Origin of the sequence: Acinetobacter sp. WCHAc060033 (assembly GCF_004209125.1) — a bacterium.
Classification (GTDB): domain Bacteria; phylum Pseudomonadota; class Gammaproteobacteria; order Pseudomonadales; family Moraxellaceae; genus Acinetobacter; species Acinetobacter wuhouensis.
In genome coordinates this window covers 1-57,671 of the sequence record NZ_SGSW01000017.1, presented here as the reverse complement: position 1 = coordinate 57,671, position 57,671 = coordinate 1, and the positions used below count along the sequence as shown (strand labels likewise).

Sequence of the window (57,671 nt, the reverse complement as noted above, 5' to 3'; positions counted from 1 at the left end):
TGAAACTCAACAATGGATCAGTGTGATTAGTCTGGCTTTCGCTGCATTTATTTTTAATACCACTGAATTTGTTCCTGTTGCTTTACTTAGTGATATTGGAAAAAGCTTTGCCATGCCTGCAACAGATGCAGGCATCATGATCACCCTATATGCATGGGTGGTTGCTCCTATGTCATTGCCAATTATGCTGTTAACCAAAAATATTGAACGGCGCTTTTTACTGATCGCACTGTTTTCTGTTTTTGTCGTGAGTCATGTTTTATCTTACTTCTCATGGAGTTTTAATGTGCTGTTGCTGAGTCGTATCGGCATCGCATTCGCCCATGCACTATTTTGGTCAATTACCGCATCATTGGCGGTGCGGGTTGCACCTAAAGGCAAAGAATTACAAGCTTTGGGCTTACTCGCTACAGGCACGGCATTAGCAATGGTCTTAGGGATTCCATTTGGGCGAATGATTGGTGAAACCTATGGTTGGCGTAATACTTTTGCGCTGATTGCCATCGGTGCAACACTTGTGTGCTTTATTTTGGCAAAAACCTTACCCAAATTACCAAGTGTCAATTCGGGGTCACTCAGCAGTCTGAAACAGTTTTGGCAACGCCCTAGCTTGTTGATGGTATTTGCCTTAACCGTGATTGTAGTGACGGCACAATTTACCGCCTATAGCTATATTGAACCATTTGCCTTAAATATTGCACATTTAAGCTCATCACAAACCACAACGTTATTGCTAGTTTATGGTGTCACTGGTTTTCTTGGCTCTTACTTATTTGGAAAATTTGCCCGTAAATATCCAAAATTTCCAATCCCATTAAGCAGTGCTGTGATTGCCGCTGCGATGTTATTGCTCATTCCGCTGTCTACAAACTTCATCAGTTTCAGCGTGATTTACGGGCTTTGGGGCATGGCAATTATTTGTTTCAGCCTTGCGCAACAAGCCAAAACTTTGGATTTTGCTTCAGATGCAACAGATGTATCTATGGCAATCCATTCAGGTTTATACAATGTCGGTATCGGTGCAGGCGCTTTGATCGGTGGTCTTGCCACAACAAACTTTGGTTTGAATCAAATCGGTATTGTCGGTGGAATCATTGCAGTGATAGGGACATTATTGGCATTGGTTTTGGTACAACGTAAAGACTTTTTAACGGGTATTAAATAAACAAATAATTTGCACATTGCTTATAAATATGCGATTCTGTGCGCATATTAAGAAATCAACGATTTCTTAAACCCAATTTGTTGAACAAGGGGAGTAGCCTCCCATCAGACTATCGTCATTACGCATTTTTTCTGATTGAGATAAAAATGCCGGTATCTGAGCATTATCCGCATAAGATAATGTAGGCAAGACCTTGATCATGTTGATACAGATGTTTAATCATCTGGCAACTGATCAAGGTTTTTTTATGCCTGATTGATTGCCAGACTTGGAGAATTTTATGGAATCCATTGGCAATCCATGGCTATATCTGGCGTTCTTTGCCATCGTCAGTGTCATGTTACTGATTGACTTTCTTGGTTTTAAACAAAAAGAAGGGCAAGAAGTCAAAGTCAAAACCGCAGCCTACTGGAGTATTGCATGGGTTACGGTTGCAACACTTTTTGGTGGCGGCTTGTGGTTTTATCTACAACAAACCGCAAGCGTGACCATCGCCAATGCCAAAACTATGGAGTATTTTGCAGGTTATCTGCTGGAAAAATCCCTCGCAATTGACAACGTTTTCGTGTGGATGATGATCTTCGCGGCATTCAGTATTTCACCTGCACTGCAACGTAAATTATTACTTTACGGCGTACTCGGTGCGATCGTGTTAAGAACCATTTTTATTTTTATCGGGGCATGGTTCGTTCAAGAGTTCTCTTGGATTCTCTATCTCTTCGGTGCATTCCTCGTCTATACAGGTTTTAAATTCCTCAAAGGTCAGGAAGAAGAAGACAGCAATATCGAAGATATGGCGATTTTAAAATGGTTACGTAAACACATGCGAATCACGCCACAGCTCGAAGGTGGCAAGTTCTTTGTTCGTCAAAATGGTGTACTGTGGGCAACCCCATTATTCCTTGTATTGATCTTGGTTGAAGCGTCTGATGTGATCTTTGCGGTTGACTCAATTCCTGCGATTTTTGCTGTCACCACTGACCCGTTCATTGTACTCACAGCAAACTTAATGGCGATCTTGGGCTTACGTGCGATGTTCTTCTTATTGTCAGGTGCTGCATCGAAAATGCATTATCTACCCTATGGCTTGGGTCTGATTCTTGTGTTCATCGGCTTTAAGATGCTCATGCTCAATGTGTTCCACATGCCAATTTGGATCTCGTTAAGTTTCATTGTGATTGTCTTGACGATTACAGCAATTCTGTCAATTCGTCATAGTAAAAAATATAACGAAACGACGTTGTAAGACGATTGAAAATACTGAGCCTTCCGAATGGAAGGCTTTTTTATTCCACATAAAAACAGTAGATTAGTGATACAGCGAAATAAGAGAATAAAATGCACGATGCATGTTTAACCATTAACTTTCAAAGCAAAAATGTATCCATTGATGGACGAGCGATTACTTTAGAAAATTTGATCAATGGGTTATTTCATACTGAATTTAATCAAGAAAAACAGCTTTGGACTATTAAAAATACTTTCAAAATATATGGTCATACGGGCAATAATATCTCTGTTGAACAACTGCCAACAGGGCTAAAATTTTTTATTATGCTTTGGGCTGAAGAAGGGCATTTAGTCGATTCTAAAATCGTAAAAAAGCTTAAATCTAAACTCAAAGTTAAAATTGAGCATAATTCTAAAGTATCTATACTCGATACAGCATGGGCAAAAGCATCGCTAGACTATGATATTCGATATAATGGTATTACGTTTATCTTAGAAAACTAATCTATGATTTCTAGTCTATTCCAACGCTCAAAAAACCGTTTAGATTGCACACGCTCTAAGAATACTTCGTGACTCACCAAACGGTCATTCCAACGCAGTTTGAGTTCAAACAAATCATTTAAACCAAATGGCGCAATGATCTCCAGATCATCATTTTTCAATAATCGTACTGCAATTGCAGTCGCAGTTTCTGGCCAAGTTGCAAGTGCTTCTGCTAATGATGAATATTGTGCAACAGAGCGACCATCATCAGTTGTATACCAAGTATGAACAAAGGCTTGATTGACCACATCCCATGTATTTTCAGGAAACTTTTGAACAAGTAAATGTGTTAATCGTTGCTGTTCATCTTCAATAGCGTTTGTATCATAAAAAATCACATCAATCTCAGTCTGCTCAATGAGATAGTGCTGATCATGCAAAACTGACCACACCATATTGCGAATAACGCCAGCGCTTAAATAAGCAGAAGGATTTATTTCTCTGAGAAATTTTAAACGAAGTAAAAATACAGGATGTGCATAGATGATCTGCTTCAAATCTTGTGAATATTTCATGCCTTGCCGCCTATCTCGAATGTCTATTTTGAAATAAAACGTTCCAGATGTTTTGAATATCATCCATAACATCAATTTTCAATCAAACATACTTTTTATCTTTTTTTATCCGCTCACAGACTGTACATTCACCCCTCATACTCATATTATACGGCGTATAAAATAATTTTCTTTTTTATCATTTATAAAGCAAATAGATAAAAATTCCGAATGATGTAAGGCAAATCATGCGTTCAAAAAAAATCAGTCTGGTTGTCGTTCCGCTCTTAATCACTGCTTGTAGTAGTAATGACAAACCGCTTGTTCAAGATGTTTACAATAGTCAATATGATTGTTCATATGATTGGAATACAGAACTGTGTGAAGAAGAGCAAACTACGACATCTTCAAGTAGTTCACATGGCGGTGGATATTATTATGGTGGTTCAGGCACACGCTATGTCGGACCACAGTATTATGATGGCAATCGAAAAGTGAACTATTTAGGTCGTAAAGTTGAGCCTTCGACCAATCTCAGTGTAGGGCAACCCTTTGTTTCCCAAGTCAGTAAAAGTAGTAGTAAATCCTCACCTGTCCGTGGTGGCTTTGGTCGTAGTGGCTTCTCTTTTGGTGGATAATTTACACGTTTTACCCCCTCTATATTTAATGTTTAAGCTTTCACTATTCTCCTAATATCCTATGAAAAGAAAACGCTTCCAAGCACGTCCCGACTGGCAACAACAGCATGAACAAATCGGTTTTGATTATTACAATCTCCCATCATTAGATGGCTCGATTTATTGGTCAGAAGGCGTGGCTTATGAGTTTACTTTAAAGCAAATCGAGCAACTTGAAGATGCCTCCAATGAACTGCATCAAATGTGTATGCAAGTGGCTGGAGAGATGATTCAACAGGGTAATTATCCAGATTACTTTCAGATTCCGCAGGCAGCAATTCCACTGATTGAACATTCATGGCATCATCAAGCACCGATGCTCTATGGACGTTTTGACTTTGCCTACGATGGTCATCAGATCAAAATGTTGGAATACAATGCTGATACTCCAACAGGTTTACTTGAAGCATCTGTCGCACAATGGCATTGGATTGAACAAGTTGAAAATATTCCGCATCGTGATCAGTTCAACAGCATTCATGAAGATTTGATCAAGCGCTGGAAAACCATTTTTCCACGTGGATCACATATTCATTTTGCAGCCTGCCAAGAAGCAGGACGTGAGGATTGGGGCAATCTCGAATATTTGATGGATACAGCGTTCCAAGCAGGGCATAAAGTTTCTGAACTCTCCATGGAAAATATCGGTTGGGATGGGCAAAATTTCCTTGATCTAAATGATCAAAATATCCAAAACTTATTCAAACTTTACCCATGGGAATGGGTTTGGGAAGAAAACTTTTCACAATACTTAAAGCCTGAGACCAATTGGGTTGAGCCGTGCTGGAAAATGCTCTTGTCGAATAAAGCAATCTTAGTTGAACTGTGGAAGAAGTTCCCCAATCATCCTTTATTACTCGAATCGCATGCTTTTAAAAACGATATGCAATTGCAAGGGAAATGGGCAAAAAAACCGATTTTAGCCCGTGAAGGCGCCAATATTCGTGTGGTTCAGGACAATGTCGATCAAGGTGCAGCTTCAGGCAGTTTCTATTTCGATGATTATGATAAATATGGTTACATCGCGCAGAAATGGGTAGAGACACCATTGTTTGATGGCAAATTACCTACGCTTGGTTTATGGATGGTTGGACACACTTGTGCAGGCATGTCGATCCGTGAAGATGAGTTCGATATTATTGGCAATGATGCACATTTTGCGGCGCATTATTTTGTGGAATAGCACTCAAATTTAAGTACGCATTCTTTATCGTGAAAGGGATCATTGGAATATGTTTTATCCTGTTTGGACTCTTACAATGCTTCATTCTAATCGGTCTTAAAGGCTTACCAAATTCAAGCGGAGTAGCTATTCCATTACAAAATTTTATTGTCCCTTCGATTTTTATCTGTATTGGATTGTTTTTCATTTTTGTTAAGATTATAGATGATTAAAATCCATGATTTAATTAGCTTTAGCATCAAATGTGAAGCCACATTTCCAAATTTAAATACTCAGTATTGTTTCAAAACTGATGAAATAAAAAGCAACACTGTTAATCTTGTAATTAATTTAAATAATCCACTAGACTATTCATAAGTAAATTTAATAAATCTAAGAGAATATTCATTCTCCAAAGCAATGAAAAATAACTTAACCCATCACATTCAATTCCAAAAGTGATCGTGGTTTTTAATGAATAAAAAGGATAATTCTGATGTCAGAACAAGCTATTGTTGAGATTTTCAAGAAGAATGTTTTGGGCAAGCGCGCTGATTCCAGTCAATATAATACCAACCATGACGGTAAAGTCGGTCATTGGTTAGAAAAGCAAATGGGGATTAAACCCAATGCAAAAGCAGAAGCCGATCTAATGGGTTTTGAAATGAAAAACCAGACTTCAATCAAAACCACCTTTGGGGATTGGAGTCCAACTTATTTTATTTTCAATGACCCGCATATTATTCAATGGAATACTGGTGAAAATGCGCTTACCCGACGCAATAAGTACTTTTTACCTACTTTTGGAAAACCCAATGAGAATAAAGATAACCGTTTATCTTGGTCGGGCAGTGCTATTCCTAAAATTAACCAAAGAAATCAATATGGTTGCATCCTAAAAGTAACAGCACACAATGATATTGAAATTCAATATAGCTACTCCTTTGACAATCGAACCCACAAATCAACACTCGTCCCTGAAGAATTTAAAAAAGATGATCTGGTGATTGCCCGTTGGAGTGCAGACAAAATGCGTCAAAGGGTCAATCAAAAATTTAATCAGAATGGTTGGTTTAGATGTAAAACCGATGATTCAGGAAAATATGTCGCGATTGAGTTCGGTGAACCATTATCTTTTGAAAAATGGATCCGACTCGTCAAACAAGGCGTGATCTTTTTTGATTCTGGCATGTATGAATCAAATCGTCGCCCTTACAGTCACTGGCGAGCAAGTAATTCACTTTGGGATGCATTGGTCGTTCGATCTTACTAATTTTTCTAACCAATAAAGCGCTTTAACCTTAAATTAAAGCGCTTTATTTTTAATATGTTATAAAAATATTAGATCGTATGTTCAGCCACACGTTTCATGTATTTATTTAAACGGGTAAAGAAGAGTACTTGTAGAAAAATCGTAAATGCAGATACACACCATTCATACCATAGATCAAACGCCGTGTTTTCAAGTTGAAAATATTGGTAAATTCCCAATAAAACCAAACCAAAAGCTATCCCTGCTACCGTTGTTTGTAGAAGAATAGGGAAAGAAAGTGCTGTGATTCTATTCATAAAATGCACACCATTGTCACCGCCATTGGCAACATAACAACGCTGAATCCCAATGAACATAATCACTAATGTCAGAAAGCATTCTAAGCCAATCACGCGAACATCATAATAAGGTGAATACATTCCATAGTAATACACGGCGCTGACCACCAATGCTGCGATTAAATAATAGTTTTTATAATGGCGCTTTTCCAAAGTATCTTCTGATAATTCATGCGCAAGGGCTTTAGTATTCCAAAAATACATAAATATTATTGTCTCTTATTTCATCATTTGCCGACACTGTACCGATTCTTGATGTAAAGATAAAGTCATCTACACAAATAATCATTGACTGATATTTTGAATCGAACATCCATTCAAAAATTTAAATTTAAGCAATTCAAAAATATCAATATTCGGTCTTCAATGTAAATAGAGCTAAAACCACGTACAGCGTCATCTTGATCTTTAGGGTACAATCAACTGAAAAAAGTCAAAACGCAGGTTAAAAATGTCTTCTGTAATTGCAACGACAGCGATTCGTGGTCGTTTCCTTGATATTCAGAATACAGTTGCCCAAGCACGTGAAATACACGACCAAGTGCGATATGTAGAAGATGGTCTACTCATTACTCAAAACGGCAAAATTAGTTGGTTTGGAGAATGGGAAGCAGGTCAACAGCACATCCCCGAAAATACGCAAATTGAACATTACCCAGAACAATTGATTGTGCCTGGATTTATCGACACCCATATTCACTTTCCACAAACTGAAATGGTGGGTGCATACGGCGAACAGCTTTTAGAATGGTTAAATACTTATACCTTCCCCACTGAAATTCAATTTGCCGATAAAAACTATGCTGACCAAATCGCGCATTTTTTTGTTCAAGAACTATTAAAAAATGGTACAACCACAGCACTGGTTTTCTGTACCGTCCATCCACAATCTGTCGATGCATTATTTGAAGCAGCAGAACGCCACCAAATGCGTTTAATCGCAGGTAAAGTGATGATGGATCGTCATGCACCTGAAGCACTGACAGACACAGCAGAAAGCGCTTATACAGACTCTAAAGCTTTGATTGAGAAATGGCATGGTAAAGGACGTAATCTCTACGCGATCACTCCACGCTTCGCACCAACGTCTACACCTGAGCAATTGGCAAAAGCAGGGCAGCTCAAAGCTGAATATCCCGATGTCTATGTGCATACCCATTTAAGTGAAAATAAAAATGAAATCGCATGGGTCAAAGAATTATTTCCTGAACAAAAAGGCTATTTGGATGTTTATCATCACTATGGCTTAACAGGGGAGCGATCTGTTTTTGCCCATTGTGTGCATTTGGAAGAACATGAGTGGGATTGTATGCATGATACTGATTCTGCGATTGCATTTTGTCCTACCTCAAATTTATTCCTTGGTAGTGGCTTATTTCCATTAAAAAAAGCATGGGAAAAACAAGTCAAAGTCGGTTTAGGCACAGACATTGGCGCAGGGACATCATTCTGTCAGTTACAAACCATCAATGAAGCCTATAAAGTTCAGCAGCTTCAAGCTGATAAACTGTCAGCGATGGAATCGCTTTATCATGCAACACTCGGTGGTGCAAAAGCACTGCATTTGGAGGATCAGCTTGGTAATTTTAATATCGGGAAAGAAGCCGATTTTGTCGTGCTGAATCTGAAAGCCACAGCATTACAAACCTTACGCCAACAACGTGCCAAGAATATTGAAGATGCATTATTTGCCTTATTTACCATGGGCGATGATCGCAATATTCAAGCCACGTATATTTATGGTCAAAAAGCTTATGAGCAAGTCTAAAGATGATCAACCGCCTAAAAGATCAAAGCAGAAATTGATTCTGATCGGCGTGGTTTTTGTGGCGTGTGCTTTACTCCTTAAGCGCGACGCACACTAAAACTTGACTTTGAAAATGTGACAATTACATATCCAATTGTCAAAAAAGATGCATCTTGAGCTGATATGTTTTAAAATTGATGCATCTTTTAGGTGTTGCTGGTCAACGCCTTTTTTATTTTAGAATTTGCTGTTTAGGTTTTAGGTATTTCCCATGACTGTTGAAATGAAAGTAATGATTTCTGCTGAAGAAATTCATGCAAAAGTTCAAGAACTTGGTAAAAAAATTGATGCGCATTATGCCAATAGCGACAAAGAACTGGTTTTAATCGGTTTATTGCGTGGTTCAGTTATTTTTATGGCTGATTTATGTCGTGCAATCACTAAAACTCACGAACTCGACTTTATGACAGTTTCAAGCTATGGTGGTGGTACAACATCGAGCCGCGATGTCAAAATTCTCAAAGATTTAGATGGGGAAATTCGTGGTAAAGATGTCTTAATCGTTGAAGACATCATCGACTCGGGCAACACATTGAGCAAAGTATTAGACATCCTTAGTACACGCGAGCCTAACTCTATTGAGCTGTGTACTTTAGTCAGCAAGCCTTCACGCCGTGAGATTGATTTAGAGGTTAAATTCTTAGGCTTTGAAGTTGAAGATAAATTTATCGTTGGTTATGGCTTAGACTATGATCAAAAATACCGCCATATTCCTTTTATTGGTGAAGTCGGTCTTTAAGCTGAATTCAAAAAATTTTATAGACCTAAATTTTCTAAGCGACTTCGGTCGCTTTTTTAATATCTGGAATTTTAAAATGAACAAAAATGCAACAACTTTTAGCATATCTAGGCTATTTCAAAACTCTAAAATATTTGAATATAGAAAGAGTTAACTTGAATAACGCAATTACGCTTAGCAATAGAAAGAAAGGAGAAATCTTATGATGTCATTAATCGGTGCCATTATCATTGGTTTTTTTGCAGGTCTGATTGCTCGCGCAATCCATCCTGGTGATGACAAAGCTGGCTTTCTAGTGACAACTGCATTGGGGATCATTGGCTCTTTAGTTGCAACTTATGGGGGACAATTTCTGGGTCTATATAAAAATGGAGCATCGGCAGGATTTATCGCTTCTGTGGTCGGTGCGATCATCGTGTTATTTATCTATAACTTTGTTTCAAAACGCACTTAATTCAAAACTTTTAAAGATCAGCAAAAAGCACCATAAACTGGTGCTTTTTTGTGTTTTAAACAGTGTTAAAAACACTTAAATTACAATCCAAACTTTTGCCAAAGCTTTTCTATTTCATCTGCTGGATAAGCCCCCATCGCTTTATAACCATTTGAAAAAATAATAGCTGGCGTACCCTGCAAACCTAATTTTTGACCTAATTCCAGATTACGATCAATCGGTGTTGCACAGTTTGCAGGCGCAGTAGGTTTTATTCCACTTTGAATTAAATTTTTCCAAGCGTATGCTTTATTGCTTGAACACCACACTTGCTTCGATGGAAGAATAGATTGCGCTTTGATTGGGTAAATGAATGTGTAAATCGTCACATCATTGAGTTTGGCTAAATTCCCTTCAAGAACCTTGCAATATGGGCAATTTGGGTCAGAAAAGATCGCAAGCTGACGCTTTCCATTCCCCCTCACTGTTTTAATCGCATCATTCAGAGGTAAAGTTTTAAAATCTACATAATTTTTCTGATCGACTAGATCTTTCGTTAAGTTATGTTGATCTTTTAAGCGAATCATTGAACCAATGAAAATATGTTGGACATCTTCATTCACATAGATAATTTTATCGTCTAATGTCCCACTATATAAACCTTGCATCTCCGTTGTTTTCAGATTATCAATTTTTATATTGGGATATTGTTGAGCTAATTTCGCTTTCACAGTATCTACACTGGCAAAACTGACTGAACACAACGTAAGACTTAAACTCAATGCTATAAATTGCTTTAACATATTTCTAAAAAAATCAAAAATCAGAATAGACGACATTAAAACATAGTTTAGTAGGACACTTGTTTGAAAACTGTGAGGATGTTTTCTTAAAACATTAAGTTCCACGTGAAACAAAGTTAAACATCGAAATCTGATTTATTTCGACTGAAATATGAATCAATTCTTCATGGATGGAAAGCTTGACGAATCATATCGGCATTCAGATTCTTATCACTTGTTTCAAGCGCCAAAATCACTGAAAACTTTGCTTTTCCCACTTTCCATACATGAATATCTGTAATTTTTACCTCATTTTTGAGTTCATCAATGGCTTCACGAATTTCATTTACCACAGGCTCATCCATTTCAGCATCAAGTAAGGTTTTACCTGTTTGACGAATCAAGCTCCATGACCAATTTGCAACGAGAAAAGCACCCACTATGCCGAGGATTGGATCTAAAAAATTCCAGCCAAAATATTTCCCTGCAAATAATGCCAATATTGCCAAAACAGACGTCACAGCATCTGCAACAACATGGAGAAAAGCAGCTCGATGGTTTAAATCGTGCACATCATGCGAGTGTCCATGACCTGAATGTGTATGGTGTGAATGTATATGTGAATGACCATGCCCATGCTCGTGATCACCATCATGTAATAACCAAGCACAAATTAAATTGACCAACAAACCAACAATAGCAATAGGGATCGCTTCATTAAAATGAATCGGAACAGGAGAAAAAATGCGTTCAATTGATTGAAATGCCATAAGAATCGCCACAAGCATCAAAATAATCGCACTGCTATATCCCGCTAAAACTTCGATTTTCCATGTTCCAAAACTAAACCGAGCATCTTGTGCATAATGCCGAGCTGCACGATAGGCAACATAAGCCAATCCCAGTGCAATCATATGCGAGCTCATATGCCAACCATCTGCAAGCAGTGCCATAGAGTTAAATACCCAACCACCCACGATCTCAAAAATCATCATGACTGCGGTGAGTATTGTTGCAAATAAGATTTTCTTTTGTGCCAATGGATTACCTTCATCAAATTGATGACTGTGTTGGCGTTGTATGGTTTTAAATTGCATGATGGACCAATCTTATATACTCCCCCTTAGTATATTCTTTCAATTTAAAATATACTATAAGGGAGTATATATTTAGAGGATGATCGTGATGAGTCATTTACACCAAGATAAAAAAGTCCTCAACCGTGTAAAGCGTTTAAAAGGTCAAATTCAAGCTGTTGAAGAAGCCTTAAATCAACCAGACAGTTCTTGTATTTCAGTGCTACAGCAAGTTGCAGCAATCAAAGGGGCAGTTAATGGTTTGATGAATGAATTGATTGAACAACATTTAACTGAACATGTGATTCAAGATCGACACGCTGTAGATAAAGTAGAGTTACAGGAATTTTTAAAGTTATTGAAGCGCTATTGTTAAAACAGTGGGATAATATTTTTCGTTATCTTTTAATTTTTGATTTACACTAAAGTGATTAAGTTTTAATCTCCCTAATATATCGTTTTTTTTCGATACTGACGTTGATTAAACACGTTCCGCATTTTTGTCTGAAAAATTTAGGTCTATAAACACACCTAAATTTCCATTTTTTAAGCTCTAAATCTATGAATCAGCAATCATGGCGTCCATTTTTCATGGTCAGCCTTGCTTTATGTATCGGTACGATTGGTACGGCGCTTGCTAGCCCTTTATATCCAATTTATCAACAACTTTGGCACTTACTCCCAAGCCATATTACTTATATTTTTGTCGCCTATATGTTTGGGTGTATGACCACATTGTTATTTCTAGGTCGTACCAGTAATAGTTTTGGGTTTATTCGAACTTTGCAGATTGGCTTGTTGTTTGCAGTCATCGGTTTAACACTTTCTGTATTTGCTTCAAATACTTACTATCTTGGATTTGGGCGCTTTATTATTGGTATTGCATCAGGTCTGATCAGTACCTCTGCCATGTTGGGTTTGATTTACACCATTCCAGATTCGCACAAACAAAATGCAGCGCAATTAAGCTCAATCATTACCGTATTAGGATTCGGTCTTGGACCTTTCATTGGTGGGGCAATTGCGCAATTTTCTGATCAACCACTCGTGACGCCTTATATCCCTGTCATTATTGCTGCCTCGATCAGCTTGATTAGCCTATTTAGTATTAAAACCATTCAATCTGAGAAACAACCTTTTTCTATTGCGCCACATTTAGAACTTCCTGATGCTCAATTCAAAAAGCAGTTTTATATTGCCAGTTTTACTGCATTCTGTGCTTTTGGTTCGTTCAGTTTATTTGCATCACTTGCACCATCTTTTATCAAAGATATTATCCCTTGGCATGGACCTTTGGTCAGTGGTGCGACCATTGCCAGTATTCTTTTTGTTTCTGCAATTGTACAATTTGCTGCAAAATCAATAGATATGCATAAAGCTTTGAATGCTGGTTTAATTTTATTAATCAGCAGTTATCTCATTCTGTCCATTTGTATGATTTTAGACTTAGGCTTTATTTTCTTTATCAGTGTGATCTGTGTGGGCATGGGACATGGCATGGGTTTATTGGCTGCTTTTGCTTTGGTGCATCGCATGACCAATCCAGATAACCGTGCTGCGGTGGTTTCGACTTATCTATTTATTGCGTATTTTGGTACGATTGTTCCTGTTATTTTTGCAGGCTATTTATCAGATCATTTTGGTTTGATAACAGGTGTTTTAGGTTTTTGTGCAGGGGTAGGTGCGTTATGTGTTTACCTGTTGATCAATCATTTAAAGCTTAAAACCACATAAAAAAGGCGCTTAGCGCCTTTTTTATTTAAGGAATGATTTCAATTTTAACGACTTCAATATCTGTCGGTTTATAACGATGTGTATCCACCTCACCAACGACTTTGACTTGAGTACCAGATTTCAACTGTTTTAAATCAATCAAATCATCATCGACCTCAATTCCAATCGTTCCCGTACTATCTTTGAGTTCATAATGTTCGTGTTTAGTCTGACCTACAATTGTGCCCGTCAAAGTCACCGCAACTTCATCGTTGGCACGTAAGGCCTGCGCAACGGTAATGTTATTTTTGGCAGCTTCTTGAATAATGACTTGATCATCTTTTCCCGCCCAAACATTTGCTGTTAGACCAAGCAAAATAACAGTGAGTAATAGAGGAGACTTTTTCATAAACAGAACCTTACTTTAAAAGGAATTCTGTTTAAGCTTAAATATTAAGATTTGTTCTGTAAATAAAATGTACTAAATGATAAATAAAATCATAAAAAAGCTGACATTTATGTCAGCTTAAATAAAACATTAAAAATAAATAAATTTTCTAATCTAGGGTAAATTTGAGTTGATATCCTAAGCACATATCGTACTCTTCATCAACAAACTCATCCTCGATCAGAACCCCTAAATCGGGGCGATTACAATACATCAAAAATGAATCAAAATTTATATCTTCAAGTACAATCGGATAACCATGTTGTTTAAACATTTTGAACATATTACTTTCAAAATAATAAATGGCTGCTGCATTAAATCCCTTTAACTCGCAGTGCAAAGCATCTTGAGGAAATACCGCAAAACAATTGCCTTCAGGGGTGACAACTCTCAATGTTTTGAATGCTTCCATCTGTTGTAATCCGTTTAAGTAATCATTTTAAAGCAATAATTACAATTACTTTCCAATACAGAATGTAAAAATAAAAATTTAAACATTAAATATCAATTTATTATAAAAATTAAATTAATTAAGTGACTAATGGGTGACTTTTTTTTGAAAATTTTTAATTCCGCCCTCTACACACAAAACATCATAAATCAAATGTGAAAACTGCTTCATGTTCGCAAGATCGATCACAAGCTGTGTCATTTGCTTTATATACGCAATATGGCTATTCCATCCAACCATACCATCAAGACTTATGCTCAATTTTTAATTGATCGTCATCACCAATCTGCGCAGTTGCACTATAAGGAAGCTGTGCATTCACGTGCATGACTTGCTCTATATGCTCGATACGTTTAGTAATCACCATATCAATATGGCTTTGCATTTTCTCTTTACTTGTAACAACTGATGCTACAACAATTTGACAACGCTCATTTAATTTCTTTAACTGTTCTGTCTTGAAATCAAAATGCTTTGCCATTTCACGATCAATTCCACTCATATAAAGCTTTCGGCTATCAGATTCCTCTGGAAATTTATTCGCTATTTCGAGCATTTGAGGTACTTTAGAAAACATAAAATCATCATTTTCCATATCTTTACTCAAGTCAGCATACATGGCTTCGACTTTTTGAACTTGCTCTTGACTACCATTTTCCAATAGAACAAGACGTTCTTCTGCTAGTTGATTCACTTCTCTCAGCATGCTCATCATAGAAATTTGCATGGATTGAAATCCTTTGCACCGTGCTTCAATCATGACTGCTTCTAGACGAGCATTTACTTCCATGAGTTCAAGCTGAGCATTTTTAACCAAATCAACACGTTCATTTTCTAACTTAGCCACTTCAACTTTATCTGGATCATAATTCGTAACTGTTGAACTACTTGATGAATATGATGAACCACCATAATCACGCCTACCTCCATTGGAAGAACTCCCTCCAACAAAATCTTTTACCGTATCCCAAGCATTACTCACAAAACCAGTCACTGAATCCAACAATCCCATCTTATATATCCTTATTTCATCAAAGCTTTACGCATTTTAAATATCAGTGTATTTACATCTTTTTCTCTTTGCGCTAATGCATCACTATAACTTTGTGCATCTTGCAAACAAGCAGCTAAGTTCTGTTGCTGAACCTTGCGTAATTCTTCACTCATGATTTGAACAACATCATCACGTTCAATCAATTGTTCTTTAGTGAGGAAATCTGTAATTTGATTCACAATGCCATTCTGCCAAACTTCACTAAATCGAATGAGCCATATTTTTTGTGCCGTAGTCTTTGTACTAAAAATGACATTTTCTAACTGTTGCATAAACTGATGAACAAGCTTGGTGAGTTCCTGTTCTTTTTCTAGCTTCTCTTGACGGTGTCCATTCGGTTGGAAAGCATAAGTGGTATGGATACCTAAACGCTTTTGTAGATAGAACTGATCTAATTCGTTTTGATATTGCTCTATACATGAAAAGATATCTAAAACTGTCTGCTCATCAATCACATTATTTAACCCAGCATCTAACAATGGTTGAATCTGTTTTAAAAGCGTTAAACGCTCTCTACGCCATTCGACAAACCAAGCTTCAACTTCTTCTGATTCAATGCTGTTCTCTAAGCCAATTTGCATTAAGTCTTGCTGATATTTATCGACTAAGATAAGGTAATTCTCTGCTGATCTCCGCAGAATATTTACTACCGATTTCACAAAATCCAATGATTGGTCTAACCACTCCATTTTCTTTAAGGTTTTAGTACATAGTATTGCTGTGTGTTCCGCAAGTAACTCAAAGCTTGGACGGGTTTGGTGTTCAAGCTGTGCTAAGCCATTTAAACTGCTGGTTTGTTCTAAGTTGGATGAAATTTGTTGAGATTCTGACAAGAAGTTAATTAGACTTGTACGCAAAGGTGTTAGACCAAGGTCAAGGCGTTCTTTTAGTTTTTTCAGCTGTGAATCTAATAAATGTTTTTCCTCAGCAGTTATATTGCCACTCACAGGTAGCTTTTTATCAAGTTCTTGGTTTAATTCAACTGTATTTTTAACCAAATTGAGATGTTCATTTTCCCACTCATCAATATTATTTAGTAAATTGCTCATCCATTGCTGACTGGCTTGGCTATATTTCCATACGGATTGATTAATGATTTGGCTATCGTAGTTTTTCAGTTCAATTTGATAGTCAAATGCCGAGGTAAATATATTTTTAGGCTCAGGTTCTGGTAGTTCAGCAAGTTGAAGCTCTAAATCCGCTAGCTTTTTCTGAAGTTGAATACGCTGATAATAGGCATCAAAAATTTGATTATAGACATCACACTGTTGTTGTGCTTGAGTCAAACGTTCTTGAAAGTCTTCATCATCCTCTTCATCAGTTTTCTCAAGAAATGGCTCAAAGTTTGGAATCCAATCTTTTTCAATAAAAAAATCTAAAATGATTTTGGCTTTTTCTGTTGCAGTTAGTCGAGGATTATCATCTGCGATTTCTGTATTATCTAAAGTTCTCAAAACTAGTAAAATTTTTGAATTACTAACATCGTTATCACTCTTAGAAACTTGATGACTCATATTATTTTTAGAAAAGTTATATATATAATATAAATGATAATTTCGATTAATATGATAACTACCAAAACTACTATAATAACCGCATAAACTTACCGATTCATTGCCTCTAAACTTCCTAGGATAGTCAAACTCGTTTACACGAGCGTTATTGGAGAAACCATAATCATTACATTCGCATTCATATAGCTGAGCCCACTTACCTTGTCCTATATTATTTGGTGAATAGTTTTTTTTGATATTTTTCCAATCATTTAGAGAATAATGAGGCATAAACTCAAAGTTTGGAAATAAGAATCCTGTACGTTTATCAAAGATAATTTCACGCTTATTCTTAAAGCCATACCAATCCTGCTGACTAATTGCTTCTAGCAAAATATGCTCAGCACCCTCTTCAAAATTCTCTAACTCTGGTTCTAATTGATTAAGTTTAGCTTGAGCTTGTTTTAATAACGATTGTTGCTTTGCCCGTTCCATTTGTAATTGATTCACATGATCCACTACTTCTGGTGAACTTTTATCAAATAACTTAAATTGCAATTCATTTAATTTATCCAACAAGATTTCTCTTTGTTGTACTAAGCCATCTCTTTCCTCATGATTGACCTTAGAAAGTGTATACATATTATCCCCTTAAAATTTACTTAATTTTTAAAAACTCTTCTGCTTACTCACCAACACATCATAAATAATATGTGCAAACTGCTTCATCTTCGCAGGATCGCTCATAAGCTGTGTCATTTGCTCCATATGCGCTGTATTGCTATCTAGTACGGCATCATCTAACGCAGTGTCAAATTCGCCTAACATGGCTTGCTCACGTGGATTATTGTGGATCTGCGTCATCATACGTGTGTTTTCAGACATTTTATCTGCTACGGTCTGCACATAATTAATCATGTCCTGATCGGTCAGCTTATCTGTCACAAATAGGTCATTCACACGGCGTAAAATTTGTGACAAGAAATCCTCTTTCTTATCTTTTGCCTTCGCCGTACCCATATCGTTGGCAGGTTCAAGTTTGTGCTCTGTACTATTGGCTTTAAGTTGTATGTCTTGCTGACGGAGCTTAGACAAGCGGTAGTGGCTCATTGCAACATTACTTAAGTCAATTTCATCCTCATCAGCCACTTGCTCACGTAGCAACGGACGTAAGTTACGAGCAAACAGACTAAGCTTCTCAAGATCTTTATCGTCATATTCAACAATCTGAGACATAAACTCATAGAAACGGGTAAAACTACCTAAATCCTTTTTAAAGATTTCTAAGCCATCACGGGCTTTCTTAGCCTCTGTAAACTCATTTTCCGCATTGGCAATGAGCACAGCATCACCAGTTTGTTTACAACGTTCCAAACGGTTCTTGGTTACGTCATAATCATTGACTGCTTCGGTATAGCGTTGTTGCCAGCGTTGCATTGCAGGTTTACAAATATTGGAAAGTGCGGCATTAGATTTATTCTTGCTATAAAACGCCGTAGTAAATTGCTCCACCTCAGTCCATTGAAAAATACCTGCTGTCTTTAGCTTCTCAAATAAGTCATAGACTTGGTCAGGATTAGAGACATCAGCAAGTTCTGCCGTTTGGTAATACGGTTGAAAAGCATCCAAAATGTCTTGTGGTTCGTTAAAGAAATCGAGTACGAATGTACCTGATTCAGCTTTAGCTGGGTAGGTGCGGTTTAGACGAGATAGAGTCTGTACACATTCCACACCACCGAGCTTTTTATCCACGTACATGGCACATAATTTTGGTTGGTCAAAGCCTGTTTGGAACTTATTCGCTACAATCATCACCTGAAAGTCATCGCTATCAAATGCCTTACGCATCTCACGACCTTTCAAGTTTGGATTCATATTACTTTCAGTAAACTTCTGTCCGATCAGATGACTGCAATTGGCATCATTATCGTTAAACTCAACTTCACCTGAGAATGCCACCATTGCCTGAATATTTTCATAATTCTGCTCTGCAATGTATTTATCAAAGGCTTGCTTATAGCGCACAGCTTCTTTACGTGAACTGGTCACCACCATGGCTTTGGCTTGGTTATTCAACAAGCCCATAATATTCTTTTTAAAATGCTCAATGATGATATGCACTTTTTGCGAAATATTATGGTCGTGCAAACGTACCCACTGATTCAGCTTGGTCTTAGCTTTTTTAGCATCAACGGTATCGTCTTTTTCTTCGATCTTCTGTCTCAGCTTATAAATCACTTTATAGTTGGTGTAGTTTTTCAGTACATCCAAAATAAAGCCTTCTTCAATTGCCTGACGCATTGAATAGACATGGTATGCCACAGGAATATTGGTTTTAGACGGTGGCATGCTTGGATCAGGCAAACGACCAAAAAGCTGTAAGGTTTTATCTTTAGGCGTTGCGGTAAATGCATAAAAACTTAAGTTTTGACTACCTTTTCGTGATGCCATGACTGCATCAAGCACATCTTCTGAGGAAATATTGTCATCTTCCTCACGCTCTTCAATCATCAAGGTTTCTTTGAGCTGACGTGCAGTTGAACCGCTTTGTGACGAATGTGCTTCATCGGCAATCACGGCGTATTTTCGTTCTTTAAGGCTGGTACTGTTCTCAATTGCACGGAGAACGAAGGGGAAAGTCTGAATGGTGACAATAATAATCGGCTGAGCCATTTCTAAAGCTTTTGCCAATTTTTCAGATTTAGAGCCATCACCTTCTTTATTGTTAATCCGTCCCACCACACCATCGGCATGTTCAAACTGATAAATGGTGTCTTGTAGCTGCGCATCTAAAATGGTTCGATCTGTCACCACAATGACCGAATCAAACATCTTTTTATTGTCAGCATCATACAGACTAGAAAGCTGATGCGCCGTCCATGCAATCGAGTTGGATTTACCCGAACCTGCACTGTGCTGAATCAGGTATTTTTGCCCTGTGCCTTCAGCCAAGGAATCCTGTACTAAGTTATTTACCACTTTCCACTGATGATAACGTGGGAAAATCAGACTTTCTTTTTTAGTTTTTAGACCTTCCCAATTTTCTTTTTCTTCAATTTGAAGATGGATAAAGTTACCGACAATATTCAGCAAACTATCAGGTGTTAAAACTTCATTCCATAAATAGCCTGTTGCATATTCATTGCTATCTTCAGGGATATCATTGCCTGCACCTTGTTCTTTCGTACCTTTGTTAAATGGTAAGAAGTAAGTACTGTCACCACTCAGTTGAGTCGCCATATAGACTTCATACTGACTTACAGCAAAGTGTACCAATGCGCCACGTTTAAACATCAGTAAGGGTTCAGGCTTATTGGTTTCAGGGTCTTTTGGCAGACGCGTTTTTCTGTACTGTGTCATGGCATTTTGCACAGCTTGTTTAAACTCTGACTTGAGTTCCATGGTTGCCACAGGAAAGCCATTAATAAACAGTACAAGGTCTATACGCCATTTTTTAGCTTGTTTGCCTGTTGCTTCTAGCTCTGTTTTATTAGCGTATGGGCTATAGACGAGTTCAGGCACAACACGGCAGATGTTTTGTTTATAGTTTTCATTGAGTTCAGGGTTCAAGCCATGTTCAGGTTTAAACTGGCAAAATGAAAAACGACAATTACGTGTACGAATACCATGACGCAACACACCCAATGTACCATAGCTACGAGATTGCACATCCGTAGCATTGATATCGGCTTTTTTGAGTTGTGCTTCAACGGTATCTAAAAAATGGCGTTCGGTATCATTGGGAAAGATGCCTTTAAACTTCTGCCATTCCTTTTCTTGAGTCTTTTGGACAAAGTCTAAAATGTCTTGAGTATAGAGGGCTTTTTCACGGTTGTAGCCTGTACCTGAACCAATGTGCCAACCGTGCGTCTGCATTTGGGCAATGATGTCTTGTTGGAATGCTGTTTCTAAAGTTGCATCCATTATTCTGACTCCCTCTGTGCCAATAGGCGTTGTTTCGCGTGTTCCATCGCTAAATGTAGGCGTTGTTCGAGTATCTCTTTAGGCGGTAAAACTGTCATATATTCGGCGACATGAATACCTGAACGTTCAAGGTCGAGTAATTCAATTTGTTCGTATTTTTTAGAGGTACAGAAAATAATACCAAGGGGTGGGTTTTCACCTTCTTCTTGTTCGTATTTGGCAAGCCAGCGTAAATACAGTTCCATCTGGCTTTTATGCGAGTGTCGGAATTTTTCTGTTTTTAAATCAATAGCGACCAGTCGTTTCAGTTTGCGATTGTAAAAAAGTAGATCAATGTAGAAATCATCTTCATCTATTTGAATACGTTTTTGTCGAGCAATAAAACTAAAGCCTGAGCCTAATTCTAATAAAAATTGTTCGATATCTCGTAAAATCGCATCTTCTAAATCTTTTTCTAAATAGCGGTCATTTAGATCAAGAAAATCTAAAATATAAGGGTCTTTCAGTAAAAGTTGTTGATGAACGACACCTTTGTTTTGTAATTGGTCTAATTCCTGCAAAATGGTTTGTTCAGGTTTTTTTGAAATCGCCGTGCGTTCAAATAGCATTGAGCCTATACGTTCGTCCAAGGTTCGTGTAGACCAGCGTTCTTGCACTGTCATTGCAAGGTAAAACTCTCGCTTAATGGCGTCGTCTATACCAAGTAGTTGCACAAAATGCGTCCAGCTTAATTGTGCAGTCACTGCCTGCACAATTTTAAGATCGGGAAATATTTGAGCAAATTTAATCATTTGGGCAAGGTTGCGTTTACTCCAGCCTTTGCCGAGTTGTTGAGTCAGTGTTTTTGCCAAGTTGGCGATGACGTGTTGTCCGTACTCTGCCCGTTCACCTTTTAAAACTTCTTGTTGGATACGTTGCCCGACAGACCAATATAACAGGGTCAGTTCTGCATTGACCGACACCGCTACACGTTGTTTTGCGCTATGGACAAGGGCAATAATATCTTGGCTAAGTACGTTACTTTCAACTGTGCTGAGTTGTTCCTGTGTCATACGCCAAACTCCGTATTCGCCTCGTTATTGTTAGGGTTTTTCCAGTTGCGGACGTCAATCTTGCCTGTCACCGCAGATGAAATTAGAGCTGTACGGCGTTCTTGCATCAGCTGAATAGTTGATTCAGCTTTTTGGATTAAATGATTAAACTTATTCTTTTGCTGTTGAATGAAATTATAAATATTATCCTGCTCAGTTCTAGGAGGAATAACAGCAAAAATTTCATTTAGAATACCAATATTAATTACACCCATCGTTCCACCTCTCGACAGTTGTTCAAACTGTTTAAAGACCGCATCACTTTTTAAATATTCTCTGAAGAAGTAAGGGTTAAATTTATTTGATACCGTTGCTTTGATTAATCGTGGGTTAATGATCCCTTTTTGTGCATTTTCAGGAAAAACGGCGATCTTACCGAATGTTCCTACGCAACTAATTAGTATATCTTTTGGATATACTTCATAACGGCTTAATTCTAAGTAATTTTTCTCAGAAATATAATAATCCCCAATTTCAAAATCATTCGGGATTACCTGTTCTTGACCATAGACTTTATATCCTTTAGATACATACATATCCTTTGTAATACTCGAACCAAATGGTCCAGCAATAATACTCGAACATACAAATTTAAATCTTGAAACTTCCCAATGCTCAGGTACTTGCCCTAACCACTCCACACCTGAATCCTTCATCAGCACATTAGGATTTAAACCTTTGGTCACCGCATGACTAATCACCGCTTGGCGTTTTTCTTTGAGCAGTTCAATCAGCTTTTGTTGCTTTTCAATCAGGCTGTCAATTTTTGCGGTTTCATGGTCGAGGAAATTGGCGATTTGGGTTTGCTCATAAAATGAAGGACATAACATTTTGATATTAGCAAAAGTGTCTGAACGAACTACCTTTCTAAGTCCTGTATAAAAAGGTTTAAGACCTTTAAATAAATCTAAATATAGGAAATAGTAATAAACAAATTTAGGAACATTACCCTCGATAGCTTCATACACATTATACGCACCTGTAATCATTCCATTTTGCGGAGCTAATCCTACTGTTCTAGGTGTTTCGTCCATATCGAAAAGGCAAAAAACCAAATCATTTTCTTTAACAACTTGATATGTATCAAAACTCTCAGGGATTTTTCCATCCCCTCCTGAAATATCTCGAGGAATTACACCTTTTAAACTTAAAGAAAGTAATTGGTAAAATTTACTATCACTCCCAACAATTACACGTCTTAGCTTTAAAATTGTTTTTACACGATGAATTTGCCAATCAATAGGTAATATTGGTAAGAAATCCTCATCTAAATCTTTATATTCAACATACTTCTGATATTTTGCCACTGCACCCACCATTACGAATGCACCTCTTGAAGCAACGCCATAATCTCAAGGCTTACCGCATCCAGATCCGCATCAATCTCAGCTAAATCACGTGGCGGTTCATACACATAAAAATGACGATTAAACGGAATTTCATAACCGACTATGCCAATTTCACTATCTTGGGCATCACGCTTATCTGCATTAATCCACGCATCCGCCACGTGTGGTTGTACTTCACGCTTAAAATACGACTCAATTAACTCATTCGTGCTTTGACTTGGATCAAGGGCAATGTTTTCCGCATCACGCAAATCACCATCTTGCACAAACTCAACCACTTTGCCTTGGTACTCAAACTGACCATATAACGGATTGGCTTTGGTTTTTACGACTTTATTAATGACAGGTTCAGCATCCGTATTTTTCCAAGTGATTGCATCTAAGAACTGCTTTTTCTCTTTCGTTTCAAGCTTCACTGATGCATCTTTTAAGGCATTTTTGAGCACATCGTCAAAGACATTAAAGTCATCGAATTGCGCCGTACCGATCTTGGTTTGTAATGCTTGGGCTTTATTCAATAACGCACGTTGCTCTAGCCAAAGTTTTGGCTCAAGTACAGTCTTAATGTCTTTTTCTTTTAGCTCGCTAAATTCAGCTTTAATCAGCGCACGAACTTCCTCTTCATACTCTGTTAAATCGCCGTAGCTCTCGGCTGTCCACGTTTCACTATATTGACTATACAAAGTTTGCATCACAGCATTAAATGGCTTAGGCGCAAAACGTAAGCTTTCGATACGCTCATCAGACAACTGTGTCGATAAACGTAAGGGGCGTTCAATGGTCACACGGCGGTAACCAAATTCATAAGTATTAAAAATCTTACTGGCAAAGGTTTTAGCAGATTCAGTTTTAGGGCTTGCAGACTGACGACCACGATTGGATTTTACACCGGCAGGTTTATCGAGTTCACGTGCGTCCATCACCTCAAAGTTACCAAAACTCTGGGTAATCATTTTAATATCTTCTTCGCTCATTTCGTTTCGCTTAGAGCCAAGTGATTTACGCATTTTGCTGTATAAGTTACTGCCATCAATGAGCTGTACTTTGCCTTTACGTTTTGCTTCTTTCTTATTGCTGAGTAACCAAACATAAGTGGCAATGCCCGTGTTATAGAACATATCTGTTGGTAGGGCGATAATCGCCTCTAACAAATCGGCTTCTAAAATATAGCGGCGGATTTCACTTTCACCACTGCCTGCACTCCCTGTAAAGAGGGGCGAGCCGTTTAAGATGATACCGATACGGCTTCCTTGTTGATGCTCAGCATTAGGTTGGCGCATCTTGCTGATCAAATGCATTAAGAATAAAAGCGAGCCATCTGACACACGGGGTAAACCTGCACCAAAACGCCCATCAAAGCCTTTTTGCTCATGCTCATCTTTGATTTCTTGTTCGATCTTTTTCCAGTCCACACCAAAAGGCGGATTGGAGAGCATGTAGTCAAACTTTTCCACGCTCAGTTGATCATTCGACAAAGTATTACCAAGCTTAATGTTTTGAACGTCCTGACCTTTGATCAGCATGTCTGCTTTACAGATCGCATAAGATTCAGGGTTTAACTCCTGACCATAAACTTTGATCACCGCTTCAGGATTATGCTCACGTACATACTCTGTTCCCGAAGATAAAAATCCGCCTGTCCCCGCCGTAGGGTCATATACGGTACGGATAATGCCTTCTTTTGTTAAAGCATCATCATCCTTACCAAACACCAAGCCTGTAGTTAAACGTACAATATCTCGTGGGGTAAAGTGTTCTCCAGCAGTTTCATTTGAACCTTCCGCAAAACGGCGGATCAGTTCTTCAAATACAAGACCCATATCGTGGTTCGAAATAGCAATAGGGCTTAAATCTGTGCTTGCAAATTTCTGTACCACTTTGTAGAGCAAGTTGGCATCGTCCAGCAGTCCTAAAAATTCTTCAAACTTAAAATGCTCGAAGATTTCACGTGCATCTGCTGAAAAGTTTTGAATATAAGTGTTCAAATTAGAACGGATATCTTTTTGACCAAGACTAGTTAGGTTCAGTTCAGAAGTATTAAAGAATGACAAACCGCCTGTGGCTTTTAGAAGCATTTTTTCTTTGGCTTCTTCTGGCAGTGGCATGACTTTGACTTTTTCATTCGCGCTGAGTACATCAGCCTTACTTTTCTCAAGTACACACTCTAAACGACGTAATAACGTAAATGGTAAAATTACACGACCATATTGTGATTGTTTGAAGTCACCGCGTAATAAGTCTGCAACAGACCAAATGAATGCTGCAACCTGAGAAAAGTTGTTATTTGTCATGTAAAACTACCGCTCGCCGTGAGGCAAAAAACTTGAAATTTATAGTGATGATTGTGCCTGATTTATAAGTGTTTTAGCTAGAAGAAATATGAGACAAAAGCTAATTATTGTGTGTTCAGTACAAGCTAAAATTTATTATTCATTTAGATAATTGCGAAATGCTACATCCCAAATAGATTAGGTAATTTTATTTCGAAAATTGAATAAATTATTTACTTGACTTAAGGCTTCATGGGGTTGTTTTGCAAAACAGCAAAAACAACCCTAAACGCATAATTAAAAATTTTATAAATAATTGAAAAATATAAGTAAATCATAGAATATACACTAATCATCATAACCCAATGATTTTGTGATAACCATTTATCATTATTAGTCAATTTTAAGTAAAAAAGAGAGGGGAAAATGGGGCTTACTTTTTTAATTATTTAAGGAATCGTATCTATTTTAGCTAGACGAATGCTTGCAAAAGTTAAACCTGAAATTATTCATTGGTCAGTAAATAAGAAACAAGTTTTTGTTATCGGTTGGTTTCTTCTAAGTGTACTGGTGTGCTTAGGTTTGTTCTCTTTGCAGTCTGATTTTGCTATAGAAAAATATTTATTTAACAGTATTGGCATCTCATTCATTATGGGAATGGCTTTTAATTTTTCTTTAAGAGCAAAAAAGAGAAAACGTCATAATTTTAAGCTTCTTTTAAATTTATTAGGTAACACGGGTAACATGCTTGGTATCAAAGGATTTCAAGTAGTTACCCTTTTGTTTTTTAATAGGAAACGTGGGGTAACATAGGTAATAATTTAGCAAGCAGACAGAATATGTTACCTGTTGTTACCTCTCTATTTCGATGTAGGTAACACCTTCAAAGCCTTTATTTACGAGCGAGTTACCTGTATTACACCTGTTACCTTGCTTTTTAGACATCCCAACTAAAAATAGCTTCTTTGACAACATACACCTTAACGGCTTTTTGTTTCGATGGAATCCTAACAGTTTTACTTGTTTTTCCAATGTCATGTTCCAATAAGCCGTTATCCAATAAAGCTTGTGCGACTTTTCGGCTATCAAGTCCTTTACAAACCTCATTTTTAAATTGCTCAGGGAATATAAGAAACCACTTTTCTCCTTTTTCAATCTTCCAATAACCCACACGATTGTTAATTTTTTCAATATTGTCAGGATCAGCAGTTATAGACTCAAAACGACTGGATTCATTTGCCTCAAAGAATGCTTTCACATGCAAAATATATTCTTTATTTTCATAGTCTCCTACATACTCAGAATCATTCACCCAAGCTTCAAAAACAGTTTTCACGGCGTTAAATGCTGTACCTACTTGCCATCCTGTAATTCCTGCCTGTGTAGCAAGTTCACCTGCGGTAGCAATCAAAGCAAAAGCATTTGCAACACGAGCTATATGACCTTGTTTATGTTCTGCAACCAATTCAAGGTTATATTGCTCTAATAACGCTCTAGCTTGATTGATAGTTGTTTCTTTATCATTAGTTAAGTATTTCAACCATGCTATGCCTGCTAAGCCATAACATTCATTAGAATGCTCTACGAGTAATCTAGACTGCTTTGCGCCATCTTCAGCAAAATCGATCTGATCAAATAAACCATACTCAGACTTACTTATATCAATATCTATCAAACGGATTTCTTGTCCTAATTTGGTTTTTTGTCCGTTCTCTAGCATGATTTCTTTAAGGCTTTTCTCCCCAGTAGAAAGAAAAATAACCTTCCAAGTATATGAGGGCTTAGCCGTAATTTGCTTAGTTAAACGTGCCTTACCTTGACCATTGGCAAGCATGTAAACGATGTTCCCTAATTCCTTTGGATTAGCAACTTCACCAATTTCATCTAACCCTAAAAATCCATCATTATGAATATACGCTGTGTGTTCCAATGCATTGCCTGTGGACTTCCATGTTTTACGATAATGGTCAGGTTTACCCCATACCCCACAAGCTACATTTAAAGCCGTTGTTTTGCCTTTAGATGATTGACCTTTAAAATGTATGCCTACACCTGTTTGTTGCTCAAGTGGTGCAAGTAATTGCCCAGCAAAAGCAGAACTTAATGCAATCACTAATTTAGAATGAGTAGCTATAGGAATAGAAATATTCTTTTTCCATTGCTCTAGAGTGCCTTGTCTTTGATAAATATTTTCAATACTGTGCTCAGTTTGATAAACAATTAAGTCATTCTGTTCATGTATGCCAATCTGCTCATTAGGTAATACAAAAACACTGTCATGCCATCCGACACGATCAACACATAATGCTCTTTTTGCAGTGACATAACTCATTAAATAGCTTTGCAGTAAATTCCTTGCCCTGCTATCGGGTGCAATGATGACCCCTTGATAAGCTAAAGCCTTTCTTAACTCTACACCATCAGATTGAAATAGTTCCATAGATAAGGCTTGGGTGTGTTTAATACCATCTGCATCATACCATTCTAATAATCTACCCCACGCATTGTTGGTTTTATCTCTTGTTAGAGCCAATACTCTGATCGGACTTGAAATATAGCGTTTATTTTCATTATCTTTAGTCTGCTCAATATAGTACAACCCATCTTCTAAATGACGAAAAAAACCATTTCCGAAACGAAAGTGATTAGCCAAATCACCTTTAGATAAAGGAGGATTTTTCAATATTAAATCAATACTATCGCTTAAAAAAACTTGCACATTTTTAACATCATCATCAGCATTCAAATCAATATAATTATTTCCAATATGCTGATTTAATAACTTAATTTCAGTTTTTAATTCTAACTTTTGGAATGGCTCAAGTTGTATATGTTCAGGACGTACAGGCATATACAATTGCGTATATCCTGCATTTGACAATTGTTTACTAACAAATTGTATTTGCTCGAAATCAAATGCCTTAAGTGCAGATAAATGTTTACTGGAAAGGGTAGGTAATACAACCAAAACTACGGCGTAACCTGTTTGAGCAATTTTGAAAAATACCTCTAAATTATGAGTGATAATGATGGGCTTATCTATCTGTAAGTCACCAAAATATGCAAAACCTTGAGCTAACCCATCTGGAATGATTTGTATTCGCTGTTCATTTTGTACTATGGCACATTGAATTGGGTCTAATTGTCCATTTACGATAGGTAATACCAAAGGTTGTTCATAGATCACACCTTCAATATTTACATTAGATTGATCAACATAAACCGGATGTGATGGACTACCAAAGCGCCCAATGATTGGGTGATTTAAATATGCTTCATCCAGTGGATTAAGTACCGTGCAATTTTTGAATATCAGCTTAGGATCATAAAATTCATCTTTCTTGAACTTTTGGGATGATTCCATTTTCATACCCTGAATCTCTTAATAAATTTTGAAAAATGCCATCTCCATACTCGATAGAGATGACTAAATTTTTAAGTAGATAGTCCATAGAATAAATATTTTTACTCTATGAACTATAAGAAATGCGCTATTACTTTTGTTTTTGCGTAATACGAGTAAGAATCCATTCTTCTACATCAGATTCGATCCAAGCTACACGGCGGATGGACAATGTAACTGGTTTAGGAAATTGATTTTTTTGCATTAAAGCATATATAGACGAAGCGCCTAAGCCAGTTCTTGATTGAACTTCTTTACGGCGGATTAGACGAATAGAATTAGGTGTGTTTGTTTGATCTTTCATTAATATATCCAAATTAGCTCATGTAAGCATTCAGACACAAAAGGAAAATACAGTAATAAAGTCCTTTATTTAGAAAAACATAAACTCTAGAGCTCCCCAAAAAAAGGAACACTTTCTCTTTGCAAAATTAAAATCATTGCAAAAAAATTGATCTAGGCTATATTTATATTTAACTATTTTTGACTGTTTACATTCTGTATTTCCAGTTTGTGCTTGTGAAAGCGGTTAAAAAATACAAGTAATGACTCGTAATCATTACTAACTTGATTAGGGCTACTTAGGTACTGGTAATATCTTTGTTAGCCCTTTTCTTTAGAGTTAATTGAACTCTGTAGACAATACTCTATCAAATAAATTCAATCCCGCAACTTAAATTAAATATTATAAAAATCAAAAACATAAATAGGATTTATATAAAAATATAAACGCATTTATATTTTTATAATCTTCATTTATATCTATTTATATTTTTCAATAAAAAGAATAAAAATCACCCAAAAATCATGTTTTCTATACTTATAAATATAAATGTACTTATATTTTTTGAAACATTTTATTACATTTAACCAGTTAATGAATTTTTTACTTGATTAAAAAAAATCAAATTTGGTTCATAAATCACACTAAAAATAAAATTACTCCATTTTTGCATCATCTCTTTTCTTTCCTCGGCATACTCTGCTTTGTTATAAACTGCACGTACACCTACTGCCGAATGATTAAGGCACTTCTCAATAGCATCACGATTAAATCCTTGCTCATTTAGGTGGGTGCTTGCTGTTCGACGTAAATCATGAATGGTAAAATCGGGTATATCCGTCAATCTAAGGGCATTTTTTTGAGAGGTATTAAAAGCATTGTGACTAAAATGAGTTCCTGACTGTCTCCCAACAAAAACATAAGGCTCATCACCTGCAATTGTTTTCAACTCTTTTAATATTTCTATAATCTGATCTGACATATAAACAATCATTTCACGGCTATTACCTGTCTTACTATCAGCTTTAGTCACTGGAATAAGCCATATCCGTTTTTCAAAATCTATATGTGACCATTCTGCTTTTAATAATTCAGATTTGCGTAACAAGGTCAGCAAGGACAGTAATAAACCTAGCTTTCTAGGTCTATAGATACGTGAATTTAAGAGGGTAGTGTAAAACTTGCGTATTTCATCAGTAGTTAAATACCGATCTCTCGATTTACTCTTAAATACGTGTCGAGTTGGAATAGCTAAAACAGGATTGAAAGGTACAATTCCAAGGGTCACAGCATAATCAAACATACGCTTTAATAAGCCCCTGACTTGATTAGCCGAAGCATCATAACCTTGTTCTTTCTTACGCCATATCACACGGCGTACATCGTCAGTGGTGATCTTGTTTACTGCTATATGCCCAATAAATGGATAAATATCATTGTTCAAACATAAAATTAAGTTATATGGATTTTTTCTATCTTTTTTGATGACTTCATTTAAATAACGTTCACCATAATCTTTAAGTAAAACACTTTTCAATCGACCTGCTTTCTTATCTTCTTTCTCTTGTTTAGGTGAAATACCTTTAGCCACCTTAGAAGCTGATTCATCACGAATTTGCCTAGCATCTTTTAAAGAAAGATCAGGATAGCGACCGATAACAAGTCTTTCTTGTTTTCCCTCAAAGGTATAACGGTAATGCCAAGACTTAACGCCTGATTCTTTAACTTCAATGAATAAGCCATTATTTAACTTGTCTTTCACTGAATAACGCTTTTCTTGTGCTTTAAAGTTTTGAATTTCTCTATCTGTTGAGAAAACCATACTATTTATCTTTGGCAAAGCTTAGTCACTCATGCATAAATTTAGTCTTTTAAAGTCACGTAACTATTAAGTGACTAAAAAAATCATAGCACTAGATGAGTATATAGAACATATAAGAACAATAAAAAGGTGATAAAAAAGCACTAAGTATTTAAAACTTAATGCTATTTAATTTATATGGTAACTAATTAGAACATATTATATTTTTATTATTTTTTGAGATTACTTTCCAATACAGAACGATCCAAAAATTACACCCAGCAAATCATCTGCACTAAAGTCACCTGTAATCTCACCTAATGCATTTTGTGCTAAACGTAACGATTCTGCGACCAATTCACCTGCTTGAAAAACCACAAGTTGCTCATGTGCCTCAGCAAGATAGTGCTGAGTGCGCTTCATTGCGTCTAAATGACGAGTTCGAGCAATAAAGGTATCTTCTTCTGGTTGGAAGCCTGCATGCGCTGTAATCGCATCTATGAGCGCTTGCACACCTGTTTCCTGTTTTGCTGAAACAGTAATATGGCGGAAACCTTCAAAATCACTTAATTCAGCTTGTTGTGCTGTCAAATCACACTTATTCCCAATCAGCATCAGACGTTTTGGTTCAAGATGATCTGCAAAATATTCCTGTGCCAAAGCCAAAGGATTTTCACCTTGGCTCAAGTCATACACCAAAAGCAATAAATCTGCTTGTTCAATTTCTTTGATGGCACGACGAATCCCTTCACGCTCCACCACATCACCTGTTTCACGTAAACCTGCTGTATCCGTTAAGGTGATTGGTAAACCATTTAAAGTGATTTTTTCATGAAGCACATCACGTGTCGTCCCCGCAATATCTGTAACAATGGCACGATCATTGCCTGCCAAAGCATTCAGCAACGAAGATTTACCTGCATTCGGTTTTCCTGCGATGACTACTTGTAAGCCTTCACGGAGTAATTGCCCTTGACGTGCAGAGATCTGAACCTCAGTTACCGAAGCTTGTACACCTTCAAGCAAGGCTAAAATTTTACCATCTGCTAGAAAATCAATTTCTTCTTCGGGAAAATCAATCGCAGCTTCTACATGCAAACGCAAATGAATTAAATTTTGTAAGACTGTATTTACCTTATTGGAAAATGCACCTTGAAGCGAACGTACTGCGGAACGCGCAGCTGCTTGTGATGTCGCATCAATCAAATCGGCAATCGCTTCTGCTTGTACCAAATCCATTTTACCATTTTCAAAAGCACGCATGGAAAATTCGCCTGCTTTAGCAGCAGTTGCACCAAGTTCTAACAAACGGGCAAGCAGGGCATTTTGAATCACAGGGCCACCATGACCTTGTAATTCAACCACATCTTCACCAGTGAATGAGTGTGGGTTTGGGAAACAAATCGCCAGCCCCTCATCCATCACTTCGCCTTGATCATCAAAAAACTGACGGAAACCTGCAAAGCGCGCTTTCGGTAATTCTTTTTGTGTCAAGGCTTGAGCAATCACATAGGCTTTTGGGCCAGATAGACGAATCACACCTACACCACCACGTCCAGGAGGTGTTGCAATGGCAGCGATTGTGGTCAGGTTGATACTATTCGTCATGTAAATCTACTCAAATTTTGACAATAAAAAAATCCGCCTAAGATTAGCATCTCAAGCGGATTTTTTCAGCAGTTGGATTGATGTTTAAATCAATTAAACCACTTCTGGTTCAGCTTTCGCTTTTTCAACAGATTTGTTGATAAACCATTGCTGTAAAATTGTGATCGAGTTGTTCACAATCCAGTACAAAACTAGACCAGCAGGGAAGAACAACATGAATACAGTGAACATAATCGGCATGATTTTGAACACTTTTGCTTGCATAGGATCAGTTGGCTGTGGGTTCAACATTTGTTGAACAAACATGGTCACACCCATGATCAACGGCAAGATGAACCAAGGATCCATCGCAGATAAATCTTGAATCCAAAGCATCCACGGTGCATGACGAAGCTCAACAGACTCCATCAATACCCAATACAATGCAAGGAAGATTGGCATTTGTAGAAGGAGCGGTAAACAACCAGCAAGAGGATTTACTTGTTCACGTTTGTAAAGCGCCATCATCTCTTGAGAGAAACGCATGCGGTCTTCACCAAATTCTTCTTTCATGCGTTGCATTTCAGGTGCAATCACACGCATTTTCGCCATAGAACGATAGCTCTTAGACGATAATGGCCAAAGAATCAGTTTCACCAATACAGTCAATAGAATAATTGACCAACCCCAGTTACCCACTAAATTATGGAAGAACTGTAAGCCTGCAAACAATAACTTCGCAATCGGCCATAACCAACCATAATCAACAGTTTGGTTTAAACCTGCTGCCAAATCTTTTAACTCAGATTGAATTTTTGGACCAGAATAGAACGTCGCATCAATGCTCATTGCTTTACCAGCAGGAACATTAATCGTTGGAGAGGTAAATCCAATGATATTCATACCATCTGCAGATTTACGAGATTCCAGTTTTGCTGTGTATTGTTGACCACCAAAATGACCTGGCATCCAAGCACTTACAAAGTAATGCTGAACCATTGCCACCCAACCACCTTTCGCTTCGGTATTGAGTTTTTCATCAGTAAAATTAGCAAACTTTAATTTATTGTAGTGTTCATCAGGCGTACCCCAAGCACCACCAAGATATGTTCCAAGGGTGAAAATACCTTGTGAAGTTTTACCAGGATCATCCGAGTTATCACGTTTGATCTGACCGAACATTTGTCCTTGCCAGTTCTGTGCGCTACGGTTAACCACCTGATAGCTCACATCAATCGGATATTCACCTTTTTTAACGGTAAATGTTTTGATGATTTCGACGCCATCTGCCGATTTTAATACCATTGGTATGGTTAAAACATCAGAGGTCTTACCGTCTTTATCTTTAGTCGCTTTCGCGTCAGCAAGCGTATAAGTCGCTTTTTCGAACGCATAATTTGGACGATCTGGTTTACTGTCTGGACCATTGAGTCCGATTAACCCAGATTGTGCCACATAGGTACGTTTTGCATCACTTTCAAGCATAACAAAAGGCTGATCGCTATCTTTACTTTTGTCATGATTCAGTAATTCAATACGAACAATATCACCACCTTTCGGACTAATCCAAAGATGATAAAGGTCAGTTTGTACTGAAATCAGTTGTTGATTTGCTGTGGCTGGCGCAGCTGTATTTTGTTGTGCAGCAGCTACATTGGCTTGCGGAACATCGCTAGTAGTCGCAGTTGCTTGACCTTTTGGCAAATCGGCAGAGACATCATGAGCCACAACAGCCTGCGGAGTCGCAGCCTTCGTTGTAGCATCCTGACCATAGTCTTTTTGCCAAGCCAAAATGAGCAAATATGCGGTGACTAACATGGCCCCAAGGATTGCAAACCTGGCCCATTGTTGCATATCTATTACCCCAAGTGGTTAGAGTGATTTTGGTTCAATAAACGTTCACGCAAGGGTACAGGAACATGAAGCGTTTGAGAATCTATTTGCTGAAATGAAATAAAACGAATTGTTTTTTTCGGCACAGGATCATAACCATAACCACCCCATGGATGACAACGACAGACACGTTTAGTGGCTAACCAGCTGCCTTTTAATGCGCCGTGTGTGTGGATTGCTTCTAACGAATATTGAGAACAAGTCGGAATATAACGACAACGGGGTCCAATGAGCGGACTAATCGCAATTTGATAGAAACGGATCAACCAATGCAATATACGAATCATTGGCTTCCTCTATTTTTGAGGGGAGGATTGAGCTATTTTATGGTGCTTTTTAACAATACGTTGCAATTTTAACCAAGCAAATTCTAACTGCTGAAACAATTCAGCATTGGGTACAGTTTCAATACCTACTTTAGGCATGACCACAATATCCAATAAGTCAATATTTTGCTGGTTTAAACGAAAACTTTCACGTGTTAAACGTTTTATTCGATTTCTTTCATGCGCACGGCGCACTTTCTTCTTAGCAACAACAATACCCAAACGGCTTTTAGGCTGTTCGGTTAACTTTGCTAAAAAAATAAAATGGGGTTGATGCACTTTAAAAAGCGCACCATCAAATACACCTTTGTAATCTGCAGCACAATGGATTCTCACCGCTGGACTGAAACTATAAAGAGACATAACACCCAAAGTCATGTACTAACTAACTGTCTAACGAATTAAACAGTTAAGCTGTGACGACCTTTTGCACGACGGCGAGCTAATACTTGACGACCAGCCTTAGTAGCCATACGAGCACGGAAACCATGAACGCGCTTACGCTTTAATTCAGATGGTTGGAATGTACGTTTCATATCGAAACTCCAAAATTGATCTTTTCTAAAGGTTCGCGATTATATTGTGCATTCCTTATTCAGTCAATGAATATTGCCTTAACTTTACGATATTCGTTGTTATTTTACACATCTATAGAATTTCATCATTTTATATAGATAAAGTAATCAAAAAAATATTCACAACATAACTTATTATTTTATAGTATAAATAGAAGTTACCAACAGATATATCCTCAAAGTTATCCATAGGTTTAAAAAATTTTAAATTTAATTCGCGATTTTTAAATTTAAAATCTTGGGAATTTAAATTCATAACATTGAACTTATCCACAGAAAGCTCTGCTCTTATAAATAAATTCAAATTTAAAATTTAAATTTATTATTATTAGCACTCATTTTTTCTGTGGGAAACGCACTTTTGTTTTTAAATAACATTTACTTAAGTTGTGAATAACTGTGTTTTTATTAATTTGATAGATTGTGGATAAGTTTATGTGCTAATTTATCCACAGCAAGTGGTAAATCTTATCCACAAGTGGTTTAAATTTAAATTTATTTGCGGAAAGTTGTTTTTTTAAACGAATTAGACCGAATTGGTCATGACAGATGTGGATAACTTGGTTAGAATGGCGACCCCCTTAATCTGTGCACAGGGGTAAATGGTCTTTTTTGAATTTAAAATGGAATGAAGGGGTTTCACATGCTTTGGACGGACTGCTTAACTCGCTTGCGACAAGAGCTCTCTGATAATGTCTTTGCCATGTGGATTCGTCCTTTGGTTGCAGAAGAAGTCGATGGGACTTTAAAACTGTATGCACCTAATCCATATTGGACGCGCTACATTCAAGAGCATCATATTGAGCTTATTTCTATTCTGGCTGAACAACTCTCAGAAGGACGAGTACGTAAAGTTGAAATATTAGTCGATTCTCGTCCAGGTGCTATTCTTTCAGCATCTGAACAACCTGCGACGACTACAGCAGCATTAGACAGTACTCCAAATGAAGCGCCTGTTGCTAAAATCAAAAAAGAAAAAGAACACGATGTTATTTCACCTAAAAACAATAAGAAAAGACAGCTTAACCCATTGTTTAACTTTGCATTATTTGTTGAGGGTCGTTCTAACCAAATGGCCGCTGAAACGTGTCGCAAAGTTTTAACACAACTGGGCGAACCGCAACATAATCCATTATTCCTTTATGGTCCAACAGGTCTAGGTAAAACACACTTAATGCAAGCAGTCGGGAATGCTTTATTACAAGCCAAGCCGAATGCACGTGTGATGTATATGACTGCGGAAAGTTTCGTCCAAGATTTTGTCAGTTCTTTACAAAAGGGCAAAGTCGAAGAGTTCAAAAAGAACTGTCGTTCTTTAGATTTACTCTTGGTTGATGATATTCATTTATTGGCTGGTAAAGAAGCAAGTTTGGTTGAGTTTTTCTATACTTTCAATGCTTTATTAGATGAATCTAAACAAATTATTTTAACTTCAGACCGTTATCCGAAAGAACTAACAGAACTTGATCCACGTCTAGTTTCTCGTTTTTCTTGGGGATTGTCAGTCGGTGTCGAACCACCTGATATTGAAACACGTATCGAAATTTTATTAAAAAAAGCGGAAAGCAGTGGTATAGATTTACCACGTAACTGCGCTTTATTTATCGCACAACAAGTGGTTGCCAATGTCCGTGAACTTGAAGGTGCATTAAACAAAGTCGTTGCTATTTCTCGTTTCAAAGGTTCTGCGATTGATTTGGATGTGGTACGAGAATCACTGAAAGATGTTCTGGCAATCCGTGCACGTACCATCAGTACTGAAAATATCCAACGCGTGGTCAGCGAATATTTCCGTATTCCACTCAAAGAACTCGTGGGCCCTAAGCGTACCCGTATCTATGCACGTCCACGTCAGTTGGCAATGGGTTTAGCACGTGAATTGACTGGGGATAGTTTCCCTGAGATTGGTATGGCATTTGGTGGTCGTGATCACAGTACCGTGATGCATGCTTGTGAAAAAGTGCAAAGCTTACGTGATGAAGATCCAATTTTTAATGAGGATTATAAAAACCTCATGCGTCTGTTACAAAGCTAAAATTTGTTCAAATTCGACACTTGCAAAGCGGCATAAACTGCCGCATAGTACGTCATTAAAAAAATTTTATTATCCACATTTTCTGTCAAATTTTTAGAGGAATTCCACCGTGCGTTTGAAAATCGCGAAAGAAAGCTTACTCAACGTTTTATCCCATGTGGTGGGAGCTGTTGAGCGTCGCCATACTTTAAATATTCTTTCAAACGTAAAAATTCAAGCGACTAATCAGTCACTTACTGTAACGGGTTCGGATTTAGAAGTGGAGCTTGTTGCAAGTACAAGTTTGGCAGAAGGTGCATGTTTACAAGCAGGGGAGACGACTGTTCCTGCACGTAAATTGGTGGATATTTGTAAATCATTACCGACTGCGGCATTGATTGATTTACAAATTACAGAAGATCAACGCTGTATTTTAAAATCAGGCAATAGCCGTTTTGTTTTAGGTACATTACCAGCAGAAGACTACCCGTTATTGACCAATGAAAATAGTCAAGGGACTCAGGTTCAAGTGACTGAGCGTGAATTAAAACGTTTATTTGAAAAAACCTCATTTGCGATGGCGGTTCAAGATGTACGTTTCTATTTAACGGGTACTTTATTGGAAATTGATGAAAATCAATTACGCGCTGTGACCACAGACGGTCACCGTTTAGCATTGTGTGAAACTTTAGCGTCTTCAAATTCAACACAATTGGTTCAAGCGATTGTTCCACGTAAAGCGGTGGGTGAATTACAACGTCTACTCAGCATTGAAGATGAGCAATTAACGTTGTTGATAGGTCGTGAATTGTTGAATGTTACCATTCAAACTGCAAGTAAAGATAAAGAACAAGGCGATATTACAGTACGTTTCACCACGAAACTGATTGATGGTAAATTCCCTGATTACCGCCGTGTGATTCCACGTGGTGGCGATAAAGTAGTAAATATTCCACACGATGTTTTTAAACAATCTCTGCAACGTGTTGCGATCTTAAGTAATGAAAAATTGCGCGGTGTGTTCTTAAACTTTAATGCCGATTCTTTGCAATTACGTGCCAATAACCCAGAGCAAGATGAAGCGATTGAAGATTTAGCGATTCAATATGCAAATGCACCGATGGAAATGTCGTTCAATGCGCAATATATTCTCGATGTTTTAAGCGTATTAGATGGTGATGATGTTGCAATGACCATGTCTGAGGCGAATCAATCGGTATTGGTACAAGACCCAACACAGCCAAATCAGACTTATGTTGTGATGCCAATGCGTGTGTAATTGTTTTAAATTAACTTTTTAATTTATTGTCATGCATATTACGCGTTTAAATATACAACGTGTTCGAAATTTACAGACGGTTGCACTCCATGAGTTGCAGCCGTTTAATGTTTTTTATGGACAAAATGGTTCAGGTAAAACTTCGATCTTAGAAGCGATTCATTTATTGGCAACAGGGCGTTCATTCCGAACCCATATTCCTAAAAACTACATTCAAAATAACCAAGCAGATGCGATTGTTTTTGCCCAATCTATGACTGAAAAAATTGGCATGCAAAAACTGCAAAGCGGTGAGCAACTCATTAAAGTCAATGGGGACACAGTTGCGACACAAGGGCAACTTGCCAAGATATTACCACTACAACTGATTGACCCTCTCAGCACTGATATTATTGATCATGGTGCAAAGCCACGACGACAATTGCTCGATTGGCTCATGTTTCACGTGGAACCCGATTTTTATCATGCATGGCAATACTATTCTCGTGCCTTAAAACAAAGAAATAGTTTGCTTAAAATTCAGAGAAATCTGACGCCGCAAGATTTGGAACCGTGGAACAAAATGCTGAGTGATTATGGTGAGGTTTTACATTCTCAGCGTGTCGAAATTGTGGAACAGTGGAAAATCTATTTACAAGAAGATTTAGCCCAATTACTGCCCGATTTAAGCATTGAAATGGAATATAGCGCAGGGTTCCATGTGGAACATGGTTTGGCGCAAGACCTTGTTCAATACCACCAAAAAGACGTTGATCGACGTTATACCGAGTATGGGCCACATCGTGCTGATATACGCTTAAAAACAGCCATGGGCGATGCCGATGTAGTGCTTTCACGAGGGCAAAAAAAGTTATTAATAATGGCTTTAAAACTGTCACAAATTGCCATGTTACATGCCTGTAATAAGGAAACTGTGGTATTATTAGATGATGTAACAGCAGAATTAGATTTAAGCGCACAACAACGTTTAATTGAGCGATTGAGCCAGCTTGGTAGTCAAGTTTTTATTACCACACTAGACCATGAATCAGTAAAAAAACATTTACATGATTTGTCTATTTCCTACCAGTTATTCAACGTTGACCAAGGTCAAGTGAGTGTTGTTGCGCGATGATTTTATTTTTTAGCCAATTTTGGAATGACCTATTTTTCACTAGGGAGAAACCATGAGTTCAGAAGATCAAATCGCTTCTCAAACAGAACAAACCAATGACAAGGCTTATGATTCCTCTAGTATCAAAGTATTACGTGGTCTAGATGCAGTCCGTAAACGCCCAGGCATGTATATTGGTGATACTGATGATGGTTCAGGCTTACACCATATGGTTTTTGAGGTCGTGGATAATGCGATTGACGAAGCTTTAGCTGGGCATTGTGACGAAATTTTAGTGACCATTCATGAAGATGAATCTGTCAGTGTTTCCGATAATGGTCGTGGTATCCCTACCGATATTCACCCTGAAGAAGGGGTGTCTGCAGCAGAAGTAATTCTGACTATTCTGCATGCTGGTGGTAAGTTTGATGATAATAGCTATAAAGTATCAGGTGGTTTGCACGGTGTAGGTGTATCCGTAGTTAACGCTTTATCAAGTAAGCTTGAATTAACCATTCATCGTGCTGGACAGATTCACCAACAAGAATATAAACATGGTGATCCTGTATATCCATTGAAAGCAATTGGTGAAACATCGACGACAGGTACTACAGTCCGTTTTTGGCCGAGTGCTGAAACATTTAGCCAAACTATTTTTAATGTGGATATTTTAGCGCGTCGTTTGCGTGAGCTTTCATTCTTGAATGCTGGTGTTCGTATTGTATTACGTGATAATCGTGTCGATTTAGAACATGTATTTGACTATGAAGGTGGTTTGTCTGAGTTCGTAAAATATATTAACCAAGGCAAAACTCATCTCAATGATATTTTCCATTTCACTACACTTGCTGACAATGGCATTGGTGTTGAAGTTGCGTTGCAGTGGAATGATACCTATCAAGAAAATGTTCGTTGCTTTACCAACAACATTCCACAAAAAGATGGTGGTACGCATTTAGCAGGTTTCCGTGCAGCATTAACCCGTGGTTTAAACAGCTACATGGAAAATGAAAGCTTACTCAAAAAAGAGAAAGTTGCGGTCACTGGTGATGATGCGCGTGAAGGTTTGACTGCAATTGTTTCAGTGAAAGTGCCTGATCCTAAGTTCTCTTCACAAACCAAAGAAAAATTGGTGTCGAGTGAAGTGAAACCTGCTGTAGAGCAGGCAATGAATAAATCATTCTCAGAATATTTATTGGAAAATCCTCAAGCAGCGAAATCAATCGCAGGCAAAATTATTGATGCAGCACGTGCACGTGATGCAGCGCGTAAAGCACGTGAAATGACACGTCGCAAAAGTGCTTTGGACATTGCAGGCTTACCAGGTAAATTGGCAGATTGCCAAGAAAAAGATCCAGCACTTTCTGAACTTTACCTCGTCGAGGGTGACTCTGCGGGCGGTTCTGCGAAGCAAGGTCGTAACCGTAAGATGCAAGCGATTCTGCCGTTGAAAGGTAAAATCCTGAACGTAGAACGTGCGCGTTTTGACAAAATGATTTCATCTCAAGAAGTCGGCACACTGATTACTGCATTAGGTTGTGGTATTGGTCGTGAAGAATATAATCCAGACAAATTACGTTATCACAAAATCATCATCATGACCGATGCGGACGTGGATGGTTCACACATTCGTACTTTGTTGCTGACTTTCTTCTTCCGTCAAATGCCTGAGCTTGTGGAACGTGGTTATATCTATATTGCTCAACCACCATTGTATAAATTGAAAAAGGGTAAGCAAGAGCAATACATTAAGGATAATGATGCTTTAGAAACTTACTTGATTTCAAATGCAATTGATGAGCTTGAGCTACATGTCAGTGCTGACGCACCAGCGATTCGTGGTGTGGCATTAGAGAAAGTGATCGCTGATTATCAAACTTCACAAAAAAGTTTACATCGTTTAACTGTACGCTATCCTGCATCATTATTAGACGGTTTATTGAGCTTAGACGCGTTTAAACTAGATCAAAATAACGATCAAGACTATGTACAACAATGGGGCGACAAGCTTCGTTTGGCGATAGAAACAGCACAACCAAGCTTACGTCCTGAACTGAGCTTAGAAGCATTTGATAAAGAAAATTCAGATGGAATAAAAACAACTGTTTATTTCCCTCGTATTACCATTTATGTGCATAATTTACCGCACAGTTATTTACTCGATGCGGGTTTATTGTCTTCGAGTGAGTATAAGCGTTTATTGCAAAACTCGAAAAGCTGGTTCACTTTGCTTGAAAATGGCGCATATTTGCAAAAAGGTGAGCGTAAAATTTATGTTTCTACGTTCCACCAAGTATGGCAACAAATCTTAGCTGATTCACGCAAAGGCATGATGATCCAACGCTATAAAGGCTTGGGTGAGATGAATGCAGAACAACTTTGGGAAACCACAATGGATCCTGAAAACCGTAATATGCTTCAAGTGACGATCGATGATGCAATCGAAGCGGATCGTATGTTTGCGTGTTTAATGGGTGATGATGTTGAACCACGTCGTGCATTCATTGAAGAAAATGCTTTGAATGCAGATATTGATGCTTAATTGTTATTGTTTGAAGTATAAAAGGGAATAAACCAAGGTTTATTCCCTTTTTTATTGAATTGAATGATGTGGATTCAGGATAATAAATCATAAAAAACCAGCTCATTTGAACTGGTTTTTTATTTGCTTGGTTTAAATCTAAAGTTTATTCACCAGCAAGCGTACATTCAAAGTTTGCTTTGTCGACTGAGCAACGTGCTTTCTTCAATACAGACATCATACCTGCATCATAAACACCTTGCTTAGTTAACTCTAAGCGACCTTCACGCATCAATTTTTGATATTTTAATTTATCTTCAGGCGTTAAATTCAATTTATATTTTGCTGGAATACTTGCTTCTAGACGGTTAATCATCGCAAAGCTTTTCGGTAAGTTCTTCACGAAGTAATCACGAGATTTTTGACCGAAACCAGCAGGGAATTTTTCAGGACGGATGATGAAGTCAGCCGTGATTTGTAATACTGGGAAGTTAAACATTGCACCATTTGTACCTAAACCTTTTTGAATTTCAAGCGGTTTATAGGCATAAGCAGGTGCACCAATCATATCTACCTGACCGTTGTTAAATTTTGCTGCAAAGTTAGTAATATCAGATGGTACTGCTTGCGCACCTACACGTTGAATTAATACTTTCTGTGCATCATCGTAGCTTAAGTAAGCGAATTTTTTACCAGCAGCTTTTTCGATTGAGTTAATATTTTTGTCACGTACAAAAATAAACGCTGAACCTAAAGGAGCAATACCCGCAACTTCGTATTTGTTACTGCCTTTAGTAGAAACCATTTTTGCAGCATTACGTGCATCTAGCGCAAAAGTAATGGCTGTTTTCGCAATCGCATTGCTTGGCACGCCACCGACAGAATCAATTGACCCCACAAATTTGTTATATTGACGCGCGCGCATCGCAGTCATAAATACGCCGTCACACTTTCCTGCTTTAAAATCTTGATCTGCTACGTTTTCATCTTGTTTTGGAATAAGATTAACGTCTGCACCCCAACTTTTAGCGGATAAAGCCCATTCTTGAGCCATTTGGTATGACTCGCCTGACTTACCTAATAAGTCAAATACACAGACATTTACAGCTGCTTGAGAAGCTGAGCTAAATCCAACGATAGAAGTAGCAGCAATAGCGAAAGCAATTTTTTTCATTTTTTCGTCCTTATCTATTTTGTACAATTAGGAACCTTTCCATAAGCGCAATAGTAATCAGCTTTTTTTAAAAAAAATAGAGCATTTACTCCATTTATTTATATTTTTTTGCAATAAATTGTGAATTAGGTGCTTAATTTTATTACTTATACGCTATTTTAATAAGTAAATCATTATTTTATGTGATTAAAATCTCATTTTTTACTATAAGACTTCAAAAATAAAAAAATTATAAGATATTCAAAAAATTAAATTTATTTCTAATTGAACAAAAATATAAATCATCAATATTCCAAATATTGATCTCAATAAGTAATAAATTAAGAATTTTTGCATAAAATTTGTACTTGTTTTTTGTATTTTTATTGATCAAAATGCTGTGGGTAACTCTGTGCTTAATTTTAATTCAGTCGATTTTTTGGCTGTTTTGCAGACTTAATTTAGCATTGTGTAGTTGTAAAAATGAACAGAATAGCGATTTAAATTTTTATAAAAATAGGGATTTATTTCTATCAAAAATATATTTATCCACATATTTTTTTGCGATCTTTTAAGTTTTTTGAATTTAAAAATCAACACGATAAGTTTATAATTTAATTCATTAAGTTATTCTAATATGTTCCACGCAAGATATTTTGAGTTATAAATAAAAGTTATGTATTTTGTTATAGGTTTTTGGCTGTATTTTTTGAATAAAAATTTGGTTATTAGAAAATGCTTTAATCAGTAAAGTTTTGAATTAAAGATGAAATTGATGAGGAATATTTTTGATTAAACAAAGGTTTATATTTATTAATAAAATATTTAGTGATTTCTAGAGATGATTTTTGCTACTTCTAGCAAGATGTATTCAATGAGATTCTGATTTCAGTGGTTTGTTGTTTAAATATTTTGTTTTCTTAATTTTTATGCATAAAAAAGCCAGAAATCATGTACTTTGATTTCTGGCTAGTGTATTTGCTAAAGTTTAGGTTTAGTCAAATGAACTTTCTAACTCTTCCAACTCCATCATGAGTTCGAGCATTTGTTCTTCAGCTTGTTCTAATTTGGATTTAAGTTCATTTTGCTCATTCATCAGTTTGAGTAAGTCATCTTTACGATTGGCTTCATAAAGTGCTGAATCTGCAAGTAATTCTTCAATTTCTGTCAATCTCGGCTGAATTTTTCCAATTTGTGTCTCAATTTTTTCGATATTTTTACGAATAGGGCGACTGAGTTCACGTTGACGTGCGGCTTCTTTACGTTGCGCTTCTTTATCGACTTTTGAAACAACTGTTTTTTCAACAACTTGTGACTGAATCGGAGCGCTCGGTTGCTGCCCATTTTTGATCATATCAATGCGTGCTTGGCGTAACCATGCTGCATAATCTTGTAGATCGCCATCAAATTCTTTGCTTTGACCATTGTGAACCAATATTAATTCATCACAAACAGATGCAATCAATTGACGTTCATGCGAAACCAGTACCACAGCACCTTCAAAGTCTTGCAATGCCATGGTTAATGCATGACGCATATCTAAATCTAAATGGTTCGTCGGCTCATCGAGAATCAGAACATTTGGGCGTAACCAGACAATTAATGCCAAAGCCAATCGTGCACGTTCACCACCTGAGAAGCTTTCACTTGGGGTGTCCATACGTTCACCGCTAAAGCCAAAACTTCCTAAGAACGAGCGTAAAGTTGCTTCACTAATTTTTGGATCAGCAATACGTGAGAGTTGTAGCATTGGACTGGCATTGCCATCTAAAGCATCCATTTGATGCTGTGCAAAATAACCGATATTAAGCAGTTCTGAATCTTTACGTGTACCTTTAAGTAAGGCTAAATCACCTACCAAAGATTTAATTAATGTTGATTTACCTGCACCATTCATTCCCAATAAACCAATTCGGCTGCTTGGAGTAATTTGTAAATTCACATTGGTGACAATCAATTTATCGCCATAACCAATATCCGCATGTTCCAAGGTTAATAAAGGAGAACTCATTTTACTTGGTTCACGGAAACTGAAAGTAAAAGGGTTGTCCACATGCGCGGGTGCAAGCTCTTGCATGCGTTCAAGTTGCTTGATTCGACTCTGTGCTTGGCGTGCTTTGGTGGCTTTGGCCTTAAAACGGTCAATAAATTTTTGTAAATGTGCTTTGGCTTCTTGCTGTTTTTCAAAAGCTTGTTGTTGCTGCGCTAAACGTTCAGCACGTGTTGTTTCAAAAGTTGAATAATTCCCTGTATAAAGCGTCAGTTCTTGATTTTCGATATGCAAAATATGATCAGTAATTGCATCTAAGAAATCACGGTCATGTGAAATTAAAATCAAAGTACCTGCATAAGCTTTTAACCAATCTTCGAGCCATAAAATTGCATCTAAGTCCAAATGGTTAGTTGGTTCATCCAGTAATAATAAATCTGAACGACTCATCAGGGTGCGCGCTAAATTTAAACGCATTCTCCAACCACCAGAGAAACTGGAAACCAAAAGTTCTGACTGATGCTCAAAAAAACCTAAACCAGCCATCAATTGTGATGCTTTTGAGGCTGCGGTATAACCATGAATTTCTTCAAAACGGCTATATAGATGTGCTAATTCATCATTGCTGAGTTCATCAGAGTGTTCGAGTTTGTGTTGAATATCCCAAAACTCTTCATCACCAGAGAGCACAAAATCAATCGCTTTCATATCTAAGGCTTTGATTTCTTGTGCCATGTGGGCAACTGTCCATACATTAGGACGTGTCAAACTACCGCTGTCTGACTCCATACCACCTAAAAGTGCTGAAAATAGGGTAGATTTACCCGCGCCATTGACTCCAGTAAGACCGATTTTCCAACCTGGATGAAGCTGCATAGACGCTTTTTGAAATAAAATACGTCCGCCACGGCGAATTGAAAGTTGGTCTAACTGAATCATAAGAAATAAGCTATTCGTTATCGGATGCCGTATTCTAAATGATAAATAGAAGAGTTCAAAAAATATAAGAAAAAAGAATTTGGGGGATAGATTGTTGGAGTTTTATTGAATCGTATTCCTGCAGATTTTCATGCTTAATTAATTTTAAGTTTCTCAAAATAAATCCAAAATAAAGATGTATGGTGTGTATTAATTGTTATTATTGTGATATTAATCACAGTGTAAGGAGTGTTTTGAGATCATGGATAATGAATATATGCTTTTTAAAAATTGCTCTTAGCCTACTTTTTTTGGGGATGGTATCTAATTCAGCTATTGCTGGACAAACAATTTGTGTGTTTGATGTTCAGGGTCGTTCGGGTGATATTTTTAAAACAATTGAAGAATGGGCTTTAGAAGCAAAAAAATCACAAGCAGATATTAAATTAATTGCTTATCAAAAAGAAGAAGAGGCTGACGCAGATTTTAAAGCAGGAAAATGTGATGGTGCATTTTTAACTTCATTGCGTGCACGTTATTACAATAAATTTGGAGGTTCAATTGATGCATTAGGAGCAGTTCCTAATAATGTGATTGCAGAAAAAGCAATCAAATATGCATTAGATCAACGAAATGCTAAAAGAATGATTTCTCGAATAAGTAATGAGAAATTTGAAGTCGCTGGAATTACTCAAATTGGTACAGCTTATTTATTTGTTAAATATAATGTGCTTAAAAATCCAGAAAATCCAATCAAGGATTTAGTAGGGCAAAAATTTTCTTTCCTCGGTTATGACTTTGCGCAAAGTTATATGCTGAAAAAAGTAGATGCAATTCCCATCCCTTCAGAAATCTCAAATTTAGTTAAAAAATTTAACAGTGGGCAAGTTGATATGACTGCAGCACCTGCTTATTTATATAAACCTTTTGAAATGCATAAGGGCTTAGGTGCAAATGGTGCTGTGGTAACGTTCCCTGTCATGAACATTACGATGTTAATGGTGGTGAGACCTGATAAGTTCCCTGAAAATTTTGGCTATAAATCTAGAGAAATTTTTGTCAAAAACTTACCTAGGACATTTTATGTAGTGAAAAGAACAGAGCTCAATATACCTGCAAAGTATAAATTAGCATTAACAAAAGAACAAAGTGTTAAATATCAGATGGTAATTCGTGATGCACGTATCGAGTTAACCAAACAAGGTGTTTATGACTCAACAATGATGTCTATGCTAAAAAAAGCTCGTTGTACGATTGATAGAACGAATTTTGAATGTTCATTGGCTGGAGAGTAAGCCCAATAGAATAAATTAAACAAAATAAGGAAATAAAATGAATAAAAAATATCTACTACCGATTATTTTACTCACCAGTAGCTCTTCATTTACACATGCTGCGAAACAGAATGTGTGCATTTTTGATTTATTGGGTAAAGCGGGCGAGTCATATAAATTGATGGAAGAATGGGCATTAGTCTCAAAAACATGGGGTGCTGATATTAGTTTAGTGGCGTACCAGTCTGAAGAGCAAGTTGCTAAAGATTTTAAAACCAATAAGTGTGATGCTGCCGCGATGACCTCTATGCGCGCGCGTGAATATAATAAGTTTGGTGGTTCAATTGATGCTTTAGGCGGTGTGCCAAGTAATGATATTGCGAAAAAGGCAATTACTTACGCGTTAGATAAACGAAATGCAAAAAGATTGATTTCTGAAAAGAATGGTGTGGAATATGAGTTAGCTGCGATTTCACCGATTGGCATCGCCTATATGTTTGTACGTGATAAATCTATAAATACCCTTGAAAAGGGCAAAGGGAAAAAATTTGCCTATTTACACTATGACATTGCGCAGAAAATTGCTGTGGAGCGAGTCGGTGCGGTGGGTGTTCCATCAGATATTTTTAACTTTGTTAAAAAGTTTAATGATGGTGAGGCAGATGCGATCGCTTCCCCTGCCTATGCTTATAAACCGCTTGAAATTTATAAAGGGATAAGTGCAAATGGTGCAATGTTTACTTATCCTGTGGTCAATGTAACTGCAGACTTGATTATTAAAAAAGATAAATTCCCACTAGATTTCGGTATGCAATCTAGAGCTTGGTCATTGAAGCAATTACCTCGTTCATATAGAAATATTGAGCGTATGGAAGCTGAAATACCTGCGAAATATAAGATAGATGTTTCTAAAGAAGATGCGCTTCGTTACCAAAAATTGTTGCGTGATGGTCGGATCGAATTAACTAAAAGGGGAGTATACGACCCTGTGATGATGTCTGTACTTAAAAGAGCACGTTGTACCGTTGATCGAACCAACTTTGAATGCTCTCTTCCTGGCGAATAATTTTAGGTCATCCAAAATAACAAAGCCATCATTTAGATGGCTTTGAAATATTCAAAAATCACAAAAAATTATTAGTCGGTAAATGTGACTTTGGCTATGGCTTTTTTGCTTGCTTGGATAATTAAGGTCACGTTCTCTTTCACCATATAACTTGCATCAACGGTTTCCCAATCGACTTTAACGGCTCCACGTGAAACAGCATCTTTCGATTGTGCTGAGTTTTTGGTTAGACCAGCTGCACGAAGAATTGAAATAATAGACACTTCACCGCCAAATTCGCTACGTGAAATGGTGATTTCAGGTGTACCTTCTGGTAGCTCACCTTCCGTAATTAAATTACCTGCACCTTTGTGTGCATGTTCTGCAGCTTCAGCACCGTGGAAACGTTCAACCAATTCCAATGCAAGAATTTTCTTGATATCTTGAGGGTTACGACCTTCAGCCATTTCTTTCAATAGAACTTCAATTTCGTCCATTGATTTAAAGCTGAGTAATTCAAAATAACGTTCAATCAAGCTGTCAGGCATAGACAATACTTTTTGATACATTGCGCCAGGTGCATCAAATACACCGATATAGTTGCCTAAAGATTTAGACATCTTATTAACGCCATCTAAGCCTTCAAGAATTGGTACAGTGATACACACTTGCGCTTCTTGGTCAAAACGACCTTGAAGCGTACGACCCATGAGCAAGTTAAAAGTTTGGTCTGTACCACCAAGTTCTACGTCTGCTTCTAGTGCGATTGAGTCATAACCTTGAACCAATGGATACAAGAACTCATGAATCGCAATCGGTTGATGGTTGTTATAACGTTTTGTGAAGTCATCACGTTCTAACATACGCGCAACAGTTTGCTGTGAAGCCAATTGAATCAAATCAGCCGCAGTTTTTGTTGCAAACCATTCTGAGTTAAAGCGAACTTTAGTTTTATTCGGATCAAGAATTTTAAAGACTTGTTCTTGATAGGTTTTTGCATTTTCTAAAACTTGCTCACGTGATAATGGTGGGCGCGTTGCACTTTTACCTGTTGGATCACCGATCATGGCAGTGTAGTCACCAATCAAGAAGGTCACGTTATGACCCAAATCTTGAAAGGTTTTTAATTTATTGATCAGTACAGTATGACCTAAGTGTAAGTCAGGTGCTGTTGGGTCAAAGCCCGCTTTAATATTTAAAGGGCGATTTTCTTTGAGTTTTTTTAATAAATCCTCTTCAGAAATAATCTCGTGTGTGCCTCGTTGGATGAGGGCAAGTTGTTCTTCCGCTGGTAGGAAATTAGACATCACAAAATCCAATACATCAGTTATCTCATTTGTGCGATATACTAACATTTTTTCAGCATAATGCAGGCGAAGAATATCTCATGACAACAATCTATATTGGCGTAATGACTGGAACCAGCATGGACGGCGTCGATTTTGTTGCTGCTTCATTTGATCCTTTACATATTCATGCAACTTTAACAGTGCCTTTTGACCCTGATTTAAGGGATGAATTAATGGCTTTAACTCTTCCAGATGACAATGAAATTGATCGGATGGGCAAAGCAGATGTTGCGCTTGCAAGCATGATTGGAAATGGCGTTAATCAACTGATCAATGAAAATAATTTAGATCGAAGTCAAATCAAAGCGATAGGTTCACATGGTCAAACCATTCGTCACCGTCCTGAACATGGGTTTACGCTACAAATTGGTGATCCAAATATTATTACTGAAATTACCCAAATTCCTGTAATTTCAGATTTCCGTCGCCGTGATATGGCGGCAGGAGGGCAAGGTGCACCATTGGTTCCTGCATTCCATCAAGCACTATTCCAACATCCAACCATTCACCGAGTGATTCTGAATTTGGGTGGGATTGCTAATGTCAGTATGTTACCTGCAGGCGATGATCAAGGTGTTTATGGTTTTGATACAGGACCAGCCAATATACTGATGGATGCTTGGTGTCATCGCTATACAGGACAGCCTTATGATGAAAATGGCAACTGGGCAGCCTATGGTCAACCGATTCGATCTTTATTAGATCGTTTGCAAGCACATGAATATTTTTCCAAAGAACCACCGAAAAGTACGGGGCGGGAAGACTTTAATTTAGAATGGTTGGATGAGCAAATTTCAGATTGGCGCAATGATCTGGAATACGATGAGCTTGAAGATACACCTGAAAATGTTCAAGCGACACTGATGAAACTGACCACTCGTGCTATTAAAAAAGCCATTTACCGCTCGCCTTTAGATACCGGTGAAGTCTATGTCTGTGGTGGAGGTGCATATAACTCACATTTGCTTGAACAATTGCGTTGGCGTTTGCGTAAACATAATTGGTCTGTACAAACGACTTCCGCACTGGGCTTAGCACCGACTTGGGTTGAGGCAACAGCTTTTGCTTGGTTAGCCATGCGTTTTGATTTACAGCAAAGTGGTAACTTACCTGCGGTGACAGGTGCAAAAGGCTATCGTGTTTTAGGGACAATCACCGCTGTATAAGTTGTAAAATTATGGGTATCAAACAGGTAGATTGTCAGACAATGATCGACCTGTTTAACCCTAGATTTGTCCTTTCGAGCTGTTAACAAAACTAAGATTCAACTGCAATATCAATAAAAATGAGAATAGGAAATAGTAGAAATCACCATGACTATAGCGATAAAAACACAACGACTAGAATCTTATCAACGAGAAGGATTAAGCTTTGATGTCATTGATTCTGGACCATTAGACGGGCAAGTTTTTGTTCTTTTACATGGTTTTCCTGAAACCAATAAAAGTTGGCAAGAAACTTCAGAAATTTTGAATACACAAGGTTATCGAACTTTTGCAGTCAATCAACGGGGGTATAGTCTAGGTGCGCAACCAACTAGCCGTCGTGACTATCGTGGCTCTGCTTTGCTTGAAGATGTAAATGCTTTACTCGACATTATTCAACAACCTGTTTATTTGGTGGGGCATGATTGGGGTGCGGTTGTGGCTTGGGATGTGGCACAGCGTTATCCTGAGAAAATAAAGCATTTAATTACCATTTCAGTACCACATAAAGCCGCGTTCATGAAAGCGATGCTGACCAGTAATCAATTGTTTAAATCTTATTATATGGGCTTATTTCAGTTGCCTAAAATTCCTGAACTACTGTTTGAAAAAGTACCTCAGATTGGTTTGGCTTTATTGAAAGATTCAGGCATGACAGAACAACAGCTCAAGGACTTTCAACAAGAAATTGTCAATGAAAAGCGTTTAAGTACAGCTTTAAACTGGTATCGAGGTTTACCATTTAGTTCCAATAAAAACTTATTGAAACCGATCACAGTCCCGACTTTATTTATTTGGGGAAAATACGATTCAGCGATTGGTCCTAAAGGTGTGGAATACAATAAAAATTATGTTCATGCGCCGTATAAAGAAGTGATTATGGATGCAACCCATTGGATTCCTGTACAAAATGCCAAAGAGCTTAGTCAATATATTTTAGATGCAGTTGCGTAGAAGATTGATACGTTAGATATAAAAATGCCCTCAAATTTGAGGGCATTTTTATAAATTCTTTAGATCAGATCGAGAATGAAGAACCACAACCACAAGTTGTTGTCGCATTTGGGTTTTCAACAATAAAACGTGAACCTTCAAGACCTTCAATATAGTCGACTTTTGAACCGACTAAATATTGATAGCTCAATGAATCAACCAACATTTTGACATCGCCATTCACAAACTCGGCATCGTCTTCATTGGCATTTTCAGCAAAGTTAAAACCATAAGAAAAACCTGAACAGCCACCACCTGTTACATAAACACGTAACATCAGTTCTTGATTACCTTCACTGTCACGCAGTTGGCGAACTTTATTTGCAGCATTATCAGTCATCTCAAGTGCTTGGGCGGTCATGATATTGTTCCTCAGATTCAAATGGCTTAAACGAAAAGACCATATATTCAGTATAACATACTCAATATATGGTCAGTGAGTGAACTTTAAAGTAAATTCAGACTAAATTTATCGGATTTAAGTAAAATTTAGTAGATGAACTTATTTATAGTTTTCATCCTGTAGTGCACATTCAAAGTTTGTTGGGCTATTCTTACAACGGAATTGCCAAAGAATCTTCATCATTTGCTTGTTATAAACGCCTTGTTTGGTCAGATTAATACGTGATTCACGCATTAGCTTTTGATAACCTGGTTTATCTCCTTCAGGTACTTGCATCCAGTATTTTGAAGGAATATCTGCTTTCATTTTCCCAATAATACCATTGGCACGTGGTAATTGAGATTTCACCCAATCACGCGATTTTTGACCATAGCCTGCAGGGAATTTATCTGGACGAATGATGATATTTCCAGTCACTTGTAACAGTGGGTAATTCACAATTGCACCTTTAGTACCTAAGCCTTTATGTAACTCTAAAGGTTTAAATACAGCAACAGGTGCACCAATAATATCGACCTGTCCATTATTAAATTTTGCACCAAAATTGGTTACATCAGCACTGACAGCTTGTGCACCAATCTGCTGTACCATGATTTTCTGTGCTTGGTCGTAATCAAGGACAGCAATTTTTTTACCTGCTGCTTTTGCCACAGTATTGATATTGCGATCATTGACCAATAGATATGCATCACCTACTGGAATGACACCAACGACTTCATATTGTCCACTGGTCATATATTTAGCAAAGTTTGGGTTAGCTAAACCTTGCATAACTTTCACAGCGAGATTGAGATCAGGGATTGCACCAATTGCATCGAGTGAGCCTGTAAAGTTATTAAATTGGCGTCCACGCATACCTGTGATACTTACGGCATCACATTTACCTGCTTTAAAATCTTCAGCAATTACAGCTTCATTTGAATTCACTTTTAATTCAAGATCTGCACCCCAGTTTTTAGCAGCAAGCTGATAGTCTTTCATTAGGGTAAATACATCACCATTTTTACCAACTAAATCAAAGACACACATGACTTGTTTTGCTTGAGTTGCAGAGGTAGTAGCCATTAAACCAGCTGTGACGAGAAGGGCTTTAGACCATTTCATTATTTTTTTCCTTTCCATGATCAATATTATTGATGTTCAAACGATCCAGTTTAAAACATATGTATCGGTGAACTTTTTACATCAAAATAAATTTAGCAAGAAATTCTATATGTCGAAATAGAACTTTATTCAATTTAAAACAATAAATTCTGAATTTATTGCTCAAGCCATTTGATGAGTTGATGTTGAGAAAATGATTACTTGAATTAGAGAAAATCGCAATGACTTAAATGACAAAAATAAGTAGAAAACATTCTGAAATGTGAACCAGTTAATAGCTTTGTAAATTCATCATTTTTTGTTTTTTATTGCTTTAATTATTTGCTAAAGCGACAGAGCGGATCAGAGTTTTGCTCAGATCCGCTGATGTTAATTTTTACCTTGTTCTTTGTTTTGATCCGCTTTTCTACGATCATCACGCTTTTTATCACGTTGCTGTTGTTGATTTTGCTGTTGGCGTTGTTGCCATTGTTGACGATCTGGGCGATAGCCCCATTGGCGATCTTTCATTGACGAATGATTCCAACGCTGTTCAGGCTTGGTTTTATTGTCCCAATCATTTTTGCGTTGTGCTTGTTGCCATTTTTTACGCTGATCTTGTTCCCATTGCTGTTTTTTCAATTGATCACGTTTGGCTTTTTCATATTGCCAACGATGATTTTTCAACTGATTTTCACGCCGCTGTTGTTCTATCCGCTGTTGCTGAATACGGTAGGCACGTTCACGCTCCCAGCGTTGACGGTCTTTATAAGGGTCATATCGAGCATCATAAGCTCGATCATAGTCATAATCGCGATAAACAGGATGTCCATAACTTCCATACCCACGAGAATCATAACCATCGTCAGGGAATGCTACACAACCAACAGCAAGTAGCGATGTTATTAATGAAACAAATAATGCTTTAATTGCCATGAGTTGCCTCCTTAATATTTATCAAAAAATAGCAAAAAAAAATTGAGATAAAGCAAAATAGTCAATGACAATGTATTTGACTCAGATTAGCGTATTTAAAATTTATATTTGTATATCGATTGCTAGACTTGTATAAGAATATAGTCAGTCAATTCCTGATCATGTAGAAAATATGAAGAATTTGGACATTTAAGGAAGAACTCAATGGTTGCATTTCAACGTAATATTCAAGACATCGTCGAAAAAGGGCAGGGTGCTGCAGGCAGAACATTAGACCGTTTACCTACGTTTGCTCAAGAATCTTTAGCTAAACTATTGGGTTATCCTTATGAGTTCCCGCAATTAGATAGTTTTACGAAATGTTTGATGGCAGCACAATTGAAACAAGGCAAAGTGGGTTTCATTAATGAAAATGTCGAACGTTCACGAAAGCAATTTGAATCGCAGATGCAGTCGATTACCAATAAACCAACTCATGTTCAGTTTGTTGAAGATATTCGTTTACCGCTACAAAGTGGCAGTATCTATGCAAGACATTATCATCCTGCACCCAACAAAAAATTACCAATGATTGTGTTTTATCATGGTGGTGGTTTTGTTGTAGGAAGTGTGGATACCCATGATGAAGTTTGCCGGTTGATTGCGACACATGCCAAAGCGCAAGTCCTCAGTATAGAATACCCTCTTGCACCTGAAGTTGGACCTCGTGAGTTGATTCAATCGTGTGAAGATGCCTTAGCTTGGGTATATCAAAATCGCCGTCAGTTTAAAATTCTAAAAAATAAAATTGCGATTGCAGGAGATAGTGCAGGTGGAAATATTTGCGCAGTCCTCTCTCAAAGAACAGTCAATGAAGCTTACGCTCCTCAGGCACAGTTTTTAATTTACCCAGCGGTTGATTTTAAGAGCCGTCATCCATCATTTTTTGCTTATAAAGATGGATTAGTTTTGACTGGATCTGACATTGATTACGTGACTGACTATTACGCGACGCGATTCAATATTGCATTAGACGATACGATTATTTCGCCAACTTACGGTAATTTGAAAAAATTAGCCCCTGCATTTGTAGTAACTGCAGGACATGATGTACTTCATGACGAAGGTAAAATCTATGCTTATAAATTACGTCAGCATGGTGTGAAAATTCATTATCAAGACTATGAAGACCAAACACATGGCTTTATCAACCTCACACCAATTTCACGTAAAGCGAAAAAGAATGTCATCGAAATGAGCAAAGAGTTCCGTAAGTTTTGGGATAAACAATAATTCCTTGATAAAAGCAGCTTAAAAGATCAAAACACAAATGATCGATTGTTTTATTTAGAACAATCGATCATTTACGTTAAAAGAGTATTTAAATTATGTATTTACTAATTTAGTTTTGACCGACTCAGGGAAAATAAGTTTAAAGTCAGTGGAATAAAAACCTTTAAGAAAAGTCGCTTTAGAAAAGTCTGGAAAAATACTTTGTGTATTATTCCAAGTCGCATTAGAAATATAAGCAATTTTACTTTTAAACTTAGGCGAGAATTGATACAGAAACAGATGATCTTTTTGTTGAATGTTTAATAAACGAGAGGGTATAAGTTTTGAAGATATTGCATGTGATGATTTTAATTGCGTTAAATTGATGGTTAATGAGAGTGTTTCACTTCCAACTTGAATATCACAATGTAATTGTTGCTTAGAATGTTTCCAATTAAAACTCGCCAACTCTTTCGGAATACCCCAATGATAGCGCCCTTCATTTACAGATGCTTGGCTAGAAACATATATTTTGGGGATGTTAGAACTTATTTTAAAATTTTGAGTAGTATGATCTAAAACTAATAACTCATCATAAGGACCGACAGGCGAAGAATAATAGCGTACAAGGATAACCTGAACGATTCGCCCAAATTTAGCTTCTACTAAGCCGAAGTTTTGAAAGCGCCGTGTAAATGCTGGGCTTAACCAATAATTTAAAATATAGCCTTCGCCAGAAAGTTCCCAAGGTAAAGCAGTATGTGAAATGGATTCTTCTATTTTCATTTTATTCGCAACATTCAAGATACAGAGTAATGGCAAACGTAATATTGATTAAGCTTGTATAGTCACATAGATTAGCCTACTCAAGTTTAATTCCTTCAGTGATTCATTTACTGAAGTCATTGATATAAGCAACAATTAGTTTAAAACGGCTCAGGACGAAAGAGAATGATCAAAAAGATAGGTTTAAGTTTAGGATTGGTATTTATAGTTAATTCAGCATTTGCAAATACAAATATGCAAATCAAAACCAATTTAGGCAATATCAATATTGAACTATATGATGAACAAGCACCGACCTCAGTTAAAAACTTTAAGAGTTATGTAAATAGCCAATTCTATAATGGAACGATCTTCCATCGCGTAATTCCTGGCTTCATGATCCAAGGTGGCGGTTTTGATAGCAATATGAAAGAAAAAGCAACCCAAGCACCAATCCAAAATGAAGCAAATAATGGTTTGAAGAATACACGTGGCACATTAGCAATGGCGAGAACCAATAATCCGAACTCTGCAACTAGTCAGTTCTTTATTAATGTTGCCAATAATGACTTTTTAAATAAATCGGTAGGAAATCCAGGCTACGCTGTGTTTGGTAAAGTTACACAAGGTTTAGATGTTGTCGATAAAATTGTAAATACTCCGACAGGAACCGTTGGTATGTACCAAGATGTACCTAAACAAGCTGTAAAAATCATCAGTATTCAAACGACCGACAATAAATCAAAAAAATAATGAAAATATAAAGCAGAAATATTTTTTAAATATTTCTGCTTTATAATTAAAAACTTATGCGTCAAAAAGTGTGTTTTTGAACCAAAATGGTGCACAAAAATACAACACTCAATAAAACAATCAGTTAAAAGCACTTGCGAGTGTAAGAAATTGCCCTATAATGAGCTCATCCCGACGCGATACAGCAAACGAACTTAGCTTACAGGGGTAGGTTGTTGAGTGTTTATTGCGTCTTATTTATCACTGACGAGGTGATAAATAAT

48 protein-coding genes and 1 pseudogene (1 of these 49 running past the window's edge) are annotated in these 57,671 nt (G+C 37.2%); 22 read left to right on the top strand and 27 right to left on the bottom strand.

Translation table 11 applies throughout. The features are described from left to right. From EXE10_RS09535 to EXE10_RS09525, 3 genes are all read left to right on the top strand, one after another. Window positions 1–1,165, top strand: the 3' portion of a protein-coding gene (locus tag EXE10_RS09535) for a sugar transporter (protein WP_130113199.1). 47 nt of this gene lie to the left of the window's left edge; the window shows 1,165 of its 1,212 coding nt (coding positions 48–1,212); its start codon lies off the left edge, out of view; it ends in the stop codon at window positions 1,163–1,165. Between the two features lie 280 nt (window positions 1,166–1,445). Further along, on the top strand, window positions 1,446–2,411 hold the full coding sequence (locus tag EXE10_RS09530) for a TerC family protein (RefSeq protein WP_130113198.1): 966 nt from the start codon (window positions 1,446–1,448) through the stop codon (window positions 2,409–2,411). A 92-nt stretch (window positions 2,412–2,503) separates the two neighbouring features. Continuing rightward, complete coding sequence (locus EXE10_RS09525; protein WP_130113197.1) at window positions 2,504–2,899, top strand: hypothetical protein; 396 nt, start codon at window positions 2,504–2,506, stop codon at window positions 2,897–2,899. Here the strand turns inward: EXE10_RS09525 and EXE10_RS09520 are convergent. Next, window positions 2,896–3,456, bottom strand: a complete 561-nt coding sequence (locus tag EXE10_RS09520; protein ID WP_130113196.1) for a nucleotidyltransferase family protein — start codon at window positions 3,454–3,456, stop codon at window positions 2,896–2,898. The two genes, EXE10_RS09525 and EXE10_RS09520, sit on opposite strands and share 4 nt — an antisense overlap. Window positions 3,457–3,683: 227 nt before the next feature. Between EXE10_RS09520 and EXE10_RS09515 the strand changes: the two genes are divergently transcribed. From EXE10_RS09515 to EXE10_RS09505, 3 genes are all read left to right on the top strand, one after another. After that, a complete protein-coding gene (locus EXE10_RS09515) occupies window positions 3,684–4,073 on the top strand; it encodes a hypothetical protein (RefSeq protein WP_068974173.1) in 390 nt (129 codons plus the stop codon). A 61-nt stretch (window positions 4,074–4,134) separates the two neighbouring features. Beyond that, window positions 4,135–5,295 carry a glutathionylspermidine synthase family protein gene (locus EXE10_RS09510; protein ID WP_130113195.1) on the top strand — a complete coding sequence of 387 codons (1,161 nt, stop codon included), beginning with the start codon at window positions 4,135–4,137 and terminating at the stop codon, window positions 5,293–5,295. Window positions 5,296–5,770: 475 nt separating this feature from the next. Then, the gene (locus tag EXE10_RS09505) at window positions 5,771–6,547 is read left to right on the top strand and encodes an LlaMI family restriction endonuclease (RefSeq protein WP_087553616.1); all 777 of its coding nucleotides are present in this window, start codon (window positions 5,771–5,773) and stop codon (window positions 6,545–6,547) included. A 68-nt stretch (window positions 6,548–6,615) separates the two neighbouring features. On the opposite strand, the gene EXE10_RS09500 is transcribed toward EXE10_RS09505, so the two are convergent. After that, window positions 6,616–7,089 carry a hypothetical protein gene (locus EXE10_RS09500; RefSeq protein WP_087553617.1) on the bottom strand — a complete coding sequence of 158 codons (474 nt, stop codon included), beginning with the start codon at window positions 7,087–7,089 and terminating at the stop codon, window positions 6,616–6,618. Between the two features lie 247 nt (window positions 7,090–7,336). Between EXE10_RS09500 and guaD the strand changes: the two genes are divergently transcribed. From guaD to EXE10_RS09485, 3 genes are all read left to right on the top strand, one after another. Continuing rightward, window positions 7,337–8,653, top strand: coding sequence for a guanine deaminase (gene guaD, locus EXE10_RS09495; RefSeq protein ID WP_087553618.1), 1,317 nt, complete (start codon window positions 7,337–7,339; stop codon window positions 8,651–8,653). 250 nt (window positions 8,654–8,903) lie between these two features. Further along, a complete protein-coding gene (gene hpt, locus EXE10_RS09490) occupies window positions 8,904–9,431 on the top strand; it encodes a hypoxanthine phosphoribosyltransferase (protein ID WP_068974168.1) in 528 nt (175 codons plus the stop codon). Window positions 9,432–9,633: 202 nt separating this feature from the next. Then, window positions 9,634–9,885 carry a GlsB/YeaQ/YmgE family stress response membrane protein gene (locus EXE10_RS09485; RefSeq protein ID WP_068974167.1) on the top strand — a complete coding sequence of 84 codons (252 nt, stop codon included), beginning with the start codon at window positions 9,634–9,636 and terminating at the stop codon, window positions 9,883–9,885. Between the two features lie 80 nt (window positions 9,886–9,965). On the opposite strand, the gene EXE10_RS09480 is transcribed toward EXE10_RS09485, so the two are convergent. Beyond that, window positions 9,966–10,667 (bottom strand): DsbC family protein, encoded by a 702-nt coding sequence (locus tag EXE10_RS09480; RefSeq protein WP_130113194.1) that lies wholly within the window; start codon window positions 10,665–10,667, stop codon window positions 9,966–9,968. A gap of 94 nt (window positions 10,668–10,761) precedes the next feature. After that, window positions 10,762–11,743, bottom strand: a pseudogene (gene dmeF, locus EXE10_RS09475) (CDF family Co(II)/Ni(II) efflux transporter DmeF). A gap of 88 nt (window positions 11,744–11,831) precedes the next feature. On the opposite strand from dmeF, the gene EXE10_RS09470 reads away from it, so the two are divergent. Both EXE10_RS09470 and EXE10_RS09465 read left to right on the top strand, forming a co-directional pair. Further along, window positions 11,832–12,098: a metal/formaldehyde-sensitive transcriptional repressor gene (locus tag EXE10_RS09470; RefSeq protein ID WP_130113193.1), complete on the top strand. Its 267-nt coding sequence runs from the start codon at window positions 11,832–11,834 to the stop codon at window positions 12,096–12,098. Between the two features lie 185 nt (window positions 12,099–12,283). Beyond that, complete coding sequence (locus EXE10_RS09465; RefSeq protein WP_130113192.1) at window positions 12,284–13,456, top strand: MFS transporter; 1,173 nt, start codon at window positions 12,284–12,286, stop codon at window positions 13,454–13,456. Window positions 13,457–13,481: 25 nt separating this feature from the next. On the opposite strand, the gene EXE10_RS09460 is transcribed toward EXE10_RS09465, so the two are convergent. From EXE10_RS09460 to EXE10_RS09425, 8 genes are all read right to left on the bottom strand, one after another. Continuing rightward, window positions 13,482–13,844, bottom strand: a complete 363-nt coding sequence (locus EXE10_RS09460; protein WP_130113191.1) for a NirD/YgiW/YdeI family stress tolerance protein — start codon at window positions 13,842–13,844, stop codon at window positions 13,482–13,484. Between the two features lie 148 nt (window positions 13,845–13,992). Further along, the gene (locus tag EXE10_RS09455) at window positions 13,993–14,295 is read right to left on the bottom strand and encodes a hypothetical protein (protein WP_130113190.1); all 303 of its coding nucleotides are present in this window, start codon (window positions 14,293–14,295) and stop codon (window positions 13,993–13,995) included. Between the two features lie 283 nt (window positions 14,296–14,578). Beyond that, window positions 14,579–15,346, bottom strand: a complete 768-nt coding sequence (locus EXE10_RS09450; RefSeq protein ID WP_130113189.1) for a hypothetical protein — start codon at window positions 15,344–15,346, stop codon at window positions 14,579–14,581. A gap of 11 nt (window positions 15,347–15,357) precedes the next feature. After that, entirely contained in the window at window positions 15,358–17,523 is a 2,166-nt protein-coding gene (locus EXE10_RS09445) for a hypothetical protein (RefSeq protein ID WP_228256808.1), read from the bottom strand. Window positions 17,524–17,550: 27 nt separating this feature from the next. Further along, window positions 17,551–20,805, bottom strand: coding sequence for a type I restriction endonuclease subunit R (locus EXE10_RS09440; protein ID WP_130113188.1), 3,255 nt, complete (start codon window positions 20,803–20,805; stop codon window positions 17,551–17,553). Further along, window positions 20,805–21,857, bottom strand: coding sequence for a PDDEXK nuclease domain-containing protein (locus tag EXE10_RS09435; protein ID WP_130113187.1), 1,053 nt, complete (start codon window positions 21,855–21,857; stop codon window positions 20,805–20,807). Before EXE10_RS09435 ends, EXE10_RS09440 begins: the two co-directional genes overlap by 1 nt. Continuing rightward, window positions 21,854–23,203: a restriction endonuclease subunit S gene (locus EXE10_RS09430; protein ID WP_165383010.1), complete on the bottom strand. Its 1,350-nt coding sequence runs from the start codon at window positions 23,201–23,203 to the stop codon at window positions 21,854–21,856. Before EXE10_RS09430 ends, EXE10_RS09435 begins: the two co-directional genes overlap by 4 nt. Before the next feature lie 11 nt (window positions 23,204–23,214). Beyond that, window positions 23,215–25,536, bottom strand: a complete 2,322-nt coding sequence (locus EXE10_RS09425) for a type I restriction-modification system subunit M (protein ID WP_130113185.1) — start codon at window positions 25,534–25,536, stop codon at window positions 23,215–23,217. Between the two features lie 459 nt (window positions 25,537–25,995). Here EXE10_RS09425 and EXE10_RS09420 point away from each other — a divergent pair, with 459 nt between their 5' ends. Next, the gene (locus EXE10_RS09420; protein WP_130113184.1) at window positions 25,996–26,328 is read left to right on the top strand and encodes a hypothetical protein; all 333 of its coding nucleotides are present in this window, start codon (window positions 25,996–25,998) and stop codon (window positions 26,326–26,328) included. A gap of 124 nt (window positions 26,329–26,452) precedes the next feature. Here the strand turns inward: EXE10_RS09420 and EXE10_RS09415 are convergent, their stop codons facing one another. From EXE10_RS09415 to rpmH, 8 genes are all read right to left on the bottom strand, one after another. Next, window positions 26,453–28,885 carry a DUF927 domain-containing protein gene (locus tag EXE10_RS09415; protein WP_130113183.1) on the bottom strand — a complete coding sequence of 811 codons (2,433 nt, stop codon included), beginning with the start codon at window positions 28,883–28,885 and terminating at the stop codon, window positions 26,453–26,455. Between the two features lie 124 nt (window positions 28,886–29,009). Then, on the bottom strand, window positions 29,010–29,222 hold the full coding sequence (locus EXE10_RS09410) for a helix-turn-helix transcriptional regulator (RefSeq protein WP_130113182.1): 213 nt from the start codon (window positions 29,220–29,222) through the stop codon (window positions 29,010–29,012). A gap of 562 nt (window positions 29,223–29,784) precedes the next feature. Further along, complete coding sequence (locus EXE10_RS09405; protein ID WP_130113181.1) at window positions 29,785–31,023, bottom strand: tyrosine-type recombinase/integrase; 1,239 nt, start codon at window positions 31,021–31,023, stop codon at window positions 29,785–29,787. Window positions 31,024–31,245: 222 nt separating this feature from the next. Further along, a complete protein-coding gene (gene mnmE, locus EXE10_RS09400; RefSeq protein WP_130113180.1) occupies window positions 31,246–32,610 on the bottom strand; it encodes a tRNA uridine-5-carboxymethylaminomethyl(34) synthesis GTPase MnmE in 1,365 nt (454 codons plus the stop codon). A gap of 93 nt (window positions 32,611–32,703) precedes the next feature. Next, on the bottom strand, window positions 32,704–34,443 hold the full coding sequence (gene yidC / locus EXE10_RS09395; protein ID WP_068974159.1) for a membrane protein insertase YidC: 1,740 nt from the start codon (window positions 34,441–34,443) through the stop codon (window positions 32,704–32,706). A gap of 5 nt (window positions 34,444–34,448) precedes the next feature. Further along, window positions 34,449–34,769 (bottom strand): membrane protein insertion efficiency factor YidD, encoded by a 321-nt coding sequence (gene yidD / locus EXE10_RS09390; RefSeq protein WP_068974158.1) that lies wholly within the window; start codon window positions 34,767–34,769, stop codon window positions 34,449–34,451. Window positions 34,770–34,778: 9 nt separating this feature from the next. Next, window positions 34,779–35,171 carry a ribonuclease P protein component gene (rnpA, locus tag EXE10_RS09385; RefSeq protein WP_068974157.1) on the bottom strand — a complete coding sequence of 131 codons (393 nt, stop codon included), beginning with the start codon at window positions 35,169–35,171 and terminating at the stop codon, window positions 34,779–34,781. Between the two features lie 38 nt (window positions 35,172–35,209). Then, entirely contained in the window at window positions 35,210–35,344 is a 135-nt protein-coding gene (rpmH, locus tag EXE10_RS09380) for a 50S ribosomal protein L34 (RefSeq protein WP_000831329.1), read from the bottom strand. A 682-nt stretch (window positions 35,345–36,026) separates the two neighbouring features. Here rpmH and dnaA point away from each other — a divergent pair. From dnaA to gyrB, 4 genes are all read left to right on the top strand, one after another. Then, complete coding sequence (gene dnaA, locus EXE10_RS09375) at window positions 36,027–37,418, top strand: chromosomal replication initiator protein DnaA (RefSeq protein ID WP_130113179.1); 1,392 nt, start codon at window positions 36,027–36,029, stop codon at window positions 37,416–37,418. A 109-nt stretch (window positions 37,419–37,527) separates the two neighbouring features. Further along, window positions 37,528–38,676, top strand: a complete 1,149-nt coding sequence (dnaN, locus tag EXE10_RS09370; RefSeq protein WP_068974155.1) for a DNA polymerase III subunit beta — start codon at window positions 37,528–37,530, stop codon at window positions 38,674–38,676. Window positions 38,677–38,707: 31 nt separating this feature from the next. Continuing rightward, window positions 38,708–39,790: a DNA replication/repair protein RecF gene (gene recF, locus EXE10_RS09365; protein WP_130113178.1), complete on the top strand. Its 1,083-nt coding sequence runs from the start codon at window positions 38,708–38,710 to the stop codon at window positions 39,788–39,790. Between the two features lie 52 nt (window positions 39,791–39,842). Next, entirely contained in the window at window positions 39,843–42,311 is a 2,469-nt protein-coding gene (gyrB, locus tag EXE10_RS09360; protein ID WP_130113177.1) for a DNA topoisomerase (ATP-hydrolyzing) subunit B, read from the top strand. Window positions 42,312–42,456: 145 nt separating this feature from the next. Here the strand turns inward: gyrB and EXE10_RS09355 are convergent, their stop codons facing one another. Then, window positions 42,457–43,464 carry a putative solute-binding protein gene (locus tag EXE10_RS09355; protein WP_087553628.1) on the bottom strand — a complete coding sequence of 336 codons (1,008 nt, stop codon included), beginning with the start codon at window positions 43,462–43,464 and terminating at the stop codon, window positions 42,457–42,459. A 973-nt stretch (window positions 43,465–44,437) separates the two neighbouring features. Then, on the bottom strand, window positions 44,438–46,372 hold the full coding sequence (locus EXE10_RS09350; RefSeq protein WP_130113176.1) for an ATP-binding cassette domain-containing protein: 1,935 nt from the start codon (window positions 46,370–46,372) through the stop codon (window positions 44,438–44,440). 248 nt (window positions 46,373–46,620) lie between these two features. Here EXE10_RS09350 and EXE10_RS09345 point away from each other — a divergent pair, with 248 nt between their 5' ends. Together EXE10_RS09345 and EXE10_RS09340 are read left to right on the top strand one after the other, a co-directional pair. Next, window positions 46,621–47,646: a putative solute-binding protein gene (locus EXE10_RS09345; protein ID WP_130113218.1), complete on the top strand. Its 1,026-nt coding sequence runs from the start codon at window positions 46,621–46,623 to the stop codon at window positions 47,644–47,646. A 37-nt stretch (window positions 47,647–47,683) separates the two neighbouring features. Continuing rightward, on the top strand, window positions 47,684–48,691 hold the full coding sequence (locus EXE10_RS09340) for a putative solute-binding protein (protein WP_068974149.1): 1,008 nt from the start codon (window positions 47,684–47,686) through the stop codon (window positions 48,689–48,691). Window positions 48,692–48,762: 71 nt separating this feature from the next. On the opposite strand, the gene tyrS is transcribed toward EXE10_RS09340, so the two are convergent. Further along, window positions 48,763–49,977, bottom strand: a complete 1,215-nt coding sequence (gene tyrS, locus EXE10_RS09335) for a tyrosine--tRNA ligase (RefSeq protein ID WP_130113175.1) — start codon at window positions 49,975–49,977, stop codon at window positions 48,763–48,765. A gap of 80 nt (window positions 49,978–50,057) precedes the next feature. On the opposite strand from tyrS, the gene EXE10_RS09330 reads away from it, so the two are divergent. Both EXE10_RS09330 and EXE10_RS09325 read left to right on the top strand, forming a co-directional pair. Then, a complete protein-coding gene (locus tag EXE10_RS09330) occupies window positions 50,058–51,185 on the top strand; it encodes an anhydro-N-acetylmuramic acid kinase (protein WP_130113174.1) in 1,128 nt (375 codons plus the stop codon). Window positions 51,186–51,332: 147 nt separating this feature from the next. Beyond that, on the top strand, window positions 51,333–52,178 hold the full coding sequence (locus EXE10_RS09325; RefSeq protein WP_130113173.1) for an alpha/beta fold hydrolase: 846 nt from the start codon (window positions 51,333–51,335) through the stop codon (window positions 52,176–52,178). A gap of 64 nt (window positions 52,179–52,242) precedes the next feature. Here the strand turns inward: EXE10_RS09325 and erpA are convergent, their stop codons facing one another. The 3 genes from erpA to EXE10_RS09310 all read right to left on the bottom strand — a co-directional run bounded on the left by erpA (window position 52,243) and on the right by EXE10_RS09310 (window position 54,639). Beyond that, window positions 52,243–52,578 carry an iron-sulfur cluster insertion protein ErpA gene (erpA, locus tag EXE10_RS09320; protein ID WP_068974146.1) on the bottom strand — a complete coding sequence of 112 codons (336 nt, stop codon included), beginning with the start codon at window positions 52,576–52,578 and terminating at the stop codon, window positions 52,243–52,245. A gap of 141 nt (window positions 52,579–52,719) precedes the next feature. Further along, the gene (locus tag EXE10_RS09315) at window positions 52,720–53,724 is read right to left on the bottom strand and encodes a putative solute-binding protein (protein ID WP_130113172.1); all 1,005 of its coding nucleotides are present in this window, start codon (window positions 53,722–53,724) and stop codon (window positions 52,720–52,722) included. A 369-nt stretch (window positions 53,725–54,093) separates the two neighbouring features. Further along, a complete protein-coding gene (locus tag EXE10_RS09310; protein WP_130113171.1) occupies window positions 54,094–54,639 on the bottom strand; it encodes a hypothetical protein in 546 nt (181 codons plus the stop codon). A gap of 204 nt (window positions 54,640–54,843) precedes the next feature. Here EXE10_RS09310 and EXE10_RS09305 point away from each other — a divergent pair, with 204 nt between their 5' ends. Next, on the top strand, window positions 54,844–55,911 hold the full coding sequence (locus tag EXE10_RS09305; protein WP_130113170.1) for an alpha/beta hydrolase: 1,068 nt from the start codon (window positions 54,844–54,846) through the stop codon (window positions 55,909–55,911). 93 nt (window positions 55,912–56,004) lie between these two features. On the opposite strand, the gene EXE10_RS09300 is transcribed toward EXE10_RS09305, so the two are convergent. After that, on the bottom strand, window positions 56,005–56,676 hold the full coding sequence (locus tag EXE10_RS09300) for an acetoacetate decarboxylase family protein (protein WP_130113169.1): 672 nt from the start codon (window positions 56,674–56,676) through the stop codon (window positions 56,005–56,007). Window positions 56,677–56,841: 165 nt separating this feature from the next. On the opposite strand from EXE10_RS09300, the gene EXE10_RS09295 reads away from it, so the two are divergent. Then, window positions 56,842–57,408 carry a peptidylprolyl isomerase gene (locus tag EXE10_RS09295; protein WP_130113168.1) on the top strand — a complete coding sequence of 189 codons (567 nt, stop codon included), beginning with the start codon at window positions 56,842–56,844 and terminating at the stop codon, window positions 57,406–57,408. Window positions 57,409–57,671: the final 263 nt, after the last annotated feature.

Coding starts and splice junctions, on each gene's coding strand:
- EXE10_RS09530 (WP_130113198.1), top strand. CDS start 1,446: ATGGAATCCATTGGCAATCCATGGCTATATCTGGCGTTCTTTGCCATC.
- EXE10_RS09525 (WP_130113197.1), top strand. CDS start 2,504: ATGCACGATGCATGTTTAACCATTAACTTTCAAAGCAAAAATGTATCC.
- EXE10_RS09520 (WP_130113196.1), bottom strand. CDS start 3,456: ATGAAATATTCACAAGATTTGAAGCAGATCATCTATGCACATCCTGTA.
- EXE10_RS09515 (WP_068974173.1), top strand. CDS start 3,684: ATGCGTTCAAAAAAAATCAGTCTGGTTGTCGTTCCGCTCTTAATCACT.
- EXE10_RS09510 (WP_130113195.1), top strand. CDS start 4,135: ATGAAAAGAAAACGCTTCCAAGCACGTCCCGACTGGCAACAACAGCAT.
- EXE10_RS09505 (WP_087553616.1), top strand. CDS start 5,771: ATGTCAGAACAAGCTATTGTTGAGATTTTCAAGAAGAATGTTTTGGGC.
- EXE10_RS09500 (WP_087553617.1), bottom strand. CDS start 7,089: ATGTATTTTTGGAATACTAAAGCCCTTGCGCATGAATTATCAGAAGAT.
- guaD (WP_087553618.1), top strand. CDS start 7,337: ATGTCTTCTGTAATTGCAACGACAGCGATTCGTGGTCGTTTCCTTGAT.
- hpt (WP_068974168.1), top strand. CDS start 8,904: ATGACTGTTGAAATGAAAGTAATGATTTCTGCTGAAGAAATTCATGCA.
- EXE10_RS09485 (WP_068974167.1), top strand. CDS start 9,634: ATGATGTCATTAATCGGTGCCATTATCATTGGTTTTTTTGCAGGTCTG.
- EXE10_RS09480 (WP_130113194.1), bottom strand. CDS start 10,667: ATGTTAAAGCAATTTATAGCATTGAGTTTAAGTCTTACGTTGTGTTCA.
- EXE10_RS09470 (WP_130113193.1), top strand. CDS start 11,832: ATGAGTCATTTACACCAAGATAAAAAAGTCCTCAACCGTGTAAAGCGT.
- EXE10_RS09465 (WP_130113192.1), top strand. CDS start 12,284: ATGAATCAGCAATCATGGCGTCCATTTTTCATGGTCAGCCTTGCTTTA.
- EXE10_RS09460 (WP_130113191.1), bottom strand. CDS start 13,844: ATGAAAAAGTCTCCTCTATTACTCACTGTTATTTTGCTTGGTCTAACA.
- EXE10_RS09455 (WP_130113190.1), bottom strand. CDS start 14,295: ATGGAAGCATTCAAAACATTGAGAGTTGTCACCCCTGAAGGCAATTGT.
- EXE10_RS09450 (WP_130113189.1), bottom strand. CDS start 15,346: ATGGGATTGTTGGATTCAGTGACTGGTTTTGTGAGTAATGCTTGGGAT.
- EXE10_RS09445 (WP_228256808.1), bottom strand. CDS start 17,523: ATGTATACACTTTCTAAGGTCAATCATGAGGAAAGAGATGGCTTAGTA.
- EXE10_RS09440 (WP_130113188.1), bottom strand. CDS start 20,805: ATGGATGCAACTTTAGAAACAGCATTCCAACAAGACATCATTGCCCAA.
- EXE10_RS09435 (WP_130113187.1), bottom strand. CDS start 21,857: ATGACACAGGAACAACTCAGCACAGTTGAAAGTAACGTACTTAGCCAA.
- EXE10_RS09425 (WP_130113185.1), bottom strand. CDS start 25,536: ATGACAAATAACAACTTTTCTCAGGTTGCAGCATTCATTTGGTCTGTT.
- EXE10_RS09420 (WP_130113184.1), top strand. CDS start 25,996: ATGCTTGCAAAAGTTAAACCTGAAATTATTCATTGGTCAGTAAATAAG.
- EXE10_RS09415 (WP_130113183.1), bottom strand. CDS start 28,885: ATGAAAATGGAATCATCCCAAAAGTTCAAGAAAGATGAATTTTATGAT.
- EXE10_RS09410 (WP_130113182.1), bottom strand. CDS start 29,222: ATGAAAGATCAAACAAACACACCTAATTCTATTCGTCTAATCCGCCGT.
- EXE10_RS09405 (WP_130113181.1), bottom strand. CDS start 31,023: ATGGTTTTCTCAACAGATAGAGAAATTCAAAACTTTAAAGCACAAGAA.
- mnmE (WP_130113180.1), bottom strand. CDS start 32,610: ATGACGAATAGTATCAACCTGACCACAATCGCTGCCATTGCAACACCT.
- yidC (WP_068974159.1), bottom strand. CDS start 34,443: ATGCAACAATGGGCCAGGTTTGCAATCCTTGGGGCCATGTTAGTCACC.
- yidD (WP_068974158.1), bottom strand. CDS start 34,769: ATGATTCGTATATTGCATTGGTTGATCCGTTTCTATCAAATTGCGATT.
- rnpA (WP_068974157.1), bottom strand. CDS start 35,171: ATGTCTCTTTATAGTTTCAGTCCAGCGGTGAGAATCCATTGTGCTGCA.
- rpmH (WP_000831329.1), bottom strand. CDS start 35,344: ATGAAACGTACATTCCAACCATCTGAATTAAAGCGTAAGCGCGTTCAT.
- dnaA (WP_130113179.1), top strand. CDS start 36,027: ATGCTTTGGACGGACTGCTTAACTCGCTTGCGACAAGAGCTCTCTGAT.
- recF (WP_130113178.1), top strand. CDS start 38,708: ATGCATATTACGCGTTTAAATATACAACGTGTTCGAAATTTACAGACG.
- gyrB (WP_130113177.1), top strand. CDS start 39,843: ATGAGTTCAGAAGATCAAATCGCTTCTCAAACAGAACAAACCAATGAC.
- EXE10_RS09355 (WP_087553628.1), bottom strand. CDS start 43,464: ATGAAAAAAATTGCTTTCGCTATTGCTGCTACTTCTATCGTTGGATTT.
- EXE10_RS09350 (WP_130113176.1), bottom strand. CDS start 46,372: ATGATTCAGTTAGACCAACTTTCAATTCGCCGTGGCGGACGTATTTTA.
- EXE10_RS09345 (WP_130113218.1), top strand. CDS start 46,621: ATGAATATATGCTTTTTAAAAATTGCTCTTAGCCTACTTTTTTTGGGG.
- EXE10_RS09340 (WP_068974149.1), top strand. CDS start 47,684: ATGAATAAAAAATATCTACTACCGATTATTTTACTCACCAGTAGCTCT.
- tyrS (WP_130113175.1), bottom strand. CDS start 49,977: ATGTCTAATTTCCTACCAGCGGAAGAACAACTTGCCCTCATCCAACGA.
- EXE10_RS09330 (WP_130113174.1), top strand. CDS start 50,058: ATGACAACAATCTATATTGGCGTAATGACTGGAACCAGCATGGACGGC.
- EXE10_RS09325 (WP_130113173.1), top strand. CDS start 51,333: ATGACTATAGCGATAAAAACACAACGACTAGAATCTTATCAACGAGAA.
- erpA (WP_068974146.1), bottom strand. CDS start 52,578: ATGACCGCCCAAGCACTTGAGATGACTGATAATGCTGCAAATAAAGTT.
- EXE10_RS09315 (WP_130113172.1), bottom strand. CDS start 53,724: ATGAAATGGTCTAAAGCCCTTCTCGTCACAGCTGGTTTAATGGCTACT.
- EXE10_RS09310 (WP_130113171.1), bottom strand. CDS start 54,639: ATGGCAATTAAAGCATTATTTGTTTCATTAATAACATCGCTACTTGCT.
- EXE10_RS09305 (WP_130113170.1), top strand. CDS start 54,844: ATGGTTGCATTTCAACGTAATATTCAAGACATCGTCGAAAAAGGGCAG.
- EXE10_RS09300 (WP_130113169.1), bottom strand. CDS start 56,676: ATGAAAATAGAAGAATCCATTTCACATACTGCTTTACCTTGGGAACTT.
- EXE10_RS09295 (WP_130113168.1), top strand. CDS start 56,842: ATGATCAAAAAGATAGGTTTAAGTTTAGGATTGGTATTTATAGTTAAT.